Annotated in this window: 16 protein-coding genes (1 of these 16 running past the window's edge); 5 read left to right on the top strand and 11 right to left on the bottom strand. The window is 70.2% G+C overall.

The window, feature by feature from the left end:
* The first annotated feature begins 201 nt into the window (after nt 1-201).
* Nucleotides 202-2,148 carry a malto-oligosyltrehalose trehalohydrolase gene (gene treZ / locus WMF14_RS38700; RefSeq protein WP_437794683.1) on the top strand — a complete coding sequence of 649 codons (1,947 nt, stop codon included), beginning with the start codon at nt 202-204 and terminating at the stop codon, nt 2,146-2,148.
* Nucleotides 2,138-4,210: an amylo-alpha-1,6-glucosidase gene (locus WMF14_RS38695; RefSeq protein WP_437794681.1), complete on the top strand. Its 2,073-nt coding sequence runs from the start codon at nt 2,138-2,140 to the stop codon at nt 4,208-4,210. Before treZ ends, WMF14_RS38695 begins: the two co-directional genes overlap by 11 nt.
* Nucleotides 4,211-5,025: 815 nt before the next feature.
* On the opposite strand, the gene WMF14_RS38690 is transcribed toward WMF14_RS38695, so the two are convergent.
* From WMF14_RS38690 to WMF14_RS38650, 9 genes are all read right to left on the bottom strand, one after another.
* Nucleotides 5,026-16,245, bottom strand: a complete 11,220-nt coding sequence (locus WMF14_RS38690) for a LysM peptidoglycan-binding domain-containing protein (RefSeq protein WP_437794678.1) — start codon at nt 16,243-16,245, stop codon at nt 5,026-5,028.
* 4 nt (nt 16,246-16,249) lie between these two features.
* Nucleotides 16,250-17,464: a hypothetical protein gene (locus WMF14_RS38685; protein WP_437794675.1), complete on the bottom strand. Its 1,215-nt coding sequence runs from the start codon at nt 17,462-17,464 to the stop codon at nt 16,250-16,252.
* Entirely contained in the window at nt 17,461-20,871 is a 3,411-nt protein-coding gene (locus WMF14_RS38680) for a hypothetical protein (protein WP_437794672.1), read from the bottom strand. Before WMF14_RS38680 ends, WMF14_RS38685 begins: the two co-directional genes overlap by 4 nt.
* A complete protein-coding gene (locus tag WMF14_RS38675) occupies nt 20,868-22,118 on the bottom strand; it encodes a hypothetical protein (protein ID WP_437794669.1) in 1,251 nt (416 codons plus the stop codon). Before WMF14_RS38675 ends, WMF14_RS38680 begins: the two co-directional genes overlap by 4 nt.
* A 461-nt stretch (nt 22,119-22,579) precedes the next feature.
* On the bottom strand, nt 22,580-22,864 hold the full coding sequence (locus WMF14_RS38670) for a hypothetical protein (protein ID WP_437794666.1): 285 nt from the start codon (nt 22,862-22,864) through the stop codon (nt 22,580-22,582).
* Nucleotides 22,865-23,582: 718 nt separating this feature from the next.
* On the bottom strand, nt 23,583-23,996 hold the full coding sequence (locus tag WMF14_RS38665; RefSeq protein WP_437794664.1) for a hypothetical protein: 414 nt from the start codon (nt 23,994-23,996) through the stop codon (nt 23,583-23,585).
* Nucleotides 23,997-24,187: 191 nt separating this feature from the next.
* The gene (locus WMF14_RS38660) at nt 24,188-25,405 is read right to left on the bottom strand and encodes a cytochrome P450 family protein (RefSeq protein WP_437794661.1); all 1,218 of its coding nucleotides are present in this window, start codon (nt 25,403-25,405) and stop codon (nt 24,188-24,190) included.
* 208 nt (nt 25,406-25,613) lie between these two features.
* A complete protein-coding gene (locus WMF14_RS38655; RefSeq protein ID WP_437794659.1) occupies nt 25,614-26,873 on the bottom strand; it encodes a metallophosphoesterase family protein in 1,260 nt (419 codons plus the stop codon).
* Between the two features lie 147 nt (nt 26,874-27,020).
* Nucleotides 27,021-49,247, bottom strand: a complete 22,227-nt coding sequence (locus WMF14_RS38650) for a hypothetical protein (protein WP_437794656.1) — start codon at nt 49,245-49,247, stop codon at nt 27,021-27,023.
* A gap of 1,441 nt (nt 49,248-50,688) precedes the next feature.
* Here WMF14_RS38650 and WMF14_RS38645 point away from each other — a divergent pair.
* Both WMF14_RS38645 and WMF14_RS38640 read left to right on the top strand, forming a co-directional pair.
* Nucleotides 50,689-50,982 (top strand): hypothetical protein, encoded by a 294-nt coding sequence (locus WMF14_RS38645; protein WP_437794653.1) that lies wholly within the window; start codon nt 50,689-50,691, stop codon nt 50,980-50,982.
* A gap of 499 nt (nt 50,983-51,481) precedes the next feature.
* Nucleotides 51,482-52,609: a DUF4419 domain-containing protein gene (locus WMF14_RS38640; RefSeq protein ID WP_437794650.1), complete on the top strand. Its 1,128-nt coding sequence runs from the start codon at nt 51,482-51,484 to the stop codon at nt 52,607-52,609.
* A gap of 28 nt (nt 52,610-52,637) precedes the next feature.
* On the opposite strand, the gene WMF14_RS38635 is transcribed toward WMF14_RS38640, so the two are convergent.
* Nucleotides 52,638-54,965, bottom strand: a complete 2,328-nt coding sequence (locus WMF14_RS38635; protein WP_437794647.1) for an AAA family ATPase — start codon at nt 54,963-54,965, stop codon at nt 52,638-52,640.
* A 462-nt stretch (nt 54,966-55,427) separates the two neighbouring features.
* Here WMF14_RS38635 and WMF14_RS38630 point away from each other — a divergent pair, with 462 nt between their 5' ends.
* Nucleotides 55,428-57,149, top strand: a complete 1,722-nt coding sequence (locus WMF14_RS38630; RefSeq protein WP_437794644.1) for a hypothetical protein — start codon at nt 55,428-55,430, stop codon at nt 57,147-57,149.
* Between the two features lie 112 nt (nt 57,150-57,261).
* On the opposite strand, the gene WMF14_RS38625 is transcribed toward WMF14_RS38630, so the two are convergent.
* Nucleotides 57,262-57,671: the 3' portion of a hypothetical protein gene (locus tag WMF14_RS38625; RefSeq protein ID WP_437794642.1), read on the bottom strand. 136 nt of this gene lie beyond the right edge of the window; only the last 410 of its 546 coding nucleotides appear in the window; its start codon lies beyond the right edge, outside the window; it ends in the stop codon at nt 57,262-57,264.

Raw genomic sequence — 57,671 nt, 5'->3', positions numbered from 1 at the left:
GCGCGCGAGCTTCAGGGCGAGCTCACGTCGCGCAATTTCGCCACACAGGCAGCGCTGACCTCGATGTCGGTTTGCTCCTGATCGCTCTCAGGCAGCTCCGTAAGGCACGTTGCGCTCGACAGCTGAGCAGTGACAGCGGTAGCGTTGTCATGTGCATATCGGCGCTGGACGTCATCTGTGTTGAGCCTAGAATTCATTTCAATGCTGGAGTTCAAGACGGAGAGGCGGTTGCCCATCGGCGCGGAAGTGCTCACCGGGAAGGGAGTCCACTTCCGTGTCTGGGCGCCGGGCCGGCGCAAGGTCGAGGTCGTCCTGGAGGCCGGGCCGGGGAGCGGCGGGGCCGCCCCGCTGCGGCCCGAGGAGGGCGGTTACTTCGCGGGGCTCGTCGCGTCCGCCGCGAGCGGCACCCGCTACCGGTTCCGGCTCGACGACGGCGAGGCGCTCTATCCCGATCCCGCCTCGCGGTCGCAGCCGGAGGGGCCGCACGGGCCCTCCGAGGTGATCGATCCCGGCGCGTTCTCATGGAGCGACGCGGCATTCCGGGGCGCGCCGCTGAAGGGGCAAGTCGTCTACGAGATGCACATCGGGACCTTCACCCGGGAGGGCACGTGGGAGTCCGCGGCCCGCGAGCTGCCCGAGCTCGCGCGGATCGGCGTCTCCCTGATCGAGCTGCTCCCCATCGCCGAGGTCCCCGGCCGCTTCAACTGGGGGTACGACGGCGTGAACCTCTTCGCGCCGACGCGCCTCTATGGAAGCCCGGACGATCTCCGCCGCTTCGTGGACGCGGCGCACCGCGCCGGGATCGCGGTGATCCTCGATGTCGTCTACAACCACCTCGGTCCGGACGGCAACTACCTCGGCCAGTTCTCCGCGGACTACTTCACCGATCGTCACAAGACGGACTGGGGAGCGGCGATCAACTTCGACGGCCCGCGATCCGAGGCGGTGAGGGAATACTTCATCTCCAACGCCGGCTACTGGATCGACGAGTTCCACCTCGACGGGCTCCGGCTCGACGCGACGCAGAACATCTACGATGGCTCGAAGGACCACATCCTCGCCGCCATCGCGCGCCGCGTGCGGGAGGCGGCGAAGGGCAAGGAGACGTTCCTCGTGGCCGAGAACGAGTCCCAGGAAGAGTGGCTGATCCGCGCCGCCGAGCGGGGCGGCTACGGGCTCGACGCGATCTGGAACGACGATTTCCACCACAGCGCCAAGGTGGCGCTCACCGGCCATAACGAGGCCTATTACAGCGATCACGAGGGTTCGCCCCAGGAGCTCCTCTCCGCCCTGAAGCACGGGTTCCTCTTCCAGGGGCAGCGCTACCACTGGCAGAAGCAGCGGCGCGGGACGCCGGCGCTCGGCGTGGATCCGGCCCGCTTCGTCCTCTTCCTGGAGAACCACGATCAGGTCGCCAACACCGCGCGAGGCGAGCGGCTCTGCCACATCGTGAGCCCAGGCAGGCTCCGGGCGATGTCGGCGGCCCTGCTCCTCGCCCCGGGGACACCCATGCTCTTTCAGGGGCAGGAGTTCGGGTCCTCGGCGCCGTTCCTCTTCTTCGCCGACCACAACCCCGAGCTCGCCCCGCTCGTGCGCAAGGGCAGGGCGGAGTTCCTCGAGCAGTTCCCGTCCTGCGCGGCGCCCGAGGTCCGCGCGCAGCTCGACGATCCGAGCGACCCGCGGACGTTCGAGCGCTGCAAGCTCGATTTCTCCGAGCGCGAGCGCAACGCCGCCATCTACGCCCTCCACGAGGACCTCATCGCGCTCCGCCGGCGCGATCCGGTGATCCGGGCCCAGCGCCCGCGCGGCGTCGACGGGGCCGTCCTCTCGGCGCACGCCTTCCTCCTGCGCTACTTCGGCGACGACGGCGACGACCGGCTGCTCCTCGTCAACCTCGGGCGGGACATCCACCGAGGGTCGTTGCCGGAGCCGCTCTTCGCCCCGCCGCCGGGGCGCCGCTGGGAGACGTCGTGGTCCAGCGAGTCCCCCCGCTACGGGGGCCAAGGCAGCCCACCTGTCATCACCGAGGAGGGCGTCCATATCCCGGGCGAGGCGGCGATCCTCCTCCACCCCGTGGTCGGGACGCCGGTGCCCGAGAAGACGAGCGCCAACCCGCGCCCGGAGGAGCCCAAGAAGCATGTACGCTGACGAGATCTGCCGGAGGATGGTCTGGTCCCGGGGCGCCGCCCCCACCTCGCAGGACGACGCCGAGCGCGGCTCGGACCCGCTCACGCGGGAATGGCTCGTCACGAACGGCCTCGGCGGTTACGCGTCGGGCACCGTCTCCGGCGCGGTGACCCGCCGCTTCCATGGACTGCTGATCTCCGCGCTGCCGGCCCCCCTCGGCCGCACCATGATGCTCAGCGATCTCTCCACCCGGATCTTCACCGCGGACGACAGGGTGTACCAGGTGGGCGGTCAGGAGCCCTGGCTCGACGACGGCGGCGCGCAGGTCATCGATCTCGCCGAGTTCCGCCTCGAGGCCGGGCTCCCCGTCTGGCGCTACGAGGGCGCGGGGATGGCGATCGAGCGGCGCCTCCTCATGCCCCACGCGCAGAACACGGTCCATGTCACGTACACGCTCGTCGAGGGGACGGGGCCGGTGCGGATCGAGCTCCAGCCGTGGGTGAATTTCCGGCCGCACGAGGGCGCGCTCGATCGGCCGGTGGCGGGCCCCTATGCGCTCACCGTGGTCGAGGATCGCTACGAGCTCGCGTCGCCGAGCGACCTGCCGCCGCTCCGGCTGAAGGTCCAGGGCGCTCGGGCCGAGTTCAGGATCGAGAGCGCCCGGCTGCGCAACGTGCGCTACCGGATCGAGCAGAGCCGCGGATACGACGCCGTGGGCGAGTTCTACAGCCCTGGCCGCTTCAGCCTGGAGCTCCCGGTCTCCGGCAGCGTGACCCTGATCGCGTCGACGGAGGCCTGGGAGACGCTCAACGCCCTCTCCACGGACGAGGTGCAGCGCGCGGAGCACAAGCGCCGGACACGGCTCCTGCTCGCGGCGGCGCCCCAGGTCCGCACCGGGCCGGCGGCGGAGCTCGTCCTCGGCGCCGATCAGTTCCTCATCAGCCCCGCCGGCCGCGTCGAGGACGCCGCCCGCGCCCGGGCCGCCGGGGACGAGGTGCGCACCGTCATCGCGGGCTATCACTGGTTCACCGACTGGGGCCGGGACACCATGATCAGCCTGGAGGGGCTGACGCTCGTCACCGGGCGCCACACCGAGGCGGGCTACATCCTGCGCACGTTCGCCCATTACGTGAAGGATGGGCTCATCCCCAACATGTTCCCGGAGGGCAAGAACGACGGGCTCTACCACACCGCCGACGCCACCCTCTGGTTCTTCCACGCGCTCGATCGCTACCTGGCGACCACCGGGGATCGCGAGACGCTCCGGCTCATCCTCCCCACGCTGATCGACATCGTCGAGCACCACACCCGCGGGACGCGCTTCGGGATCCGCGCCGACCCGCAGGACGGCCTGATCCGCCAGGGGGAAGAGGGGGTTCAGCTGACCTGGATGGACGCGAAGGTCGGCGATTACGTCGTCACGCCACGCCGGGGGAAGGCCGTGGAGATCAACGCGCTCTGGTACAACGCCCTGCGCCTCATCGAGCGCTGGGCGCGCGAGTCCGACGGCGACGGCGCGGCGAAGCGCTACGGCGTGGCCGCCGAGCAGGTCAAGGCCTCCTTCAACCGGCGCTTCTGGTCCGAGAAGCACGGCTATCTCTATGACGTGATCGACGGCGAGCAGGGCGTCGACGACGCCTTCCGGCCAAACCAGCTCCTCGCGATCTCTCTGCCTCACCCCGTCCTCGACCCTGCGCGCTGGAAGGGGATCGTCGATCAGGTGAAGGAGCGGCTCTGGACGCCCGTGGGCCTCAGGTCGCTCGCGCCGGGGCACCCGGACTACAAACCGAAGTACTTCGGCGACCTCCGCGCCCGGGACATGGCCTATCACCAGGGGACCGTGTGGGGGTGGCTCATGGGCCCGTTCATCGACGCCTGGCTGAAGGTGTATCCCACCGATCTCGCCGGGGCGCGGCGCTTGCTCGAGGGCTTCGCGCCGCACCTCGACGAGGCCTGCGCCGGCTCGATCAGCGAGATCTTCGACGCCGAGCCGCCGTTCACGCCCCGCGGGTGCGTCGCCCAGGCGTGGAGCGTGGCCGAGGTGCTGCGCGCCTACGCCCGGACGGCCCCCTCGGGGGGCTGAGCATTCCCTCGAATTGTTCGAGAAAAAATTCACAGGGAGGCGGGGAGACGGGGAGCGTGCGACCAGGCAAGGCTGGTCCCGAGGGAAAGGAGTGAGCGGTAGCTTCTGAAATCGGGTTTTCGCTGTTCAGCGGGTGCGAATCCCGCCCGGCCAAGGTCACGCTTGACCAGCCGGAAGCCAGCCTTGCGGCGCATCGTCGGGCACCGCAACTACTTCGGCGTCAACGGAAACCTGCGGAGCATCGCGCTTCTGATCCGTGCGGCCGAACGGGCATGGCACAAGTGGCTATGCCGGCGGAGCCAGCGTGCGCACCTGAACTGGAAGCGGTTTCAAGAGCTGCTGCGGGATTTCCCGCTGCCTAGAAGGGTCTGACGTGAGAATTTTCGGCAGCTACCCGGAATGCAGGGCAGCCGCGGCTCTCTGGGCCGTCGTCCCGCTCGTTGCGCACGCGGGGCGAGCACCCTCCACGATGGCGAGCTTTGTTGGGCAGAACTCCTCGCCATCAAGAAGCCTGCTCGATGAGAGAGGCTGCGGCATCAACGGGACTGCGCGATAATACCGGGGAGGGCACCGCCGACCCGCAGACCGGAATGCATCGCACGGAGGCTCGTCATGCTCGGGCTGCGGGCCATCGCGAGGGCCTGGGCTGGCGTACCGCGGATCCAGGGACGAACTTAGGGAACGCTGTACTAGGCTGCGTCGCGCCCGTAGGGTGGCAAACTCCGGCCCGCAGAAAGGCTCCAGCCTTCCGGGAGATTGCTGAGGCAGCATCGGCTCATCCCGCCCGGTCGCGACACCGTGGTGTTAGAGAATGCTCACGCGCTCTCCGTGTCAACAAGCCCATAGCGAACCGAGCGCACCGTGAGCAGCGGTTTGTCGCCGAACCCCGCAGCCTCGGAGAAGAGGCTGACGTCAAAGAACACCGCAGCGTTCGTGTGCGACGGCTGCACGGTGCGATCCCAGTCCGCCACGAAGCCGGCCAGCTCCGCCGCGAAGGCGTCGATCTGCGCCCCGCCGTCGCCGTTGATGACGAGCTCGACGCTCGGCACGAGGGCGGCCGGGAGGTGCGTGGAGATGCTGCCCGCGCTCCCGACCCTCGAGGCGCGGCCGCGCACCGCGGTCGCGGCCACGGGCCGCGTCAGCTCGTACCCATAGCTGGCGGCGACCCGGAGCACGCGCGTGCTCCCTGCAGGCGCCGCCGAGCGCGCGAGCAGCGCGACGAGGAACGACCGCAGCGCGGCCTTCAGATCGCCGATCGAGCCGCTGCCGACGTCGAAATCCGAGGGGACCAAGAGGCGCGGCACGAGCGCTGAGGAGAAGCTCGTGTACGGCGTGCTGTAGATGAAGAGCTCGCACGTCGTCTCCCCCTCGATCAGGTCGGCGTTGCGCTGGACGGCGACGCCCGTCTCCACGTAGGGAATCATCACCACGTCGAGCTTCGACAGACGGACCCGGTACACGAGCGAGATCCCCGCCGGGACCTTCGGCGGGTACTGGTAGACGCCCGTCGCGCCCGAGGACGACACGAACTGGAGCGGGCGGAACCCCTGGCAGTCCCCGGTGTCGACGGCGAGCTGGGGCCAGAGCGCCATGGGGTTCCCGGCCTCGGCGACGAGGTCGAGCTGGACGAGGTCTCCGGATCCATCGTCGGTGTGCAGGAGCGTGTAGGTGTACGCTCCAGGGGCGATCTCGTCCCTCTCGCGCACCGCCGAGAGGCGCGCGGGCGGCTTGGGCACGAGCGCGTTCGATGGCCACGCCGCGGCCACCGCGGAGGCGATCGCGGCGAACGCCGCCACGGCGTTCTGGACCGCGAGGTCGGGCGGCGCGCCGGGAGCGCGCGTGGTCAGCAGCGCCAGATCGCGCTGCAGCGCCGGGTAGACCGAGACGAACTGGGCGAGGGCCGCGAAGATGGGGTCGTCGCCTGTCCGCGCGATCGCGCGGTCGCCCGCGCCGAGCTCGACCCCGATCGAGAGCCGCAGCCGGCCGGTGTCCTGAGCGGCGTCCTGGCGCGAATACGCCGCGTCCGCATCCCAGCGAGCGAGCTGGTCGACCGCGTCGTACGGCGCGCCGTACGACGCGGTCGCGGTCTGCGACACGAGCGTCGGCGGCAGCGGATACGCGCGCAGCGGGATCGGCAGCGTGGCGCTGTCGATCTTCCCACGCTTCTCACGATCGCCCCCGATCGGGTGGACGAGCGTGAGCCACCGCGACGGCTGGTACCCGTCGGGATCCGGCGCCCCCGACGGCACCTCGATCGCGCCCACCGCGTAGTCGAGATCGACCGTCGCGCTGCGCTGCTCGGCCGCCGACTGTACGGTCAGGAGGAACGTCAACGGCGCGGGATCGGCCGCCGTCGTCCGGGCGAGAGGCACCTTCGCGGTCGAGAGCGACGCGTTGCGGACGGGCGCGCTCGACGCCGGCTGGGTGAGCGTCGCCTTCCCGGAGAGGCGCGGAGCGGTGACGGGATCGGTGTACCCGGAGGAGACGTCGACCGCGGCCTGCACGAGGCTCGTGATCGAGTACGCGCTCGAGAGCGTGACGAGCAGCGCCTGATCCATCGCCGCGATCGCGGCGGCGCGGCGCGGATCCGGGTCGCCGTACTCGCCCGGGCCGCCGCCGTGCATGACGTACTGGACGCGGCCGGCGATCGACTGCGCGAGGCGCTGCTTGGCCGCGACGATGCGCTCGAGGTCGTCCAGCGACGCCTCGCTCGCAGGGACCGCGTAGACGGGCGAGAGCATCGTGTCCATCGCCGCGAGGAACGAGGCGCCCCACACGTCGAGATCGATCGAGGCGAACACGATCGGCAGCGGCGTGCCGGTCAGGCCCGCGCCGGAGACGTAGGGCGTCACCTGCGCCGTCCCCGATACGAGCGACGTCGAGAGCGGCGGGATCGCGAACGAGCGCAGCGCGGACGCGCCGCGGAGCTGGAAGGCGATCTGCGGGCCGTAAGGGCCGGCGAAGTTGACGATCCACAGGGTCCGGTCGCTCGCGTCGTCCGCCTCGGTCGGCGGATCGCCGGTCGCGACGCGCACGCCGGGGAGCGCGGCCTCGACCGCGGTCGCGAGCGCGTCGAGCGACAGCGCGCTCGCCCCCGCGCCGCCGGCGCCGGTGTCGGGCGGCACCTCGAAGGCGCTGGTCGCGACGCTCGCGGCGGCCTTGAAGGCGTCGGCGATCCACGCCGGCGTGCGCGCCTCGGTCACCGTGACGCCGAGGCGGACGATCGGACCGGCGAACGACGGCGCGATCGTCGCGCTCACCGCGTTCTCGACGGCGACGGGCAGCAGCAGCGCGCCCGGCGGGACGAGCGCGACGTCGGCGATCGAAGGCGCGAGATCGTCGATCGATGGCGCCGGCGCGCCCGGCCGGGCGAGGCGCCCGAGCAGCGCGTTGAGCGTGTCGTCGGCGAGGGTCACCAGGGCGACGCCGCCGAGGGAGAGCGACACGCCCGGCGCGACGAACCCGAGCACGGCGGCGTTGGCGCGCGCGACGCGGGCGGCGTCCGGGGCGCCGTCCGGCGCGATGAGCCCGTAGCGCGCGGCGATCCGCGCCAGCGTGTCCGGCGCGCCGCCTTCCTGGGCGATCGCGATCATCGGCGGGCACAGCCACAGCCCGCCCTCGCGCGGAAGGCTCGGCGTTGACGCGTTGTCGCGCGCGAGGCTCCCGGGCGTGACCGTCGCGCCGATCGCCGCGAACGCGGCCGCGAGCGACGCGAAGGTCGAGCTCGCGTCGGTCTGGACCGTCCTCCCGGTCGCCGCGTCGCGCACCGTGATCCCCGCGGCGAGGAGGCCGGGGCGGTCGAGGTTCAGCGCGCCGAGCGCGGCGGGGTCGTCACCGGCGAACTTCGCCGCGATCGTCGCGAGATCGGCGTCGGTCGCGAGGGCGCGATACGCCGAGCAGCGGTCGGCCCCGTCGTTCGTCACCGTCGCCGGGATGGTGAGCTTCGCCGTGGAGGCGAGGATCGCGCCCTGGTTGACGGCGGGCGGAGTCGCCGGCTGGAGATCGAGGTAGAGCGCGCGCCCGAGCGCGCCCGGCGACACGCCGTGCTGCGCGGCGAACTGGGCGATCGTCACCCCGTCGCCGCTCGGCGACGAGGCCGAGCCGGGGCCGAGGAAGAGCGATGTGCCGGCGGCGTAGAGATCGGCCAGGTCCTCGTTGGCGGCGGCGAGCGCGGTGATGGTGAAGCCGAAGCGCTGCTGCAGCGCCCCGAGCGAGTCGCCCGGGAGCGGGGCGACGTCGTCGATCGTCAGCGTCACCGGCGTGCGGAAGAGGCCCGCCGTGGTCTGGTTCGCGACCGCGATCTCGCCGATCGTCACCGGCAGGCCGAGATCGCCGAGCTTCTCCGCCAGCGAGGTGAAATCGTCGCCGCTCGTCGTCACCGCGACGCCCGCGACGGCGATGGAGAGCCCGTCGGTGAGGGGCGCGGTCGGGTTCGCCTGGGCGATGCCGGCCACCGACGCCTGCGTCGCGGCGGCGAGGGTCGCGAGCGCGTCGTCCGCGCCCGGCTGCACCGTCCGCGCGGGCGCCGCGAGGACGACCGTCGTGGAGAGCGCCGCCCACGGGTTCTGCCGGGCGAGCATCACGGGATCGAGGGTGTTCGCCGCGGCGATCGAGGCCAGCGAGTCGCCCGCCACGGTGGTGTAGAGCGCGGGGATGGAGAGCGCGGCGCCGCCGAAGACCGCCGCGTAGAGGGCCTCGCCGTTCGCCGCGAACAGGTCCGAGAGGGCGATCCCGTAGGTGTCGGCGACGGAGCCGATCGTCGTCGCCGCGCTCGAGGGCGCGAAGACCACAGGCTGCGTGGCGCGGAGCGCGTCGAGCACCACCCACGCCCCCGCCACGAAGTCGCGGAAGGGTTGAATGGGCAGATCGTGCAGGATCGGCGCGCCGCCGCCCTCTAGCGTCGTGGCGAGCGCGAAGCCGACGTCGGGCTGCGCGATCTGGTAGTACACGCGCAGGTACGTCGCGAGGTCGGCCCCGACGTTCTGCGCGGCCCGCGCGCTCGAGAGCGCCGCGGTCGGCAGGTACCGCTCCGTCTGCATCGAGAGGCGCAGCCCGATCGAGGGGCTCCCCCCGCTGCCCCCGGCGAGCGAGTACCCGGCCGCGCACGACGGCCACTGCCCGAGGCCGACCAGATCGTCGACGTAGCGCACCGGCTGGGTCAGCGAGCCGCCCCCCGGCACGGGCATCGTGTTGCCGAACGGATCGTGGAAGGCGAACGCCAACGTGACGGCCGCGCCCGGTGCGACGCCGGCGTACGGGCTCTCGGCCGCCGCGGGCAGCGCCGGGCTCGCGCTGCCGTGGCGGCCGAGCGCGAACGGCGCGATCGCGATCGCCTGGTGGTAGTCCCAGCGCGTGTTCGGCGCGCCCGGCGGCGGGGCCCCGCCGCCCTCGGTCGGGCGGCTCTGCGCCGGCCCGACCGGGATCCCCTCGCCGCTCTTCAGGAAGCCGGGATCGCCGCTCGCGTTCGGGACGACGCGGTGGCCGAGCATGTGGAAGAGCTCGTCGAGGATCGCCGCGCCGTCCATCTCGGTCAGCGCGCGCGCGTTGCCCGGGTCGGGGTGCGCGCGCGTGAGCTGGAAACCCGCGCTCCCCGCGGGGATCGCCGCGGTGCGCGCAAGCGCGCCGGGGTAGAGCTGGACGAGCCCGGTCGGCGCGAGGATCGGCGCCGCGGCGTTGCGGCCGAACGCCGCGAGCGCCGCGGGAGTGAGGCCGCTTCGACCCGCGAGCGTGGCGAGCGTGTCGTCGATGCGCACCGCGTCCGTCTTGCTGCCGCCCGCGCCGTCCGGGACCTCGACCGTCGCGCCGGGCCGGAGGAGCTGCGGCACGTCGGCGTTGAGCGTGGCCACCGCGCCCGCGTCGAGCGCGATCCCGAATCGCTGCTCCGCGAACGCGGCGGCGTCGGCGAGCGCGCTCGGCGCGGCGACGAGCCAGGTCGCCGCCTCGACAAACACGTTGCTGCTCGCCGCGTCCACGTTGTCGCCGACGATCGCGCAGTTGTTGAACGGGAGCATCGGCGGGTGCGCCGTGTTCTGCGAGTCGAGCACGACGAGCAGGGCCAGCTCCGCGACCGGGCCGCTGGTGAACAGCGCGCCCGGCAGGCCGGCGCCGCCGCTCGCGTTCACATAGCGCAGGGAATAGCCGCCGCTGCGCGCGATGGAGGCGTCGCGGATGAGCCGCAGGAACGCGCCGGCGCTCGTGATCGGGGCGACGTGCGCGGCCGCGCCGTCGTCGCGGACGAGGAACCGGTTGCGCAGAGGCCGCGCCGCTGCGCCGCTGTGGCTGAGCGTGGACAGGTTGGTCTGCACCAGCGCGGTCGCGGGGGCGAGCTGATCGGAGAGCAGGCCGGCCTCGGCCCCGCCGGCCGGGCTCGGCGGATAGAGCAGGTACAGCGTGGCGCCGTCGTGCGTGAGCTGCGCGTCGATCGCGTCGAGCAGCGCGATCCCGTCGCCGTCAGTCCCGACGACGGACACGATCGTCGCCGCTGTCTCCGCCGCGGCCTCGTCCGCCGGGAGCTGCTGCACCGAGAACCGCAGCAGCGTCGCCCACGCGAACCCCTTCGCGTAGGTCACGGTCATGCCGTCTGCGCTCTGGTGCGTGCCGATCGCGACCGTGTAGGGCGGCTGCCGCGCGCCGTCGGCCGCGAGCCGCGCCACGAGCGGATCGGGGAACACCCACAGATCGGGGTTGCCCGCGACGTTGCCGAGCTTCACCGGGTTGAACACCGCGCCGTCCGGCAAGGCCGCGGGCTGCCACGCGATGTGCTGCTGCAGCGTGGACCGCGCCGCGGCCAGGCGGAACAGCGGCAGCGCGGAGAGCTCCACGGACGGCGCGAACGCCGCGCCCGCGATCTCGCCGATCACCGCGATCTGCTCCGGCGTGAGCTCGAAGCCGAGCGTCCCGGGGAGCGACAGACACGGCGCCGCGACGCTCTGATCGAACGCGATCGTGTAGCCGGCCGGCGGCGGCGAGGTGATGGCGATCTGCTGCCCGGTGAGCGCGTAGAGCGGGAGGGTGGTGATCGCGCCCAGCTTGGCCGGATCGCGCATCTCGGCGATCGTCAGACGCTCGAACGCGCCGTCGCTCGGATCCGGCAGGCGCAGGCCCGCCAGCAGGAAGCGCGAGGCCATCGGCGCCAGCGTCGTCCACTGCGTCGCGGCGAGCCCTGGAACCAGCGCGTCGAGCGCCATCTCGGTGACGTCGGCGACGGTGACCGCCGCGCCGGGAGCGAAGATCGCGAGCGCGCCGGCGCCGTCGATGGCCGCCTCGATCGCCTCGAGCGTCAGGTTGAAGAGGGCGGCGATCGACGCGAACGTGTCGCCCGCGCGGACCTCGTAGGAGAGCGGCGGCAGCGCCAGGAGCGCCTGCGGCGCGAGCAGGTTCACCTCGGGCGCGACCGCCAGGAGCGCGGCGATCACCGCGTCGAGATCGGTCAGCAGGCGGGTAGCGAGCGACGCGGCCGTCTCGCCGGCCCAGATCGCGCGGGTCATCGGCGGGAGCGCGATCGTGGTCCCCGGCGGCTGCGGCGCGCTCGGATCGGTGACCGTCAAGGTGTTGTGCGCGAGCACCCACGCCACCATGCCGAAGAGGTCGACGCGGCTCTGCTGGATCGCGATCGACGTCGCCGCGACACGGATCAGCGTGTCCCCGGCCACGGTCGCGTACGCCGCGAAGGCCGCGCCCGGCGGCATCGCGAGCTGCGGGCGCCGCGCCGGGTCGATCGGCAGGTTGAGCGCCGCGATGGGATCGGTGCCGGCCGGGAAGAGCCCCGCGTTCCCGGGGAGCGCGAGGATCTCCTGGGCGAGCGGCTGCAGGCCCGGGAACCCCTGCACGAACGGCGCGCCGGCCGCGCGCACGGCGAGCCGCGCGAGCACGAGGTTCAGCGTCTCGCCCGCGAGCGTGGTCCACGACAGCGAGGCGAACGTCACCGCCGCCCCGCTCCTCAGCACCCCAGCCGCGCCCGCGTTCTGCGCGGCGATCTGCTGCGCCGTGATCTGCGCGCTCGCCGGGAGCACGGCGTTGAACGCCGCGGCGATCGACGCGAAGCTCTCGCCGAGCTTGATCTGGTGGTGCACGCCGTCGAGCGCGATCGGCGCGGCCGGCGCCAGCACGGCCTTGTCGCGGTTCGCCGGGACTACCGCGATCGCGGAGAGCCCGGGGGCGCCGAGCTGCGCGCGGATCTCGGCCAGCCCGAACGGCTGCTTCGAATCGGCGTACGCGAAGGCGTAGCCGTGCAGCACGTCGCCGGCCGCCTTGACGGCCGCGCGGAGGAGCATGGCGAAGTACTGCTCCAGCACGACCTGCGCGATCGGGGTCGTACCCCCGATCGCCGCGCGCGCGCTCGGTCCCGCGGCGCCGCCCTGCTGCGCGACGAACTTCTCGTAGTCGACGGCGAGCAGCGCGAAGTACGCCCGCATCTTCTCGAGCGTCGTCTCGTCGAGCGGGTTGAAGCTCGCGAAATCGATCGGCGGCGCCCCGCCGGCCGTCACCTTCAGCACCGGCGGCATCGGGAACACGCCGACCCCGGTGTCTCCGCCGCCGCCCGCCTGCGGCGCACTCAGCGAGAAGCGGTAGTTGCGATCGAGGAAATCCGCGAGGTACGCCGTGTAATCGATCGCCGAGGCCAGCGCCTCGTCGTCAGCGAGCGCCCGGTTCGCGAGGGCCACGTCGTCCGCGTCGACCCGGCCGTCGTCGACGGGCTTGCCGAGGCTGGCGCGCGCGTTGGCGATCGCCCAGCGCACGAGCCCCTCGAGCACGTCGCCGACGCCCGGCCCCGCCGCCCCGTCGAGGGGCGCGGCGTGCGCGGCGAGCGACCCCGCGCGCGCGGGGATCCCGTCCTCGATCCCGAGCAGCAGGATCATCGCCAAGCCCCCGCCGGCCCTGGTGAAGGCGGGCATCGCGCGCAGCGGGACGGCGCGAGGGCTCGCGAAGACCGCGCGCGCGCTCCAGGCCAGCGTCACGTCGCCGGCCGCGAGCCGCGCCGCCATGCGCGCGAGGCGCTCGTGCCGCGCGAGCCCCGCGAAGAAGCGGCGCTGCGGCGCGTGCACCGATCCGCGGCGCGCGAAGAGGTGCCGGCTCGCGCTCCCCGAGGGCTGCGCGAGGGTCCACGGCGCCGGCGACGCCGAGCCGATCGTGAACGAGGCGCTGATCGTCGCCTGGAAGGAGCAGTGGATGGTGAAGAAGACGATCTTGACGCTCACCTCGACGGAGACGCTCACCGACAGCGAGATGTAGATCGGCTGGTGCGCCTCGATGACGAGGGTGGCGCTCGCGTACGCGGTGATGGAGACGCTGGCCTGGACGATGGCGAAATCGATCGACCCGTAGAGGCGGCCGGTGATCGCGATCGTGCCCTGGAGCCAGTAATACTCGTCCTTCGGCGTCGCCGCGTCGGTCGGGTCGAACCACCCGATCGCGCCCTGCAGGACGCCGACGACGGTGACCGAGAGCCCGCCCGTGAGGATGCCCTCATCGATGGTCTTGCCCACGCCGACCGAGAGCGCGATCCCGAGCTCGATCACCGGGCTGAAGCGGCCGTTCGTGATCCTCGGAACCCGGCTCGAGGTGTCCCCGTCGAGCAGCGCGAAGTAAAAGCCGCCGTAGCCGATGAAGGGGAAGACCTGCAGGCAGAACGAGCTCGAGAAATCGAGCCCCTTGGGGAAGCCGAGATCGACCCGGAAATTGCCGTTCGTGTAGATGTCGAGCACGACCACCGGCAACGTCAGCGACACCTCGCCAAACTCGAGGTGTCGCATCGCGTCGGGCAGCTTGAGCTCGATGTGATAGACACCGATGGTGTCGGTGACCTTGCGATAGAGGATCTCGAACTTCAGCCCCGCGAAGCTCTTGGCGCGCTCCCCCGAGAGCGCGATGAGGATGCCGTAGAGGTTCGGGTCGTTGAAGACGAAGGTGAGCTTCAGGGTCTGCAGGAGGGTGAAGTCGGCGCCGACGAGCCACCCGCTGTCCTTGGCGAAGCGCAGGCCGCCCTTCGACGTGAGGTTGGGGAGGTTCGAGCCGCCCGCGGGCAGCGCGAGCTTCTCCATCTTGTCGATGGCCTCCTCGACGCTCTGCGGCTTCCACGCCGGGTCGAAGGAGACGTGCTGGCCGATCCCGACGTAGCGCAGATCGAACATCTTGTCGCCCGCCCCCGGGACCGCCGGCGGGTTCTCGTTGATCGGGTCCCACGAGAGCTTCGGGTTCGACGAGCCCGTCCCGAAGCGCACGCCGAGGAAGGTCCCCGAGATCTCGATGCGCGTGGTGCTCGGCCCGGTCGGGTTCTTCTTCCAAGAGAGCGCGAGCTCGGTGATCGAGAGGAAGCCGAGATCAACCGAGGCCTCGTAGGCGAGCGAGACGACCTTGTTGGTGACGTCGACCCGGAGGACGAAGGCGTCGAGGCGAACGTCGAGGAGCTTGTCCCATGGCGCCCCGAACGAGACGTCGTACGTGGGGTCGACGAGGTGGACGAGGTGCCCGAGCATCGACCCGACCGTCTCGTCGACGAGGTGCAGGGTGAAGACGGTGCCGACCGCTCGGTCGTTGCTGAGGACGGCGTCGACCTGCGCGCTGATCGGCCCGAGGCTGATCTGTCCGTCGAGCGTCGCGGTGTACTTCTTCGTCGCCCCGGAGGTGTCGACGGTGACGTGGATCGCCATCTGCCGGAGCGCCAGGATCTGCGCGCCGAAGAGGGAGAAGCTCGCGTCGGCGACGGCGCCGATGCCGAAGATCTTGGCGGCCTTGTTGATATCGATGGTGAAGGCGCTGACCGCGATCTGGAGCAGATCCTCGGGGACGGAGATGCCGCCGTCGAAGAGCTTGTCGGCGACGTCCTTGAGGGAGAGCGCGATCGGCGCGCCGCTCTGGTGGCCGCTGATGCGCAGCCTAGGCAGCTCGACGGTGACGTCGAACCGCATCTTCTGATCGTAGTCGAAGCCGGCGTGGAGCAGGATCGTCTGCGCGACACGCCCAGCGAGGAAGACGACGTTCCAGGTGCCGTCGAGGGTGAGCGTGTAGTCGCCCCACAGCGTCCACGGCTGCAACGTCCCGACGCTCAGCGAGAGCGACGCGACCTTCGCGCGCGTCGTGAACGTCATGGTGTAGCCCAGAAACCCGAACGTATCGAAGTATCGCTTCAGCTCCAGGGCGGGGCCGCTGAAGAAGCCGTCCCACGTCTGCCCCGCGACCAGCGATCCGAGTGTGCTGAGGCTCATGCCGCCGGCGACGGGCAGCACCATAAGCTGCAAGATCGGCGTGCCGACGCCGACGATGGGCATCCCCACCAGCACGTCGGCGGAGCCGCTGCCCAGGGTGATCGTCGCGCCCAGGAAGATCTGCACAAATTCCGAGGTGGTGCTGTCGTCCCTGGTCTGCTGCGCGTAGACGGCGCCGATCCGCGGGTTGATCAGGGTAATGATGTCATCGATCCCGAACTCCGGAATCCCGAGCTCGGCGTCGAGGCTGAAGCTCAGATCCTGCCGATCGTCGCGCGTGATGCGGCCCGCGAGCCTGTAGCGGTTCGAGAGCCCGAGGAGCGCCACGAGCGGGGTGAAGAAGCCCGTCGGGGCGACGTCCGCGGAGAAGCGGAGCCCGGGATCCGCGCCCGCGTTGGAGAAAGTGAGCTCGGGGTCCTCGAGATCGAAGCTGTCGTACGGCTGCTCGGCAAGGACCGGGAAGCTCGTGCTGAACACCCAGGGGACGGCGGCGCCGGTCGCCGCCGTGCGCGTCTCCACCGCGAGCGAGATCTCGATCGTCGTGTCGAAGGTAAAAGCGATCGAGGCGCGGCGCCCTGCGAGGTTGAGGAAGCCGTCCGCCCCCGAGGGGATCGCGACGTCGTCCAGCGTGAAGCCCGAGGGCGGCGGCGACGGCGGGATCTGCGCCGGATCCGTGCGGAGCAGCAGAGTCCCGTCGGCGCGCTGGAGGTCGCGTCGAATCAGGGCGTCGAGCCCCGTGATCTGCAGGAGCGCATCGTTGATGCGGAGGAGGCCCCCGGGCGCAGACGACTGCGAACGAAACACGTCGGCGAGCTGCTGCGAGGTCAGCATTGGCCTACACCTCGAGGAGGATGGGGAGGTGATCGCTCGTCCCGTCCGCGACCGGTGTGAGGGCGTCCTTGAGCTTCGTCGGGATACCGATGTGGCCGTAGTTCCAGCGGCGCTGGAAGACATCGATTCCATTGTCCGGCATGTCGGCATAGCTCGCGAGCGGAACGGACATATCCGTAATGAATGGTGGATACGGAGCGCCCGCCACGCGGTCGACGACCTGGCACGAGGGCGTAAAATCCGGCTCAGCGCCCTCGGTGTAGTTCAGGAACGCGAAATCAAGGGACTCGGGCATGTGGTAGGCGGCCGGCGTCGCCTCCAACGCAGACAACACGCGCGTCGACTGGTACACGTCACCCTTGCCGAGGATCGTCCCCATCTTCGGAGGCCAGAGGTCGCCGAAGCCCTCTTGCTGGTCGCCGAAGCCCTCTTGCAGGGCGCTGAGCGAAGCCGCCTGGGACGTGTCCGGAGCGCTCAGGTTGATGTTGAAGTCTCCGGCGAGGAGGGTGATCGTCTTTTCGCCGGGGGAGAAAGGCAGCTTCCCGAGCGCGTACGTCGCCCGATCGGACTTGCCGTGCGTCTCGTTATGTATCGAGAACAGCCAGAGCGTCCTCGTCATGCCGCCGACCTCCGTGAAGGTCGTCAAGAACGGTTTTCGTGACGTCGCGTCGGGGAAGCCGAGCTCTTCTCGCCCCTTGAAGAACAGGCAGCGTCCGGCAGCGGACATCCCGTCTGGGACGACCTTCTTCCAGGGGTCGTCGTACGGGACAGCGGGGACGTCGGTGGTCGCAGGCCCGATCCCCCGCGCGGTGTTCGCCCATGGCCCCGTGAAATTGACCCGGTTGTTCCGCCAGAAGACGCCGATGCACTCGGTGTACTGACTGCCCTTGTCGACGGGGTCCTGCCTCGTCGAGTTGATCCGCTGCGGCGGCACGAGGAACCAGTTGTCATCGAGCCCCCTCAGATGGCTCAACAGCTCGATCAGGCCGGAGGGGCCGCCGCTGTCGGGATCGACGAGGGTCCCCGGGGTCCCCGGCGACGCCCGAGGCTCGAGCACGACGAAGATGTCGGCCGCCGCGGCCTTCACTGTCAGCGTGATGTACAGCCGGCTCGCCCACGCTCGAGCGGCCTCGTCCAACCTCGTCTTGATGTCCGGAAACGGCTGGCCCTTGATGCGGTTCAGGGAGAAGAATTTGATGTTCCAGACGAGAATCTTCACAACGCCCTCCTCCGCGGAAGCGCCCGCGCGGCCCTTGCCCCGCCCGGCTTCTGCGCCTGATCCTTGGTGTAGGCTGCGTACCACCCGAGGCTCGAGTCGTGCTCGTCGTCGGGGTTGCCGAAGAGCGCCATGTCGATCTGCCCGCCGGGCGGGAAGGACAGGCCCAGGAACTTGAGCGTCAGCGCGTTGAGCAAGAGGTAATACGTCGAGTCACCGTTCTTTCCGAGGACGATGGCGCGGAACCCGAGGTTCAGCACACCCTCGATGCTGACGGTGCCTTTACCCCCGTCGCTCCCGGGGAGCTTCAGGCCGATGAAGACCTTGTACGCGCCCGACGACGGGCTCCACGCCGCGAGCAGCCGCGCGGTGAACCCCACCTGCGCGGCGAGCGCGCCGGGCGAGCCGAGGTCGAGATCGAACACCAGCCCGAACCAGGGGTACACGAGCGCGCTCTGCGTGAGCGGGCTCTGCACGCCGAGGTAACCCAGCCCGCCCGGCGACGAGACGCTGTCGGCCTGGATGAAGGCCGAGACCTTGATCGGGAAATGCCGGTAGAGGCTGTCCGGGCGCGCGGCGCTGCTCGACGGATCGAAGGCGATGCCGGTCGCGTCGAACGCGAACACGCTACTGTGCTGCACCGCCGGGTCGAAGGCCATGCGCACGAGGAGCTTGCTGTACGAGAGCCCCGCGACATCGCTGGCCGGCGAGCCGCCGAACGAGAAGACGTCGAGCCCCTCGAGCTCCGCGAAATCGAGCAGACCGGCGAGCGCGAAGTAGGTGTGGGTGAGGCCGTCGCCGGTGTCGAGCTGGGTGACGAACTGGGCGCTGCCGATCTGGATCTGCCGGAAGACGCTCCCCTTCACCAGGGGGAACACGCGCGGCTGGTTCTGCGCCGTCTGGAAGAGGTAGGTGTCGTAGACCTTCCCCGCGATCGTCTGGCGCTGGAGGACGCCGTAGAGGAAGAGGATCCGGTCCGCGGCCGGCAGATCGACTGCGTCGTCGAAGAGCTCCGCCACGAGCAGCTCGATCTTGCTCGAGAACCCGCGGATCGCCGAGCTCTCGAAGAGCACCTCGAGCAGGTCGACCTGGAACTGGTAGGCGGCGCCGTTCGGCGCGATCGGGGCCCGCGGCGCCTCGTAGCGGATGAGCGCGAACATCGACGACGCCTCGATGGAGACAGGGCTCGTCGACGTGATCTTCGCGGTGTTGATGCCGACGTGGTGGGCGTGGAAGAGCGCGGGATCGATGCCGGCCGCGAGCCCCTTGCACGCATCGGGCAGCGCCTCGAGCGGCGTCTCGGCGTTGAGGATCAGGACGCCCTGCCACGACGGATCGGTCACGGCGGCGACGAAGGTCGCGAAGTCCGCGGCGCCCTTGCCGCCGTCGTAGGCGTCGATCGCCTGCTGGATCAGCGTCCCGACGCGGGTCGACGTCGCCTCGTCGTCGACGTTGAACGGCGCGGCGCCCGCGCCGGCCTTCGCCCAGGCGCCGGTGTCCTTCGCCAGATCGACGAGCGGCCCGTCGGCGAACTTGAAGATCAGCGTCGTCCCCCGGAGCCCCGGCGGCCCCGTGGTGAGCCAGGTCGACGGATCGAGATCGAACGTCCAGCCCTCGATCAGGACGCGGTTCTGCGCCGGATCGGCCGAGAGGTGAGGCCGTATCGCGGCCGGGTTGCTCGCGACCAGGAAGAGCTGGTTCGACGCGATCGCGGTGCGGAGCGGCGTCCCGTTCGGCAGATCGCGGAGCGAAAAGCGCGATCTGTCCGCCATCTGGGCGAGGACGAGCTCATCGATCGTCTGCAGCGTGGCGTCGGCGAAGATCGCCAGGAGCCCCTGCTGCGTCACGCCCGCGAACCTGGCATCGGCCGCGGCCGCCGTGGCGAAATGCGGGTGCGCGGCGGCGGCGGGCGGAGGGCCGCCTTCCCTCGCGATCGTCGCCCGCCGGCTCGGGCTCAGGACCCTGGCCTCGAGCGCGAGGAACGCGTCGAGATCGGGATCGCCGGCCGAGACGCCGGCGTACGGGAAGAGCGGGACGGCGGCCGTCGCCGCGACGGCGGCCGGCAGCGCGTTCGCGGCGACCTCGAGGTAGACGAGCGGAGCGAACGTCGTGCCGCTCGACGGCTGATGGAGCACCGCGCTGTCGGGCTGTGCGTAGTACGTGAGCGGCGCCGATCCGGGCGCGCTCGGGAGCGCCCAGGCGGTCATCGCGTCGGTCGTGAGCGCCGTCGGCGCCTGCACGCCCGACGCGGGATCGAACCCGCGCGCGTACGCGGGGTTCCCGGTGAAGAACGAGAGCGCGTTCGCCCCGGCGCCGAGCCCGACGTACTCGACGCCGGAGACCCCGCACATCAGCCGGGCCTTGGGCGAGGTCACGGCCACCGCCGGCGCCACGCCCGCCGCCCGGGGCTCATTCGATGGTCCCTCGGTCGCGAGCGCGAAATCGCCCTTGGGGACCAGGGTGTAGAGATCGTCGGGCGACGGCGGCAGCGCGCTCGGCCGCGGCGCGAACACGAGGCGCGCCGGCGACCCCGAGGGCCCCGCGCCGTCGGCATACGGCGTCAGGAGCGCGCGATAGCCGGTGACCGTCGCGTAGCACGAGCGCAGCGCTCTCACGCCCGCCGTGAAGGTGAAATAGCTGCGCCCCTCCGCCACGCTGAAGGGCGCCAGCGACACGCCGAGCGTCGGCGTCTCTTCGGGATCGAAGACGGGGTAGCCGAGCGAGGTGACCAGCGTGGAGACGCCGCCGTCCGTCGAGGTTCCGGGCGTCGCGTAGTAGGTGCGCAGCCCGACGTCGAGGTGGGTGAGGTCGGAGACGCCGCCGGTCGCGCCGAGCGAGAGCGGGAATCGCAGCGATCCCGCGTCGGCCCCGGTGAGGGGCACGGATATCGAGCCCGCGCCGCGCAGCGTCGTGGCGCCGAACTCGGTCGTGAGCGCGATCGATACCGCGGTGGTCTGCGTCAGCGTGAACGCGGGGGCGGACGAGTCCAGCCCGAGCGGCGTGCCCGTCCCGACGACGAGCGCGTAGTTGCGATAGGTGACAACCAGCGCGCGCCCGGTGACCGATGGAGCGAGCGGAGACGTCGAGAGCACGTACCCGTCGAGCGCGCCGCCGGTCGGAACGCCGCTCGGGAACCACGCGACGCGTGGGGTCCGGAACGCAGGATCGTCCAGGAACCCCCACGCCGCGCCGGCGAAGGCCGCCTCTCCGCCCGCGGGGAGCGGCGTCTCCAGGAATATGTACGTCCCCGCGAGGGCCCATGTCTGGGAGAGGTCGAGGGTCGCGGGCGCGCTCGCGCCTTTGAGGAGGAGGAACCAGCGCGTGACGCTCCCGGCCGGCGGCGGCTGCCCGTCGTCCGAGGCGGCGTACAGCTCCGGGACCGCCGTGGAGCGCAGATAGCGGAGCATCACGGGCCCACCGGTAGGTTCAGGAGCAGCCCGTCGCCCGGCCAGAGCGGGAGATCGAGCGCGCGCAGATCGGTGATGGCCGCGCTCGTCGGCGCGAACGCGACCGACACGCCGGAAAGCCAGCCGAGCTGCTGCGAGGAGTACGCGGGGCGCGTCAGGAGCACGACGTTCTGCGCGCTGCCCGTCGAGAGCGGCTTCCAGCGGGTGAAGCGCTCGAGCAGGTTGTTCACCGTCGTCCCGAGCGGCACCCAGGTGGGCTGCAGCGTCGCGCTCGAGACCGCGAGGAGGACGCAGATCTCCGGGATCACCACGCCACGGCCGAAGAAGCTCGCGGAGTACGGCGGGCTCGCGCGGAGGTCGGCGAGGGTGTTCGCGCCGGTGAGGGTCACGTTGGTCGGCGCGTCGAGGCTCCCCGGCGCGCTGCCCGCGATCACGCTCTGCGGATAGACGAGCCGGTGGTACTTGTAACCGCTGTTCGCGAGCGCGAGATCCAGGAGGCCGTAGATCGGCCCGCGCGATCCCGGCGGCGGGGTGATCTGCGGGGAGGCGACGGCGCCCAGGAACGCATCGAACGCCTGCACGCTGGAGCCCGAAGCGGTGCTCGCCGCGACCTCCCACGCGAGCGTCCCCGTCGATACGTAGCCCGAGAGCGCCTGCGTCGGAGGGGCCAGGTACTGCCGCACCGAGGGCTCGGAGCGGAGCCGCATCCCGGGCATCACGTCGACCGCTGGCGGCGCGCCGGTGCCCCTCCCCGACTCGAGCCCGCACGCGTAGAGCAACGCCTCGCCGACGGGGAGCGGCATGATTTGCACGACGGCCGCGGCGAGGATCGACGTCGCGCCCGGGATCAGGAGCGGCGGCGATCCGAGCTCGAACGAGGCCTCGATCTTCGCCAGGAACGCGAGGAAGTTCTCGCGGAGCGCGGCGCGCGCGGCGGCCCCGGTGCTCCACGCGTTCTTGCCCGTGAGCTGGAGGGTGACGTTGACGCTCGCGCGCGTCGGCGTCCCGCTCCAGCTCGCGGCGACAATGAAGTCGTCGTTCGGTACGCCGAGCGTGGATGGATCGCCGTTCCCCGAGAAGAGAAAGGGAACGCTCAGCGGCTGCTGAGGGGTCTTCCCGCGATAGATCGAAGCCGGCGGGAGCACCCATGTCTGGGTCACCCCCGGCTGGTCCGGCCCCTGGTAGCCGGTGTAGACCAGGTACTGGTTCGGGAGGACCGGTGGAGCATGCGTCGCTAGCACTCTTCTCACCCCTTGTTCATGGTCTTGCCGAGAGGCGCGTGCCGCCAGAGCGCGCGAATCCCCACCACCGCCGCGCCCGATCGCCGTGCTCGATCCTCTCGTCACGCGGGATCGCGGCGCAGCGGCGCTACCAGATGAGCGCGTCAGCGCGCAGCGATGAATGGATCCCAGCTGACGTAGTACTTCGTCGGCCGAATCCCGCCGCTCGTGACCAGGATCTGGATCTGGTAGGTCTGCTGGCCGGCGTTGACGGCCTGCCCGATCCATTAGGACGGGTCCTTGGGATCGGGGATCGGGTAGCCCTGGTTGCCGAACACGTTCCCCGCCGAGACGTTGAAGCCGACGTGTCGACGGCGATCGAGATCGCCGTCTGCGGGCACGGCGTGATGCTCCGGGGCTTGACGACGCGGACGTGGGCCTCTCGCGGCTTCTTCTCTTCCATGATGGTCCTCCTGCTTCCGCTCGGCGGGTCACGCCGCAGCCCTACCGCTCGGCGCCAGCACGCTCACGCTTGGGTTCAGGATGACCGTGGTCCCGGAGGCGCCGCTCGCGGTCATGTTGATGGTGAGCTGGTAAGAGGAAGAGCCCGGGTTCTGCGCCTGGCCCGTGAACGCGTTGGGGTTGTCCGGCGCGATCTGCGGCTGGCCGTCGCACCCCATGCCTCCGAGTTGCCGATCGACTGGATCTGCACGCTCGACGAAGCGCACGGGCTCACCGTCAGGATCTGCCAGCAGATAGAGGCGTCCTGCGTGCACGCGGTCACCAGGTTCGCGGAGCCCTCGTTCTGGCTGCCGCTGGTGACCCGGTTGTCGACGAGGTACACGCCGCGCGCGCTGCCATTCTGGATGGCATGGGTGTCGACCCAGATCTGGATCTGGACGCCGCATTGCGTGGTGGGAATTTGCATGGTCATGCCTTTCGCGTGCTGGGATCGAATGATGAAGACAAGAAGGAGAGCGGATCGCGACATAGCGCCCGACAATTCACCCTGCCGGGTAGCACTGCGCTCCCCTCATCTGCCCCGAGAGCCCACGACTTATCTGTTGACAGAGCGTTTGCAGCGAGACAGGAGCTCGACTGCGTGGCGTCCGCGGGGCCCCCCGGCTGCAGCGAAGTGAACCGTTTATCCTTCTATTCTATTCACGACTCCACCGCAAGCGGTTGCTCTCGCCGCGGTCCTACTGTTGCCATTCAACGATTTATGTCGCGGCGCCTCCCGCGCCGTCCCGGGAGGTCGAGGAGCTGATGCGGGAGGCAAGAGCCGTCGTCAACAGCCTCGGCGTGAACCGCTCTCGCGTGCTCTGGGCACAAATCTACGAGTTGGACGAAGCCGCTTCGCGGCAGCTTGGTGGCCAACTGCTACGGTCGGATGAGACTTGGAAGCCATCTCGCCGCGTGAGGGCCCGTGTATAGCCCACGACCAAGCACCTGTGTCGTAGGCTCCCGTGAGGAGTTGCTGGAAGAGCGACTCGTTCAATTCATGGCATCAGATGGCGAGCGCGAGGAACAGAGACTTTCCTCGGGTCCTTGCGTTTTTAGCGCCTTGACCCAGGGGTCGGGCGTCCCGTGGGTCTGCATGTAGCGCCCCCAGTGGTACACGAAGACGCCGCTGTCGCCCGGGTCGGTGAGCTTGTCCCTGGGGACGATCCCGCCCACGACCTTGTAGTCCGGCGTCACCGGGTAATAGCGGGCCGGGGCGTTCTGAGGATCGGCCATGGCCGCGTACTTCGTGAAGATGCTGTAGAAATTCATGAAGGGAAGCCACGGGTTCTCCGTGGTCCGCCAGTCGTTCAGGCCGTGCGGATTCAGGGGATCGATGTCGTGCCCCTTGGGGGCCACGAAGGCGTCGTAGGCGGCCATCACGTCGTTGATGGTTGTGCCTCCCATGGCGTGGTGGAAGGCCCCGGGGGTCAGGGGGAACATCATGATGCCCCGCCCCGCGGCCGGGTGGGCGCCGAAGAAGGTGTCCCACCGGGTGCAAGCGTCGAAGAGGTGGGGCTCCCGTTCCCGGGCCAGTTGACGGGGAAGCTCGGGCCGGCCAGCTCGGCGATGAGCTGCTGGTTGCGGGGTTGTCAGTCTCAGAATTCCACAGGCACCGCCGCCGGGCCGCGGATCATGGGCCATTCACTCCACACGATGTCGCGCGGCGCGGTGGCGAGCTCGATGCGCGGCAGCCTCCGGAGGAGGGTCGAGAAGGCGATCGCCCCCTCGATCCGCGCGAGCATCGCGCCCAGGCAGAAGTGGATCCCGCCCCCGAAGCCGATGTGCCGGTTCGGCGAGCGGCCGATGTCGAAGCGGTCCGGATCCGGGAAGTGCTCCGGATCCCGGTTCGCGGCCAGGAGCCCCGCCGCGACCCCTTCTCCCGCCGGCACGCGGGCGCCGAACAGCTCGATGTCCTCGAGCGGCCAGCGGATCGTCGAGAGCTCCGCCGGCCCCTCGCAGCGCAGCGCCTCCTCCACCGCGGAGCCGACGAGCCCGGGGTCCTCGTCCAGCCGGCGCCGCTCCGCAGGGTGCGAGAGCAGGAGGAACATGCCGCTCGCGATGAGGTGCACGGTGGTCTCGTGGCCCGCGACGAGCAGGAGGAACACCATGCTCGAGAGCTCGATCGGGCTCAGCTTGTGCTCCTGCTCCTCTGCGAGCACGAGGCCGCTGATCAGGTCGTCGCGCGGGGCCTTGCGGCGCGCGTCGAAGAGCGCCCGGAAGTACGCCCCGAACTCCTCCACCACGGACTGCCCGCGCTCCACGAACTCGCGATCTTTCGCGGGCGCGAGGAGTACCTTGGTCCACCGGCGGAACCGGTCGCGATCCTCGACGGGGAGGCCGAGGAGCTCGGCGATCACCCCGGTGGGGAGCGGAAACGCGAAGTCTGCCACGAGCTCCATCCGGCGCCGGTCGATCACGGCGTCGATGAGCCCGTCCGCGATCGCCTGGATGCGCGGGCGCAGCCCTTCCATCATCCGCGGCGAGAAGGCCCGCTGGACGAGGCCCCTGAGCCGCGTGTGATCCGGCGGATCGGCGTCGAGCATGTGCCGATCCATGAAGGTCGTGCGCTCGCTGAGCGGGAAGTAACGCCGGCGCACCTCGGCAGGGAGCTTGTGGACGTCGCGGATCAGGCGCGGATCCTTGAGGAGCTCCACGCAGTCGTCGTGACGCAGAGCCACCCAGATGGGCACGTCGAGGCGGGGGTGAATGAGGCGATGCAGGCGCCCCGCGGCGCGCATGCGCGCGTAGATCGCGTGCGGCTCGGCGCGGCTGCTCGGATGGAACAGCTCCGGAAAAGCGTCCTGGTCGACCATGATTCCCCCGTTCGTTCCATGGCGTCCGGACGTTCGAGGTGATGCTCGCGTCACGCCGGATCGCGAGGTGTGCATGGTGGAGAACCGCGCGCCGTCAAGCGGCGGTCGGAGCGCTGCGCGCCGCCGTTACCGCCGCGGCGTCGGAGCTCGGGCGCGCCGTCACGCTGCGGCGTCGGAGCTCAGGCGCGCCGCGGGGCCGCGCCGGCCTTCAGGGGGCGTCGCTCGCGCCGAGCAGCCGCGAGATCAGCGTGTGCTCCACGTCGTCGAGCGCCTCGCGCAGGAACGCCGGGTCGTCGAGGCGGACCGCGTCGTCTCCCTCGCGCGCCTCGACGGGCAGCTTGTTCCTGAGGCTCGCGAACTCGCGCAGCAGCGAGGACAGGCCCGCCTCGTCGTCGCGCAGCGCGCGCAGCGACCGCGTGAGCTGGCCGATCGCGTCGTCCCGCTCCTCCAGCGCGCCCACCTGGAGCGGCGAGATCGTCCGGGAGAGAACGCGCTCGATCCAGAGCGCGCCGCCGAGGTCGTTGGCGATCGCGCGGATCTGCCCCGTCCAGCGCTCGAAATCGGCGCGGAGCGCGGCGTGCGCCTTCGTCGCGCCGCACAGGAAGACCCGCGCGGCCAGCGTGCGCCCGTCCGCCTCGGCGAGGCGCCGCTCGAGCTCCTCCCGCGTCAGATCCACGATGTCGTCGGCGCTCGCGGCCGGGGAGAGATCGACCTCGCAGGCGCACCAGCGCACGACGTCGAGGGGGCGGTGCTCGACCGAGGTGATGCGGCCCTCGTCCACCGCGACGAGGAGGGCGCCCTTCTCGCCGGTCTCGCGGGCGTGGCGGCCCTGGAGGTTGCCGGGGAACGCGATGTACGGATCGCGCGAGAGCACCTCCCGGGTGTGCACGTGGCCGAGCGCCCAGTAATCGTATCGCTTCCCGACGAGGGTGTTCAGGCTGCAAGGAGCGTAGTTGTCGTGGCCCTCGCGGCCGCCCAGGCAGGTGTGGAGCATGCCGATGTTGAAGAGGCCTGCCCGCGCGTCCGGATAACCCGCGGCGAGATCGTCGGTGACGGCCTTGGTCGCGAAGCTCTGTCCGTGGACGGCGGTCCCGAGCCGATCGAAGACGATGGACTCGGGGCGGCGGGGATCGAGCCGCCGGGCGTTCTCGGGGAGCTCCAGGTGACGCGTGATGTTGCTCTCGGCGTCGTGGTTGCCATAGAGGAGCACGACCTCCACCTTGGCGGCGCGCAGCCGGGAGAGCTGCGCGGCGAAGAACAGGCCTGTGCTGTAGTCCTTCCAGTCGCCGTCGTAGATGTCGCCCGCGAGGAGCAGGAGGTCGACCTCCTCGGCGAGGCAGAGGTTCACGAGGTTCTCGAGCGCGCGGCGGGTCGCCCCGCGGATCTGCTCGACGGGGGCGCCCGGGTAACGGTCGAGCCCGCGGAGGGGGCTGTCGATGTGGAGGTCGGCGGCGTGGACGAACTTCATGGGCTGGCGCGGCCCGAGCTTAGCCGCTCGGCGCCGGGAGCGCTGCTCATCCGATGAGGATCGCGCTCGCCTGAAGCGGCCGAGCCGTGCCCTGGCGAGGAGGCAGGCGGAGCGCGCCCGCGGAGGGGGGCTGACGCGGGCGCTAGCCTAACGGACGCACGTGCAGGCGGAGTGCTCGGTATCAGGCGTGTCCTTGTCCTGCTCGCCCGCCCTGTCGACGACTCGGGCGTCCATGCCGAGCTGCTGCAGGAGCTCGGTCACGAGCGCGATGGCCTCCTGCTTGTCCGCCTGCGTGCGCGGGGAGGACCACGCGTTGCTCTTCGCGACGAGCGTCCTCACCAGGGCGTCGATCGGCGGGGGGATGCTCTCGGCGTCGAGAGCAGGCGGCGCGGCGGTCGCTTGCGGGGCTCGCGGCCCCTGTGTCCCGTCGGAGGCGCCATCCACGGGGCGGTAAGCGCCGAGCTGGTTGGCCGGATCGTCATCCTCGCTGTCGCCCTCATCCTCGCTGTCGGACTCATCCTCGCTCTCGAACTCGGCATCATCCCCGTCCTCGCTGTCGGACTCGTCCTCATTCTCGCTGTCGGACTCGGCATCACCGCTGACCACGGCAGAGCTGGACGGGGCGCTCGGGAGAGGCGCCGGCGCCGCGCCGATCCGCGCGGCCGCAGCCGCGGCCGTTGCGTCCGGCCAGTCGGCCGGGTTGTCGACGCGCTCGAAGGTGAACAGGTAGCCGCGGCTCCTGCGCTCGGCGGCTTGCGGGTCAGCGTTGGAGACGCTGCGATCGTCGCGGTGCTGCCACTGCCCCGACGCTGCGTTGCGCGTGCTCGCGGTGTAATGACCCGCCGTCGTCGTCGCCCCGTGGTGATGGACGACCACGTTCAGGCGGTACCAGCGGCCGTTGACGCTCAGCCAATCGGGGACGTCGATCGCTCTGCCGTCCCTGTTCCCCGCGTTCCAGCGTTGCAGAGCAATCGTGATCGCCCGAGGCGTGTTGTTGACCGGTGCGACGACGATCTGCGTCGATGGAGTGCCGCGCACCGCTCGACCCCCGCGCATGGCGGTCGCCTCGACGGTGCTCGCGCTGAAATGGGCATTGAGCGCCTGCTGCAGCGTGCGGCTGCCGTGGATCGACGGGCTGAGCACGACGTCGGACGCCTGCCGGTTCCATACGGGGCTGTTGTCGAGCGAGGTGGGATCGCTCAGCGTGCCATGGTGCTCGTTGAGCGCCACCCCGGTCCAATCGGTTCGATTCGTCTGCGTCAGGGTCACGCCGGCGATATCGAGGTTCGCTGCATCGAAGAGGCGTCGGAAAAGGACCTCGCTGGGATCCTGCTGCGTCGTGGCGGACGTTCTGTCGAGCACCCTGGTGTCGGTGTTGCGCACTCTGGTGTTCGTCAGGAGCGTATCGAGGCGCGCCATCGTGTCCCTCCCGACGAGCGTGCCGGCCCGGATCTGGGTGAGGACCGCGTGCACCGCGGCGCGGAGCCGGGCGTCGTTGGTGCCAGGGTTGTCGCCTACGCGCGGCGCGAACAGATTGTAGTAGGCATCGGTGTGCGCGAGCATCGTGAGGCCGGCGGACAGGAAGCAGCTGTTGCCGATGTTCTCGACGCCCGTGTTGGTCACCTGTGGAGTCGGTGGTGTCCCGGAGGTCGACCCGTCTCCTGTCGAGCGGGTGAACGCCGCTTCGGGCGTGGCCTTGCGGCCGGCGTGGACGTAGCTGGTAAGGAGGTGCGCCGTGCCGTCGGGCTTCACGCGCGCGACGACCTTGGTCGCGCCGCTCCAGAGCACGACGTTGGTCGCGCCGGTCTCGTCGGTCCTTGCCTCGATGAGCCCGGCATTGCGGACGGCGTCGCGCGCGGTCGCGAGGTAACGCCGCATGCCCTCTGTCGGCGACATGCCCGTCGCCAGCTCCTCCGGCGTCAGGAAGTCGGCGCCGTGCTTGGCCGCGTGGTAGGCGGCGGTGCTCTCCGACTCGAAGCTCAGCCTGTCGGCCGCGTCCGCGAGCCGCGCCTTCAGCGTGTCGCCCTGGCCGAGCGTGGCGTCGCCCACGGCGCCGGCCTCCCGCGCCGCCTCCAGCTGCGCTTGCCAGCGACCCTCGATGTCTGCGCCGTTCATGTTGTCCTGCATCGAGGCGACGAAGAACTCGAAGCGCTCGACGAACTGGTCGAAGTTCGCGGCTCCCTCCAGCGCGAACGCGGCCGCCGGGCGGCGCAGATCCTGGCGCACGTCGGCGCCCACCAGGTCGTAGAGCCGGAGCAGCGCGTCGTGCCGCATCTGGCCCTCTTCGGCGAAGATCGGGAGCGACGTGGGGTCGTCGATGCCGCTGTCGCGGAGGAAGGGCACGACCTGATCGAGCTGCGGCTTGAAGCGCAGCCGCTCCTGGCCGCGGTGGGACCCGGACAGGTCCAGGGTGGCCTGGTCCCTGGAGGACCATGGGATCCCGTCGTTGAGGTTCTTGATGAGCATGAGCAGCTTGCCGAACCGCCCGCGGTCATGGAGCTCTCGCAGCCGCTCCGGGTGCAGCCTGACTTGCCCGCCCAGGTCGAGCTGGCCGCCCGTGTTCGTCAGCTCGATACCTGCCTCGTTGATGCGCTCCTCGGCGATGCCGAGGAAGCCGCTGCTCGCGCTGTCGAGCCCCTCCTCGAACCGCCACGGCTGCGGGCCGAGGTAGAAGCCGCCGTCGATCTGCGGCACGCCCGGCTGGCCGGTATCGGAGAAGCCGTTCTTCTTCTTGTCCCACCTGGACTGGCCGTCGCGGCTGCGCCAGCGGTAGACGTGGTAGTGCGGCGCGTTGTGGCCTGGCTGGTTGTGATCGCTCATGTCCACGTCGATGATGACGTGCTCCGCGTCCTGCCCTTCCTCCGGCGGCGGCACCTTGGCGTGGATGCGGTATTGGTAGATCCGCCCGGTCGCGACATCGACCTTCATCTCCGGCGCGCCGAACGGATACCCCTCGGCGTCGTCTTTGGGGGTGTCGCGCCAGCGCGGCAGGAGGTCGCGCTCGTACGCGAGGCTCTCGTCGTCGAAGCGGCCGGCGATCTCGTCGGGGATGAGCTCGCGGATCGCCTTGGGAGAGAAGCGGAGATCCTCCATGAGCTCGATCAGCGCGTTCGGCGACTTCACGCGCGTGGAGTGCAGGAGCTGCGATTTGGCGAACAGCGGGCTCTCGTGCTCCTTCATTGACTCGAGGATGCTCTCGGCGTTGTCGCGCAGGGTGTGAAGGATCTCGGGCTCCAGCTTGTAGCCGCGCTGGTGGAACTTGAGCGCGCGGCCGAGGTTCCACGGCGCGCTGCGCAGGTGCTCGATAACCGCCCTCTGGCGTTCCTCGACGGGCGCGGGGGGGCCGGGGTCGGCGACGAAGCGCAGCCTGCCGAGGAGCACGTCCTCGATGCCGTTGAGCGGATCCTCCACGTGGCCGTGCTCGTCGACGTAAAGCGCGTTCATGCGGAAGTCGCGCTTCTGCGCGTCGGCCACGACGTCGAGCGGGCCCTGCACGCTGGTGTCGTCGGCGGTGGTGATGTCCACGGCGTCGTCGCCGTCGCCCAGCGTGATCAGGCGCCGCTCGGCGACGGTCTTGATGGGGATGGATCTGAACAAGGGATCGTCGCTCAGCGCGGCCTCGAGCCGCGACATGGGCATGTTCGTCTTGAGATCGACGTCCCTGGGCTCATTGCCGGCGAGGACGTCGCGCACCGCGCCGCCGACGATGTAGACGTCATAGCCGGAGCTGCGGATGAGCGCGATCATGTCATGGACCCGGTGGGTGGTCCCGACGGGGGTGTCGAGGAGGGAAGCGCCGACCGGCGGGCTCTGGGCGCCCTCGGCACGCGCCGGCGCCTCCTGGTTGAGGATCGCATGGGCCGTGAGCTCGCGGCCCACGAGCCGAGGGCGAAAATAGGTGTTGACCCCGTCGGTGTTGCGTCTGACGAACTCCAAGAACGCCGTCTCGCCGCGCCTGTCCGGGTCGATGCCGGCGAACCTCAAGAGCGGCCTCAGGATGCCGCCGTCGCTGGTGGCGAAATGAGGCACCGCGGGCGCGCCATCCTCGCTGGCGCGGTCGGAGAAGAAGGCGTCGGCGATCATGCTGCGGTCGGCGCTGCCCTTCTTCTCGCCGACCGAGCCGCTCGTGAGCTCATTGAATCCCCGGTTGTAATCCGCCATGGCGTCGCGCCGCTGGCGGTCGAGCCGGACGCCGCGCCAGGGGATCTCTCGACCATCGGAGGTGGTGAACGTGCGCCCGAGGATGTCGCCGTGCTCGAACAGCTCTCCGACGTTGACGTTGGTGAGGCGCAGGTCCGTGATGCTCTGGCCGTCGATGAGGCTGTCCAGCTGATCGCGGATGTGGCGCCAGGCGGGCGACAGCTCATCGGGCGACTTCAAGAGCACGCCGACCAGGTTGGTGTCGAGCACCAGCGAGGTGGAAGTGAGCGGTGGCGACAGCGACGGATCGGCCATGCGCTCGGCGTGGCGGACGAGCTGCTCGATGGTCGGGCGGATATCGCGGATCTTGCCCTTCTCCATGGCGCGCGCGAGCATGCCGGCGAACGCGCGCTCGCCGATGGTGCGATTGATGATGTCGAGCTCGCCGCGGGTGACCCAGCGCCCCTCACGGCCCTTCTTGGCGATCGAGCGAGGCGACTCCTCGCGGCGCGACGTGGGCGGGGGCGGGTCGCGCAGAGTGGCGAGATCGATGCCCGGCGTCGTCGCGAGCGGGCCGATGGCGCCCAGCGCCTCGGCGAAGTCGAAGGCGATCCTGCGCCTCTCGCCGTCCTTGTACGAATCGAGCACGTTGCGGAACGCCTGCGCCAGGTCCTCGCCCGTGCGGGAGCGGCCCGTGCGGGAGCGGTTGAGTCCGTTGAGCAGGAACCTCGCGAGCGCCTCCGCACGATTGTGCCCATGGGGCAGGAGCGTGGTGAGCGCGGCCTTCACCGCGGCGTCGTCGATGTGATTGAGCAGCGACGCTTGCAGGTCGCTGTAATGCGGCACGTCCCAGATCCAGCCGGGGATGGCCCTTTCGGCGTCGGTGGTGGGCTCGCGCCGCGCGAGCTTGGGCTTGGTCTCCACCTGGGTAGGGCCCATCTCCGGCAGCTCGTCGCCGAAGGCGCTGAAGAAATCGTCCATCACCGGTGGAGTCGCATCTCCGACCGTGCGCGGGTCGCCGTCCTCGGAGGGGCTATCGTCGTCCTCGGAGGAGCCGTCACCGTCCTCGGAGGAGCTGTCGCTCTCCTCGGAGGAGCTGTCGCTGTCCTTGGAGGAACTGTCGCTCTCCTCGGAGTCGACCTCTCGGCCGATGGTCGAGCGGCCCTGATCCCGCTTGAGCGTGTCCAGGACGAACGCGGTGTGCGCTGCGAGGTGCTCCTGGAGCTCGGCGATGGGCAGATGGAGCAGGCTTGGGTTGAACGCCAGCCACTTCTCGACGATCTCCTCGGCCAGCCGCGCGGCCGCCGGCAGCGCGATGGGCAGCATGTCCAGGATCTGCGGGAGGAGCTCCGCGTCGATGGTATTGACGGCGAGGCTCGCGACCTCGATCAGGCGCTGCGGCGGGACGCGCTCCAGGAGGGCCTCGTACAGCCCGGAGGGGGTGAGATCGACCGTTCCGGCATCGAGCGTCCCCGGCGCCGCGGAGGGCTGGCCAGGGCTGGTGGGCTGGTCCTGCGCGGAGCTGCCCTGCGCCTGGGTCGACGCGTTCCCCCCACCGGGGGGCGCCGCCGCGGACCGTTTGAGCTCCTGGAGCTTCTGTTCCAAGAACCTCTCATCACTCATCCGGAAGCGATCCATCGGGCGGAACCTCAGCTGGTTCCTCCGGGGGTGATCGTGCAGCGCGAGCATGAGGTGCGCGGCCTCCGGGGAGACTGTGCGAATCAGAGCGCTTGCGTCCGCTGGAGAGAGGTCGAAGGTGCTACGGACCCAGTTGCGCGCATTCTCGTTGTAACGGCGCCAGTCCCGGGGATCTTGGAAGGTGTCCTTGGTGATCGGCTGGGGTGGCTGGGGCGCGATCCCCCCCGAGCCGTTCGTGAGCGTTCCCGCGAGCTGGTTGCTCGGGTCCATGGGGTCTTGTGTGGTGCCGGACGGCCTGCCCGTTCCGAGGCGCGCCGGAGCGCGCTGCGGGGTGGAGGCGCCGTTGGCCACCGCATGGGGCGGGGGGTAGGTCCCGTGGGTGATCACCTCGAAGAGCTTCGGCATCTCTGCCTTCAGCACCCGGATGGGGAACGCCTGTCCCCAGGACTGGACAGGCACGATGAAGGCGTCGCCGTCGGCGGTGATCTCGCCATTGATCGCGAGGTGGTGCCGGCTCGTGGCGTCGCCCTCACCGAGCGGCGCGATGGTCGCGGGATCGCGAGGTGTCGTGGCGCCGTCGCGGTATGTCTCCGCCGCCCCCGACAGCGCAGCGCCGTTCGAGACGGTCACGATGGCAAACCCTGCCCGATCGGTGCGCCTGAGTGTCTCGTTGATGCGCGCGATGTCGTCCTCCGAGAAGCCGCCGCTCTTGACCTCGACGTCCGCCCCCAGCGCGGAGCTCACGAGCGTCGCGATCGAGTTCGCCGAGAGGAGCATGTCGCCTTCCGCCGCCACGACGCCGGGCTGCTTCGCGGCATCGGTCCGTTTCTCGTGCTGCGCGACGGCGCTCTTTCCGAGCAGCTCGACCAGGCCTCGGGCGAGCAGGTGGTCGAGCAGGTGGCGATCCAGCTGCTGCCGCTCCTGCGCTTTCGTCAGGCCGCTGCGCCTCGCCCCGGCCCGCTTGAGCCCGTTGACGAGCGGACGAGTCGGAGCCGGGCCGCTGGAGGACTGTATCTCTCCGGTCATCGCGCGCCGGACGAGGTCGAGATCCTCGCTGAGCGTCGCCTTACTGGGGCCCTGCTGCGCGCCGAGCTCGTGGGCCCCGGGGGCCTGAGCGAGCCGGCCGAGCAGCCGGCCGGTGAACAGCGCGACGACCAGGTGTGAGGTGGTGGCGAGATCGCCCTTCAGCACCGTGTAGAGGGCGCTCTGGAGGCCGCAGTTGCTGAAGGTGGACTGCGAGAGCGACGCGGGGTCCTCGATGAGCTCGCGCATTCTGTCGACGATCGCGCTGTCGACGTTCAGCGACTCGAGCAGGCCTGCCAGGCTGCCGGCGACCTGCTGCCTGACGCCGTCGCTCGCCGGGCCGGACCACGCCCGGCTCTGCTCGTCGAGCGCGTCAATCCGCTCGTCCAGCGTGCGCCCCTGCGCTCCTCGGCTCTGCGCGGCCTCGTCGGGGGCTCCGGTCGGCGCGGTGGACGGCGCCGCGCGCGGCTCGACGGGCTGGCTGCTCGCCGTCCGCCCTTCGTCGATGCCGGCGCCGACCTCTGGACGATAGGCGCCCAGCTCGGACGCGGGGTCCACGGGTGTCGCGGGCGCGGGCGCGGCGCGGCTCCCGGCGCGGCCGGTGTGCGCGTAGCTGGTGAGGAGGTGCGCCGTGCCGTCGTCCGCGACCCGCACGATGACCTTGGTCGCGCCGCTCCAGAGCACGACGTTGGTCGCGCCGGTGTCGTCGATCCTCGCCTCGATGACGCTCGCCGCGCGGACGGCCTCGCGCGCTGTCTCGAGGTAGCGTTCAACGCGCTCCGCCGGCGACAGGCGCGCCAGCTCCTCCGGCGTCAGGAAATCGGCGCCGTGCTTGGCCGCGTGGTAGGCGGCGGTGCTCGCCGACTCGAAGCTCAGATCGTCGGCCGCGTTCGTGAGCTTCTCCCGCAGATCGCGGCCCTCGCCGAGCGTGACGTCGCCCACGGCGTCTGCGTCCTCTGCCGCCTCCAGCTGCTCTTGCCAGCGCTCCTCGATGTCGACGGCGTCGAGGGTGTCCTGCATCGAGGTGACATAGAACTCGAAGCGCTCGACGAACTCGTTGAAGCTCGCTGCGCCGTCGAGCGCGAACGTGGCCGCCGGGCGGCGCAGGTCATGGCGCACGTCGGCGCTCACCAGGTCATAGAGCCGGAGCAGCGCGTCGTGCCGCATCTGCCCCTCTTCGGCGAAGATCGGGATGGACGTGGGGTCGTCGATGCCGCTGTCGCGGAGGAAGGGCACGACCTGATCGAGCTGCGGCTTGAAGCGCAGCCGCTCCTGGCCGCGGTGGGACCCGGACAGGTCCAGGGTGGCCTGGTCCCTGGAGGACCATGGGATCCCGTCGTTGAGGTTCTTGACGAGCATGAGCAGCTTGCCGAACTGCCCGTGGTCGTGGAGCTCTCCGAGCCGCCTGGGGTGCAGCTTGACCTGGCCCCCCAGATCGAGCTGGTCGGGGGTCCTCGTGAGCGCGATACCTGCCTCGTTGATGCGCTCCTCGGCGATGTCGAGGAAGTCGCTGCTCGCGCTGTCGAGCCCCTCCTCGAACCGCCACGGCTGCGGGCCGAGGTAAACCCCGCGGTCGATCAGCGGCATGCCCGGCTGGCCGGTATCGGAGAGGCCGTTCTTCTTCTTGTCCCACCTGGACAGGCCGTCGCGGCTGCGCCAGCGGTAGACGTGGTAGTGCGGCGCGTTGTGGCCTGGCTGGTTGTGATCGCTCATGTCCACGTCGATGATGACGTGCTCGCCCTCCTGGCCTTCCTGCAGCGGCGGCGTCTTGGCGTGGAAGCGGTATTGGTAGATCCGCCCGGTCGCGACATCGATCTTCATCTCCGGCGCGGCCAGCGGATACCCCGAGGCGTCGTCGTCAGGGGTCTCGCGCCAGCGCGGCAGGAGGTCGCGCTCGTACGCGAGGCTCTCGTCGTCGAAGCGGCCGGCGATCTCGTCGGGGATGAGCTCGCGGATCGCGCCGGGAGAGAAGCGGAGATCCTCCATGAGCTCGATCAGCGCGTCCGGCGACTTCACGCGTGTGGAGCGCAGGAGCAGCGACTTGGCGAGCAGGGGCGCCTCGCGCTCCTTCATGGCCGAGAGGATGCTCTCGGCGTTGTCGCGCATGGCGTGGAGGATCTCGGGCTCCAGCTTGTAGCCGCGCTGGTGGAACTTGAGCGCGCGGCCGAGGTTCCACGGCGCGCTGCGCAGGTGCTCGACGACCGCCCTCTGGCGCTCCTCGACGGGCGCGGGGGGGCCGGGGTCGGCGACGAAGCGCAGCCTTCCGAGGAGCTGATCCTCGATGCCGTTGAGCGGATCCTCCACCTGGCCGTACTCGTTGAGGTAGAGGGCGTTCATGCGGAAGTCGCGCTTCTGCGCGTCGGCCATGACGTCGAGCGGACCCTGCACGCTGGTGTCGTCGGCGGTGGTGATGTCCACGGCGTCGTCGCCGTTGCCCAACGTGATCAGGCGCAGCTGGGGGACCGTGTTGATGGAGAGGGACGTGAACGCCGAGTCGTTGCTGAGCAGGGCCTCGAGCTTCGACATGGGCATGTTGGTCTTGAGATCGACGTCCTTGGGCTCATTGCCGGCGAGGGCGTCGCGCACCGCGCCGCCGACGATGTAGACGTCGTAGCCGGAGCTGCGGATGAGATCGAACAGGTCACTGACCCGGTGGGTGGTCCCGACCGGCGTGTCGAGGAGCGCAGCGCCGATGGCCGGGCTCTGGGCCGCCGCGGCGCCCTCGGCGCGCGCCGGCGTCTCCGGGTTGAGGATCGCATGGGCCTTGATCTCGCGGTCCACGAGCTGCGGGCGGAAATAGGTGTTGACCCCATCGGTGTTGTCTCTGACGAAGTCCCTGAACGCCGTCTCGCCGCGCCTCGCCGCGTCGATGCCGGCGAAGCCGAGGAGCGGCGTCAAGATGCCGTGATCGCTGGTGGCGAAATGAGGCACCGCGGGCGCGCCGCCCGCGCTGGCACGCGTGGAGAAGAACGCGTCGGCGATCATGCTGCGGTCGGCGCTGCCCTTCCTCTCGCCGACCGAGCGGTCCGTGAGCGCGTCGAACCCCTGATCGTAATCGGCCGCGCGGCCGCGCCGGTCGCCGTCGACCTGGACGCCGCGCCAGGGGATCTCTCGACCATCGGAGGTGGTGAACGTACGACCGATGATGTCGCCGTGCTGGTAGAGCTCTCCGACGTTGACGTTGGTGAGGCGCAGGTCCGTGATGCGCTGGTCGCGGATGAGGTCGTCCAGCTGATCGCGGATGTGACGCCAGGCGGGCGACAGGTCGTCGTACGGCGTCAACAGGGCGCCGACCAGGTTGGAGTCGACCACCAGCGAGGTCGACGTGAGCGGCGGCGAGAGCGCCGGGTCGGCCATGTGCTCGGCGTGGCGGACCAGGTGCTCGATGATCGCGCGGGTGTCGGCGAGCTTGGCCTTGTCCATGGCGCGCGCGAGCATGCCGGCGAACGCGCGCTCACCGATGGTGCGATTGATGATGTCGAGCTCGCCGCGGGTGACCCAGCGCCCCTCACGGCCCCTCTTGGCGACCGAGCGAGGCGGCTCCTCGCGGCGCGACGTGGGCGGGGGCGGGTCGCGCAGGGCAGCGAGATCGATGCCTGGCGTCGTCGCGAGCGAGTCGATGGCGCCCAGCGCCTCGGCGACGTCGAAAACGATCTTGCGCCTCTCGCCGTCCTTGTACGAGTCGAGCACGTTGCGGAACGCCTGCGCCAGCTCCTCGCCCGTGCGGGAGCGGTTGAGTCCGCTGAGCAGGAACCTCGCGAGCGACTCCGCACGGCTGTGCCCATAGGGCAGGAGCGTGGTGAGCGCGTCCTGCACCGCGCCGTCGTCGATGTGAGCGAGCAGCGAGGTTTGCAGGTCGCTGTAGTGCGGCACCTCCCAGATCCAGCCGGGGATGGCCCTTTCGGCGTCGGTGACGGGCGCGCGCCGCACGAAGGCGGGCGATTGCCTCTGTGGCTCATCGCCCACCTCCGGCAGCTCCTCGCCCCAATCGGCGAACGGATTCTCCTCCTCGGTCGCCGCGAGCGGGGTCGCATCGACGTGCGGTTCGGCCTCGCTGCTCGTATCCGATGACGTCTCTCGCGCCTCACCCTCGATCCCCTCCCGCGGGGGAGGTGTCCCCTCATGGTGGCTCGACACTGCGGCGGGAGGCGCCTCGTCCGTGGAGCCGGCGTCGGAGCTGCTGTCCTCTTCGGCATCGATGTTTCGGCCGATCGTACGGCGGCCCTTGTCCCGTTCGAGCGTGCCCAGAACGAGCTCGGTGTGCGCTGCGAGGTGCTCCTTCAGGTCGCCGGCGGGCAGGTCGAGCAAGCTGGGGTTGAAGGCCAGCCACTTCTCGACGATCTCCTCGGCCAGCCGCGCGGCAGGCTGCAGGCCGATGGGCAATAGATCCAGGATCGACGGGAGGAGCTGGGTGTCGATGGCCTCGACGACGAGGCCCGCCACCTCGTCCAACCGCTCGTTCGGGACGCTCTCCACGAGGGCGTCGTACAGCCCTGACGGCGTGAGCTCGACCGTCGCGGGATCGATTCTACCCGGCGCCCCGCCGGCGCTGCCAGGGCTGGTGGGCTGGTTCTGCGCGGGGCTGCCCTGCGCCTGGGCCAGCGCGTTCCCCCCGACGGCGGGCGCCGCCGCGGGCTGGGCCAGCGCGTTCCCCCCGACAACGGGCGCCGCCGCGGGCTGGTTGAGCTCTTGGAGCTTCTGTCGCAAGAACGTCGTGTTCCACATCCGGAAGCGATCCATCGGGCGGAACGTCAGCTGGTCCCTCCCGGGGTGATCGTACAGCGCGAGGATGAGGTGCGCGGCTTCCGGGGAGACCCTTCGAATCAGAGCGCTTGCGTCCGCTGGAGAGAGGTCGAAGGTGCTACGGACCCAGTTGCGCGCATTCTCGTTGTAACGGCGCCAGTCCCGGGGATCTCGGAAGGTCTCCCTGGTGATCGGCTCGGGTGGCTGGGGCGCGATCCTCCCCGAGCCGTTCCTGAGCATTCCCGCGAGCTCGTCGCGCGGGTCCATGGGGTCCTGTGTGGTGCCGGACGGCGCGCCCGTTTCGAGGCGCGCCGGAGCGCGCTGCTGGGTGGAGGCGCCATTGGCCGGCGCGTGCGGCGGGGGATAGGTCCCGTGGGTGATCACCTCGAAGAGCTTCGGCATCTCTGCCTTCAGCACCCGGATGGGGAACGCCTGCCCCCACGACTGGACGGGCACGATGAAGGCGTCGCCGTCGGCGGTGATCTCGCCGTCGATCGCGGCGTGGTGCCGGCTCGTGGCTTCGCCTTCGCCGGGCGGCGCGACGCGCGCGGGATCGTGCGATGTCGTGGCGCCGTCGCGGTGCTTCTTCGCCGCTTCCCAGAGCGCCTTGCCATTGGAGACCGTCGCGACGGCAAACCCAGCTCGATCCGTGCGCTTCAGCGCCTCGTTGATGCGGGTGATGTCGTCCCCCGAGAAGCCGCCGCTCTTGATCTCGACGTCCGCCCCGAGCGCGTCGCTCATGAGGTCTGCGATCGAGTTCGCCGAGAGGAGCAGGTCGCCCTCCACCGCCACGACGCCGGGCTGCTTCGCGGCGTCGGTCCGCTTCTCGTGCTGCGCGACGGCGCTCTTCCCGAGCAGCTCGACCAGACCTCGGGCGAGCAGATGGTCGAGGAGGTGTCGATCCAGTCGCTGCCGATCGTTCGCATTCATCAGGCCGTCGCGCTTCGCTCTGGCGGTCTTGAGCCCGTTGACGAGCGGACGAGTCGGAGCCGGACCGAGGGCGCGCGGGATCTCTCCTGTCATCACGCGCCGGAGGATGTCCAGGTCCTCGCTGAGCGCCGCCTTGCCAGGGCCCTGCTGCGCGCCGAGCTCGTGGGCCCCGGGGGCCTGAGCGAGCCGGCCGAGCAGCCGACCGGTGAACAGCGCGACGACCAGGTGCGAGGCCGTGGCGAGATCGCCCTTCAGCACCGTGTAGAGGGCGCTCTGGAGGCCGCAGTTGCTGAAGGTGGACTGCGCGAGCGACGCGGGGTCCTCAATGAGCTCGCGCAGCCTGTCGACGATCGCGCTGTCGACGTTCTGCGACCCAAGCAGGCCTGCCAGGCTGACCGCTGCCTGTCGCCTGACACCGTCGCTCGCCGGGCCGGACCACGCGCTGCTCTGCTCGTCCAGTGAGGCGAGCAGCTCGTCGAGCGACCGGCCTTGATCCGGTGTGCTCGGTTGGACCTGGGCGCTGCTCGTGGTCTTGGGGGGGCGCGCCGGCGAATTGGCTATCCCATCTCCGCTGCTCGAAGCGGGGTTGTACCCCGCCGGCTCGTCCGCCGGCGCCAGCATGCCCGGCGGCCGGCTGCGGGGCCCGACGAGCTCGCTGAGGGCGTCTTTGCCCTTTTCCGCCAGCTCTTGCTCGAAGCTGTCTGCGCGGTTCTTGAGCGTGCCGGCCCAGTCGCTTCCGAGCTTGGCGAGGTCGACGGTGCGCGCGTTCTTGGTGCTCTCGTCGCCGATCTTGTCCTGCTTGAGGCCGCCGACGCTGGAGATGGGGTTTGCGGTCTTCTCGGTGGAGCGCCAGTTGTGGACGTAGCCGACGGTGCTGGGGGCGTTGGGTCCGGTGGTCTCGATGCCGATCTGGAGGGCGCCCTGCCTGCCGGGCCTGGGCGGGCGGTAGCCGATGAACATGTGGCCATGGGCGCCGTCGGGCAGGATGACGTCGCCGTTGAAGTCCTTGAGGCCGAGGCCGCCGACGGCGAGGTTGATGCCGTAGAGCTCCGTGTCGTCGAGCTTGGCCAGGATGGCGGCGGCGTGCCCGCCCTGCTCCTTGAACTTGCCGTCGCCGAGGGCGATGTGGTGGGTGCCGAAGGCGCGCTTGAAGACGCCTCTGGCGGGGTTTCCGTTGCTGTCGGTGATGCCCAGGAGCTCGGTGAGGGCGTAAGGAGCGCTGCCAGCGGGGATCTGGACGTTGACGCGGCCGCCGTGGGAGAGGAGCTTTGCGACGGGCACGTCCTGGAGCGGGACATGGCTCTTTGCGCTGTCGTCGTAGATCTCGGCGCCTTCCTGGAGGAGGTGGAAGACGTTCTTGAGGACCTCGAGGGACTGGCGATGCCTGCCGACGACCTCTTCCTTGGAAAGGGTTGTTTGCGGCCGGAAGAGCCTCTTGTTCGGGTCGGGGACGGCGCCCTGGGCGATGGCGGTGTCCGCGTCGTCGTTGGGGTCGGTGTGCTCGAGGGTCCTGGACCAGTCATCGACGATGCCCTGGTCGATGAGCTGCTGGAGCTCGGCTTTCCTCTCGAGGTCGGTCGTGTGCCGGGCCTCCATGGACAGGGCCAGCGCTGCGGGCGGGGTGCCCTCGAAGCGCTGGCCGCCGTCGCCGCCGTTCATCTGGCGCGAGACGTAGCTCGCGAGGATGACCTTGCTGGCCTTGTGGAGCTGGTGGAAGCCGCGGAAGCGCTCGGGGTTATCGTTTGGGTCGCTCGACAGGTACTTCTCGACATCGGCGTGCGTGAGCATGCCAGACGCGTTGAGCCATGCCTGTCCCTGGGGGGTCGAGGAGAGCTGCTGGAAGGCGCTCCACTCGGCGTCGCTGAGCAGCGGCCCTTTGGGAAATCTTTTTCCTATCTGCTCCTTGGCGTTCGCAGGATCGCGCGGGAAGCGGCCGCTGGTCAGCGGCCCAGTGATCGCGGGGACACCGCGCTTGGCCCCCTCGCGGCTCATGAAGCCGGTGTCTGTGCGCCAGAGGGTCTTCTTGACGGCCTTGTCGACAATCCAGGTGACCTGCTCGATGGGGGTGGACGCGGCGGGATCGGGCGCGCTCTCCGACGGCGGCTCCGGCTCCTCCTCGAACGGGTCGGTCTGCGGCTGCGGGTCGGCGGCCGTATCCCCGCTGTTCGAGGCGGGGTTGTACCCTGCCAGCATGTCCTCCGGGGCATCTCTGGGCGGCCCGCGGCGCGTGCTGCCCTGCGCCGGCTGCTCGGGTGCCTGGAGCTCTTGCGGCGGCTGGCTGCGGGGCCCGACGAGCTCGTTGAGGGCATCTTTGCCCTTGTTCGCGAGGTCTTGCTCGAAGCTGTCAGCGCGGTTCTTGAGGGTGTTGGCCCAGTCGCTTCCGAGCTTGGCGAGGTCGACGGTGCGCGCGTTCTTGGTGCTCTCGTCGCCGATCTTGTCCTGCTTGAGGCCGCCGACGCTGGAGATGGGGTTTGCGGTCTTCTCGGTGGAGCGCCAGTTGTGGACGTAGCCGACGGTGCTGGGGGCGTTGGGCCCGGTGGTCTCGATGCCGATCTGAAGGGCGCCTTGCCTGCCGGGCTTGGGCGGGCGATAGCCGATGAACATGTGGCCGTGGGCGCCGTCGGGCAGGATGACGTCGCCGTTGAAGTCCTTGAGGCCGAGGCCGCCGACGGCGAGGTTGATGCCGTAGAGCTCCGTGTCGTCGAGCTTGGCCAGAATGGCGGCGGCGTGCCCGCCCTGCTCCTTGAACTTGCCGTCGCCGAGGGCGATGTGGTGGGTGCCGAAGGCGCGCTTGAACACGCCTCTGGCGGGGTTTCCGTTGCTGTCGGTGATGCCGAGCAGCTCGGTGAGGGCGTAAGGAGCGCTGCCAGCGGGGATCTGGACGTTGACGCGGCCACCGTGGGAGAGGAGCTTTGCGACGGGCACGTCCTGGAGCGGGACATGGCTCTTTGCGCTGTCGTCGTAGATCTCGGCGCCTTCCTGGAGGAGGTGGAAGACGTTTTTGAGGACATCGAGGGACTGGCGATGCCTGCCGACGACCTCTTCCTTGGAAAGGGTTGTTTGCGGTCGGAAGCGCTTCTTGTTCGGTTCCGGGACGGCGCCCTGCCCGATGGCAGTGTCCGCGTCGTCGTTGGGGTCGGTGTGCTCGAGGGTCCTGGACCACTCGTCGACGATGCCCTTGTCGATGAGCTGCTGGAGCGCAGCTTTCCTCGTCGGATCGGTCGTGTGCCGCGCCTCCATGGAGAGGGCCAGCGCTGCGGGCGGGGTGCCCTCGAAGCGCTTGCCGCCGTCGCCGCTGTTCATCTGGCGCGAGACGTAGCTGGCGAGGACGACCTTGCTGGCCTTATGGAGCTGGTGGAAGCCGCGGAAGCGCTCGGGGTTATCGTTTGCGTCGCTCGACAGGTACTTCTCGATGTCGGCGAGCGTGAGCATGCCAGAGGCGTTGAGCCATGCCTGTCCCTGGGGGGTGGAGGAGAGCTGCTGGAAGGCGCTCCACTCGGCGTCGCTGAGCAGCGGCCCTTTGGGGAAGCGGCCTCCGAGCTGCTCCTTGGCCTGCGCGGGATCGCGCGGGAAGCCGCCGCTGGTCAGCGGCCCAGTGATCGCGGAGACACCGCGCTTGGCACTCTCGCGGCTCATGAAGCCGGTGTCGGTGCGCCAGAGGGTCTTCTTGACGGCCTTGTCGACGATCCAGGTGACCTGCTCGATGGGGGTGGACGCTGCGGGATCGGGTGCGCTCTCCGACGGCGGCTCCTGCTCCTCCTCGATCGGGTCGGTCTGCGGCTGCGGGTCGGCGGCCGTATCGCCGCTGTTCGAGGCGGGGTTGTACGCTGCCAGCGTGTCTGCCAGCGACTCCTGGATTCCATGGCGTGAAGGTGACGGCGCGGGCGGCGGAAGGCTCGCGTCCGCATGCAGCGCGGGAGGCTGTGGCTGCGCGAGCCCTTGACCCTTCTCTCCGTACGACGAGAGCGTCTGTTCGTACGGGGGCGTTTTACCGGACACTTGAGCGGAGGCGTCGAGCGACGGCGCTGGCGGCGGGAGGGAGATCCCGTGGGTGATCGCCGCGAAGACCTTTGGCATGTCCTCCTTCTTCACCCGTACGGGGAACGTGCGCCCCCAGGACTGGATCGGCATGATGAAGGAGTCGCCCTGATCGGTGATCGGGCCGTCGATCGGGGCATGGTGTGGCGCGATCGTGGCCACCTCGCCGAGCGGCGCGACGTTCCCCGGAGCGTCAGGGGTCGTGGAGCTGGCCTCATGGTTCTTCGCTGCGCTCCAGAGCGCCTCGCCGTCGATCACGGTGGCGATCGCAAACCCTCCCTGATCCGTCCTCCGAAGGGTCTCCTTGACGCGATCGACGTCGTAACCCGCGGGAGAGCTGGGGGTCATGACGGCGGTGTTCGCCCCGAGCGCCGAGCTGAAGATGCTCGCGACCGAGTTCGCCGAGGCCAGCAGGTCACCCTGCGCCGCGGAGACGCCGGGCTGATTTGCGGCGTCGGATCGCTCCTCGAGCTTCGCGAGCGCGTCCTGTCCGAACATCTCACCGAGGCCGCGGGCGAGCAGGTGGTCGAGGAGGAGGCGATCCAGCGCCTCTCGGTCCTTGACCTTCTTCAGGCTGTCGCTCTTGGCCTTGGCGGTCTTGAGGCCGTTGACGAGGGGCCTCGTGGGCGTCGGGCCGAGGGCCTGGGGGACAACCCCGGTCATCACGCCCCGGAGGAGGTCCAGGTCGTCGCTGAGCCTCCCTTTGCCCGAGCCCTGCTGCGTGAAGGCCTTTGCCCCTGGGGCGCTCGCGAAGCGGCCGAGCGGCTTGCCCGTGAAGATCGCCGCGACCAGGTGGGCGGTGGTGGCGAGATCGTTCTTCAGCGTCGGGTAGAGGATGCTGGTGAGCGCGCAGTTGGTGAAGGCAGACTGCGAGAGCGAGGCCGGGGTCTCGATGAGCTCGTGTAGCCTGCCGATGATCGAGGGGCTCACGTTCTGCCGCTGGAGCAGCCCGGTCAGGAGCTGCTTGGCCTCCTTCTTGTTCTCGTCGGTGGCCGGGTGCGACCATGCGCGGCTCTGCTTCTCGAGCTCGTTGAGCAGCTCGTCGAGCGTTTTCCCTTGGTCGTGGGCGCTCGGATCGACCTGAGTAGTGCCTTTGGCCGTCGTCGGAGCGGGGGAGGGGCTCGCGCCCGGCGCGGCGAATCCGCCGAGCGTATCGCCCGAGCGGTCCACGCTGTCGTCCTGGAGCTCTTGAGGCGGCTGGGTGCGGGGACCGAGGAGTTCGTGGAGCGCGTCTTTGCCCTTCTCCGCCAGGTCTTGCTCGAACCTGTCGGCGCGGTCCTTGAGGGTCTTGGCCCAGTTGCCGCCGAGCTTGGCGAGGTCGACGGTGCGTGCGTTCTTGGTGCTCTCGTCGCCGATCTTGTCCTGCTTGAGGCCACCGACGCTGGAGATGGGGTTTGCGGTCTTCTCGGTGGAGCGCCAGTTGTGGGGATAGGCGACGGTGCTGGGCGCCCCAGGGCCGGTTGTCTCCATGCCGATCTGGAGCGCGCCGGGCCTGCCCGGCTTGGGCGGGCGGTAGCCGATGAACATGTGGCCGTGGGCGCCGTCGGGCAGGATGACGTCGCCGTTGAAGTCCTTCAGGCCGAGGCCGCCGACGGCGAGGTTGATGCCGTAAAGCTCGGTGTCGTCGAACTTGGTTCGGAGGGCGGCGAGCTGGCCGCCCTGCTCCTTGAACTTGCCATCCCCGAGCGAGACGTGGTGGGTGCCGATGAGGCGCTTGAACACGCCGGCCGCGGGGTTGCCATTCTTGTCGGTGATGCCGAGGTGCTCTGTGAGCGCGTACGGAGCGTTGCCAGCTGGAATCTGGATGTTGACGCGACCGCCGTGGGACAGGAGCTTGGCGACGGGCACGTCCTGGAGCGGGACATGGCTCTTGGCGGCGCCGTCATAGATCTCGGCGCCTTCCTGGAGCAGGTGGAAGATGTTCTTGAGCACCTCGAGCGACTGCCCGTGACGCTCGACGACCTCGTCCTTCGAGAGCTTCTTGCCCTGCGTGAAGGTAACGGTATTGAAGAGCGTCTTCGGAGCCAGCACGGCGCCCTGGTTGATGGCCGTGGTCGCAGCGTCGTTGGGCTCGGTGTGCTCGAGGGTCTTCGACCATTCGTCGATGATGCCCCGGTCGATGAGCCTGTTGAGCTCGTCTCGCCTGGCCGGGTCGGTCGTGTGCCTGGCCTCCATGGACAGGGCCAACGCCGCGGGCGGGGTGCCCTCGAAGCGCTTGCCTTCCTCGCCGCGGTTCATCTGGCGCGAGACGTAGCTGGCGAGAACGACCTTGCTCGCCTTGTGGAGCTTGTGGAAGCCGCGGAACCGCTCGGGGTTGTCGCTCGGGTCGCTCGACAGGTACTTCTCGACCTGGTCGTGGGTGAGCATGCCCGAGGCGTTGAGCCAGCTCTGCCCCTGGGGAGTCGAGGAGAGCTGCTGGAAGGCGCTCCACTCCGCGTCGCTGAGCAGCGGTCCTCTGGGGAAGCGCCCTCCGAGCTGCTCCTTGGCCGTCGTGGGATCGGGGGGGAAGCCGCTGGCGCTCAGCTGGCCTTGGATCGCGGAGAGACCGTGCTTGGCCTGGTCACGGCTCATGAAGCCCGTGTCGGTCCGCCAGATGGTGTTCTTGACGGCCTTATCGACGATCCAGGTCACCTGCTCGACGGGGGTGGATGTCTCCGGATCCGGCGCTCGCTCCGACGGCGGCTCCTGCTCTTCCTCGATCTCGTCGAACTGCGCTTGCGGGTCGGCTGCAGCATCCCCGCTGTCCAGAGCGGGGTTGTACCCGGCCAGCATGTCCGCCGGGCTATCCTGGGGCGGAACTCGAGGAGCGTTGCCGTCCCCGCCGGTTCTGGTGCTCGTCGCGGGGGACTCGCCGCGAGGCGCGCGGGCATGTTGTCCGCCTTCAGGCGTCAGCGGCGTTAGAAACGGAACCCCGCGGCCGGACTGGGGCCGTTGGGATGGCCCGAAGCGATCTCCGTTGTCGTCTTCCGAGTCGTCGTCGTCGGAGTCGTCTTCGCCTTCGTCGTCGGAGTCGGAGCTGTCTTCGTCGTCGGAGTCGTCTTTGCCTTCGCCTTCGCCTCTGCCTTCGTCGTCGGAGTCGCCTTCGCCCTCGTCGTCGGAGTCGTCTTTGCCTTCGCGCTCGCCTTCGTCGTCGGAGTCGTTTTCGTCTTCGCGTTCGCGTTCGCGTTCGCGTTCGCGTTCGCCTTCCCCTTCGTCGTCGGAGTCGGAGTCGTCTTTGCCTTTGCCTTCGCGTTCGCCTTCGCGTTCGAGTTCGCGTTCGCCTTCGTTGTCGGAGTCGCCTTCGTCGTCGGAGTCGGAGTCGTCTTTGCCTTCGCGTTCGCCTTCGCGTTCGCCTTTGCCTTCGCGTTCGCCTTCGCGTTCGCCTTCGCGTTCGCCTTCGTTGTCGGAGTCGCCTTCGTCGTCGGAGTCGGAGTCGTCTTCGCCTTCGCGTTCGCGTTCGCGTTCGCGTTCGCCTTCGTCGTCGGAGTCGTCTTCGCCTTCGTCGTCGGAGTCGGAGTCGGAGTCGGAGTCGGAGTCGGAGTCGGAGTCGGAGTCGTCTTCGCCTTCGCCTTCGTCGTCGGAGTCGTCTTTGCCTTCGCGTTCGCCTTCGCGTTCGCCTTCGCGTTCGCCTTCGCCTTCGCGTTCGCCTTCGCGTTCGCCTTCGCCTTCGCGTTCGCCTTCGTCGTCGGAGTCGCCTTCGTCGTCGGAGTCGGAGTCGGAGTCGTCTTTGCCTTTGCCTTTGCCTTCGTCGTCGGAGTCGCCTTCGTCGCCGGAGTCGTCGTCAGCCTGGTCCTCGGAGGCGTCGTGGTCCGAGTCCGCATCGCTGTGGTCCTCGTCGCCCGCGTCCTGCGCATTGTCCCGGGAGAACTCTGCGTCGACCTCCTCGACGCTGCCGTCATCGCGCGACGGCAGCGTCCCCGGGCCCGGGGTCGCGGAGGCCGCCGCGGAGTCCTGTGCGTTGGCCACGGGCGACCCGGCCGGCGCCTTCGTCTCGGTGGTGATCGGCGTGGCCGCGCTCCCGGGGCCACGCGCGGGCGGCCGCGATGTCGTCTCCGGCAGGCGCGGGCTGGGGCTCTCCGGCGTCTTTCCTGGAGCGCTTTGCGTCGTTTCAGCTTCCGGGCCAGGACTCGAGGCCTCCGGCGTCTTGGCCGTCATCTGCTCCGGCGCGTCACTGGGCATCTCCCGGGGCTCGTTGCCCCTGGGGGCTTGCTCGACCCCGCGCGGCCGCTGCTCCGAGCCGCCCTGCCCGGGATCCCGGGCGCCTCGCACCGGGTCGGACGCGGCGTCACCCGGCGGAGCGCGGCGATCGCCGCCCCGCGAACCTCGCGCGGGGCGATCCGATCCGTCGGACGACCCATCGGACGACTCGTCGGACGATTCATCGGGCGACTCGTCCGGCGACCCGTCGGACGAGTCGTCGGCGGCGCGCGGCGCGGTATCATGGGTGTCCAGCTGCGGAATATCGCGCGGGCCGACGAGGTTCTTGATCGCCTCTGTCGGGTTCTCCTTCACGTCTCGCGCGAACTGGTCCGCTCGTTCCTCGAGGGGCCCTTTCCAATCGTCCCCGAACTTGCGCAGGTCGACGGTGCGGGCGTTCTTGCCCTTCTCGTCGCCGATCTTGTCTTGCTTGAGGCCGCCGACGCTGGAGATGGGGTTGGCGGTCTTCTCGGTGGAGCGCCAGTTGTGGATGTAGCCGACGGTGCTGGGCGCGCCTGGGCCGGTGGTCTCGATGCCGATCTGGAGCGCGCCCCGCCTCCCCGGCTTGGGCGGGCGGTAGCCGATGAACACGTGCCCGTGGGCGCCGTCGGGCAGGATGATGTCGCCGTTGAAGTCCTTGAGGCCGAGCCCGCCGATAGCGAGGTTGATGCCGTAGAGCTCTGTGTCGTCCAGCTTCGACCTGATCGCGGCGTACTGCCCGCCCTGCTCCTTGAACTTGCCCTTGCCGAGCGAGACGTGGTGCGTCCCGAAGTCGCGCTTGAACACGCCGGCCTTGGGGTTGCCGTTCTCGTCGGTGATGCCGAGGAACTCTGTCAGCGCGTAGGGCGGGCTGCCCTCGGGGATCTGGATGTTGACGCGGCCGCCGTGCGACAGGAGCTTGGCGACCGGTACGCCCTGGAGCGGGACATGGCTCTTCGAGTCGGCATCGTAGATCTCGGCGCCGGCCTGGAGCAGGTGGAAGGTGTTCTTGAGCACCTCGATCGACTGCCGGTACCGGTCGAGGGCCTCGTCCGTCGAGAGCGTCTTGATCTCTGCGAACGTCAAACTCTCCTTGAGCGTCCTCGGAGCCAGCACGGCGCCCTGGTCCATGGCTGAGATCACGTCGTCGTTGGGCTCGGTATGCTCGAGCGTCTTGGCCCATTCGTTGGCGATGCCCTGATCGATCTGCTTCTTGAGCTCGTCCCGCCTCGCCGGGTCGGTCGTGTGCCTCGCCTCCATGGAGAGGGCCACCGCCGCCGGAGGCGTGCCCTCGAAGCGCTTGCCATCCTCGCCGCCGTTCATCTGGCGCGAGACGTAGCTCGCGAGGACGACCTTGCTCGGCTTGTGGAGCAGGTGGAAGCCGCGGAACTTCTCGGCGTTGTCGTTCGAAAGGTACTGCTCGATCTGGCCGAGCGGGAGCATGCCGGAGGCGGTGAGCCAGCGCTGTCCCTGAGGGGTCGAGGAGAGCTGCTCGAAGGCGTTCCACTCGGCTTCGTTGAACAGCGGTCCCTTGGGGAAGCGCTTCCCGATCTGCTTCTTCGCCTGCACGGGATTGGTGGGGAAGCCGCCGCTGGTCAGCTGGTCGGCGATGCTCGGGACGGCTCGCTTCGCCTTCTTGCGGCTGCCTCTACCCGTCGGAGTCCTCCATGCGGACTTCTTGACGGCCTTGTCCGCGATCCATGTCACCTTGCCGTCCTGCGCTGGGTCAGCCGTGGTGGACGAGCGTCCCGGCGGCGGTCCCGAGCGTCCAGTCCCCGGCTGCCGGGAGCCCTGCCCCGCGGGGGGGGACTTCGAGGTAGAGGGATTGGCGGGCGCCGGCTCCGCGGTGGAAGTGGGTTTTCCGGCGGGGGTGCTCTTCGCGCCGGTCTCGCCCGTCTTGGGGGAGGTCTGAGCTGACGTGCTGTCCTTTGCGACGGTCTCGTTCGCGGGCGTCTTTCCGGGCACCTCGCCCCCCTTGGGAGCCGTGCTTTCCGGCGTCGTCGCCTTGGTGTTCCCTTGGGGACCCTTGCCGAGGTCCTGAGATGGCTGGTTGGAGCCCTTGGGGAGGCCGCCATCGGAAGGGGCGGATTGAGGCCTGACGGTGGGCTCGGTGGTCTGAGGCTGGTTGGAGCCCTTGGGGAGGCCGCCATCGGAAGGGGCGGATTGAGGCCTGACGGTGGGCTCGGTGGTCTGGGGCTGCGTGGAGCCCTTGGGAAGGCCGCCATCGGAAGGGGCGGATTGAGGCCTGACGGTGGGCTCGGTGGTCTGGGGCTGCGTGGAGCCCTTGGGAAGGCCGCCATCGGAAGGGGCGGACTGAGGCCTGACAGTGGGCTCGGTGGTCTGAGGCTGGGTGGAGCCCTTGGGGAGGCCGCCATCGGAAGGGGCGGACTGAGGCCTGACAGTGGGCTCGGTGGTCTGAGGCTGGGTGGAGCCCTTGGGGAGGCCGCCATCGGAAGGGGCGGACTGAGGCCTGACGGTGGGCTCAGTGGTCTGAGGCTGGGTGGAGCCCCTGGGGAGGCCGCCATCGGAAGAGGCGGATTGAGGCCTGATGGTGGGCTCGGTGGCCTGAGGCTGGGTGGAGCCCTTGGGGAGGCCGCCATCGGAAGGGGCGGATTGAGGCCTGACGGTGGGCTCGGTGGTCTGAGGCTGGGTGGAGCCCCTGGGGAGGCCGCCATCGGAAGCAGCGGATCGAGGCCTGACGGTGGGCTCGGTGGGCTGAGGCTGGGTGGAGCCCCTGGGGAGGCCGCCATCGGAAGCAGCGGATCGAGGCCTGATGGTGGGCTCGGTGGTCTGAGGCTGGGCGGAGCCCCTGGGGAGGCCGCCATCGGAAGGGGCGGATTGAGGCCTGATGGTGGGCTCGGTGGTCTGAGGCTGGGCGGAGCCCCTGGGGAGGCCGCCATCGGAAGCAGCGGATTGAGGCCTGATGGTGGGCTCGGTGGTCTGAGGCTGGGTGGAGCCCCTGGGGAGGCCGCCATCGGAAGCAGCGGATCGAGGCCTGACCGGATCCTGCAGGTTCCCGGCGCTGGAGACCGGCGGTCTCGGTGTCGCGGTGGGTGAGCTTGGCGCACTGGTGGGTGCTCGACCGACATTGGTGCTATTGTTGCCGGTCGTCGTGCTCCCGGAATGGCTCCCTGATGGATTGTGTGGAGTGGTCGTCGGGCCGGGTGAGCTCGTGCGGCTGGTGCTCTTCCGCGTGACGGGATCCCAGCCGGAGAAGGGGTCTGGCTTCGGGCTCGGGCTGGGGGCCGCGGCCTGGTTCACGGCGTTGGGCGCGGCTGCGCTGCTGGACGTGCTGCCTGCGTCGGTCAGGGGATGCGCGAAATTGCCCGCGCTCTTTACCTGGGCGCGCAACCCCGATCGGACACCTGTGGCTTTCGACGGCGAAGGGCTGCGCGAAGGGCTGCGCGAGGAGCTGCGCGAGGAGGGCATGCGCCATGAATGACGCGAAACTCATGCGCTGCCAAGCTCCTCGCCTGGAGGCGGGATATGCCGTGCCATGCACCCTGCTCGGCCAGCAGCGCATCTCTCCGGATCTGCCTTGTGGACCGGGAGATGCCCGCACCTTCGCGCCATTGTGGCGCTCCCCCGGGACCGAATCCGCGCATGCATCCAGGGCGACGCGACGACGAGCCTCGCGATTGCGGTCGGTCCGCCGAGCAGGTAACCTGGCGCTCCAATTGCAAGCACGGGCGTGTCAGTCTTACTGGAATGTTCCGTTCTAGGTGAGCGCTTGCTGTCTCTCCGCTCACGCATCTGGCGCACGGCCGTGCGTCGGCGCGTCCGACGAGGTCGAGGTGCTGCCGAGGCGATTCCAAGGTTGAGCCCGCTGCGCGGCTGCCGCCGGCGCGAGTTGTCTCGCGCGGCGCGCTTGTGTACGAGGTTCTTTCTACGGCAGCGCTGGCCCATGAAGCCGTCGCGCAGGGCCAGGAGGACGAGGAGCTATGAGCGTCACGACGATCGACGTTGCCGAGGTCGCGCCTTCGACGGCGCCCCTGCCCGCGTTCGACGAAGAAGCTTCGGTGCAGAGCCTGCTCGTCTCGCCCATCGAGGCCGCCTACCGCCATCGCCTGCCGCTCGTCGGGCGCACGGACGTGCACCCGCTCGTCCAGGCAGCGTACATGGCGTTCACCCAGCGCTATCCGCTCGTGCTCTCGCCCGACGTGATATGGCTCTGCCTGGCGCGGGGGCTCACGCTCCACATCGCGGCGAACGAGGCGCAGCGGCGCAAGTTCATCCGGGAGGACCGCGATTTCGAGCTGACGCTCGAGCGGCCTGATTTCACCCTCGGCCAGGTGAACCCGTGGCCCATCACGTTCTCGGAGCTATCCGCCCAGACCGCCGCGCAGGTCGGCGGGCTGAGGGAGCTCTTGACAGCCGACTTCTCGACGACAGGGCCGGTCGAGCGGGTGGCCTCGGAGCTCACGGTGACAACCCCGCTCGCGCCGCACTTCGAGTGGGAGCCGCCTTTCCCGGCGGACATGGTGTTTCCGAGACCCGGAATCCCGCGCATCTACCTGATGGGTACGGCGGATGACTGGCGCTCGGTGCGGCAGCGCGCGGAGGCGTTCGGCCCGCTCGGCGCGGAGCGCTGGGCCCGCGCGCTCCTGCCCGTGCTGGACCAGATCGTCGCCTCGGCGGAGGGGCGAAAGCCTCCGGATCCGGCGTTCTGGCGCGCCTTCTTCCGGTACGAGAACGCCGCGGACGAGCTCACCGGCTGGATTCACGTGCTCTTCCCCTACCTCCGCGCGTGGCCCGCAGATCACTTCATCCCGAATACGCACCTCGACGACTGGCTCGAGCGGTGGACGGCGGCAGATGCTCGGCGCAACCCGCTCGTCGCGCTGGCGGATCCGCAGGGGCCGGGGTTCGCTCGGCTCCCGCCGGCGCTGACGAGCGCGCCGCTGCGGCTCGTCGACGCGCACGGCCAAGAGCACTCCCTGGAGCTCATCAGCGGGCTCATCGGCGTCACTCAGGACCCGCACTCGCTCGCGCTCATCCCGGAGTTCGTCTGGGCCGTTTTGCACGAGGAGCCCGGGGCCGCGCCCGAGGCGCCCATCGAAGCGGGCTGAGCGCCGGCCGACCGCGGCTCCCCCTTCGTCACCCGAAACGCACCTCGAGCCCCGCGCCCCCGCCCTCGACCACGATCTCCCTGTCCCGGCACCCGGGATCTTCCGCCATGCGCGCCGCGATCGGCGTGATCACCCGCTCCTCGATCACCCGCTTCAGCGGCCGTGCCCCGCGCCTCGGATCGAACCCCGCCTCGGCCAGGAAGGATCGCGCCTCGGGCAGCACACGGAGCCTCAGGTTGCGCCGCACGAGCCCGGTGCGCGCCTCGGCCTTGGCGAGCTCGAGATCGACGATCTTGAGCACGCTGTCCCGCCCGAGGCCCCGGAACTGCACGACGTGGTCGATGCGGTTCACGAACTCCGGACGGAAATGCTCGCGCACGCCCGCCGGCGCCGCGCGCCGCGCGCCCGGGACGAGGGCGCGCTCGTCGTCGCCGCCGAAGCCGACGGGCGCCCGGTCGGCGACGCCGAGGTTCGAGGTCATCACGATGAGCACCATCCGGAAATCCACGTGGCGCCCGTCCTCGTCCGTCAGCCGGCCCTCGCCGAGGATCGCGAGCAAGAGGTCGAACACCTCGCGGTGCGCCTTCTCGATCTCGTCGAGGAGCACGAGCGACAGCGGCTCTTGCCGCACCCGCTGCGCGAGCGTCGTCGCGTCCGGCCCCGCCGCGAGCAGGCGCGCCGACGAGCCCGGGAGCCTGTACTCGCTCATATCGAGCCGGATCATCCGCCCCTCGTCGCCGAACATGGCCCGCGTGAGCTCCTTCGCGAGCTCCGTCTTGCCCACGCCGGTCGGGCCCACGAACAGCAGCGTGCCGCACGGGCGCTCGGGGTCGTTCATTCCGGCCTTGAAGCGCGCCAGCACCCGCGCCGCCGTGTCGCACGCCTCGTCCTGCCCGATCACGCGCCGCTGCAGCCCGCGCGCGATGGTCTCGGCGCTCGCGGGGATCTCGTCGGCGATGAGCTCGATCGGCAGCCCCGAGTGGCGCGCGTAGGCCTCGGACACGTCCCGCGGGTAGAGCACGCGCGCCGGCGCCGCTCCGGCCGCCTCCGCCTCCGCGCCGGCCCGGGCGCCGGCCTCCTGCGCGAGCCAGTCGAAGAAGCGGAACGCCTTGCCGGGGAAGAGCACGTCGCGCCGGAACATCGCGAGGTGCTGCACCAGCCGCTTCTTGCCCGCCGGGTGCAGCCGGACGCGCGCGTCCTTCCGCGCCTCGTACTCCGCGAGCAGCGCCGGCACCGCGGCCGGATCCGGCTCGCGCAGCCGGACGATCTGGAAGCACGCCACGAGCGAGGCCGCGCGGCGCTGGCACGCCTCGAGCTCCGGCTCGGTGCACTCCGCGATGAGGCTCACCTCGCCGGTCCGGAGCGCCGGAAGGAACACGTCGCCGATCGACGCGCCGTCCGGCTGCGGCCGGAGCAGCGGCAAGAGCGCGCCGACGTGGAGCAGATCCCCCTCGTGCGACAGCTCGCCCACGAGCTTCAGGCACCTCGCCTGCCACATGCCGAGGTACATCATCCCGGCGAGGAGCCGATCGGCCGACGTGCTGAACAGGCCCGGCGAGCTCGCGCGCGCCTTGTCCCTTCGCCACGCCGCGAACCGCCGCGCCAGCCGGTGGACCCAGGTCGTCTTGCCGACGCCCGGGCCGCCCACCAGCAGGATCGACGGCGGCGGCGCGGCGTGCGCCACGTCGAACAGCGGCAGCGCCTGCTCCAGCTCCTCGGACTCGCCCACCGCGAGCGGCAGCCGCTGGCGCGCGGCCTTCTCGACGAGATCCTCGGAGACGGCGTGCAGCGTGGGGCGCTCGTCCTCCGGGCGCCGAGCGCTCCGCCCGGCGCGCTCCATCCGGCGCGGCGACCACGGGCGCACGTACTCGTCTCCCTCCCGGCGAAAATCGAAGAGCGACCGCGGAGACTCGCCGAGCAGCGCGCTCGTGACGAGCTGGCGGAGCACGTCGGGCGCAATCGAGAGATCCTCGAGGACCACGGACCAGCCGAAGCGGGGGAGCATCACGCGGACTCCGCCCTCGGCGAGCTTGCTCGCGAGGTACGTGAGCCGCAGCGGGATCTGGCGCCGGCCGACGACGGCGGTCCGCTTGACCGTGGTCTGCGGGTGGACGTCGACGTCCAGCGAGCGGACCTCGAACGACTCGTCCCACAGGTAGCGATCGAGATCGTCCTCGTCCGTGGCCAGCCGCGCGTGGAGCTCGACCTCGATCGCGCGCAGCACGTCGTCCTCGGAGGCGCCATAGGCGGACGGCGCCGGCCGATCGAAGAGGAATGCCCACGTGCGCAGGAGGATGCCGGTGAAGCGGCCGTCGTGATGGGCGATGAAATAGACGCGGAGCGATTTCTTGGTCATACGGTGGCGGTGGAAACGCGCAGCCTGAGCGCGCGAGCCTACCACACCCGGGCAACACCCCGGGCCGGGAGCGCCGCTGCGCTGGTCGGCCGCGCCGTTGGTTGTTTCGTTGCGCGCGACGTCGTTTCATTGCTCCGCTCTTCCATTTCGCCATTGCGACGATTCCGCCGCAGTCGGTCGCTCGGCGCCCGGAGGAGGCCTGTCCAGGCGCGAAGTGGAGCGGCGTCGGAATACGCTGACGGTCGGCTCAACGTCAGATCAACTCCATGCGTCGTGGTGACGGCGTGCGTCAAAACGGATGCGCGCTGCGACGCAGGAACACCTGTGCTGCATAATTCTGGCGGCGTGGAGATGTGTCATCTCATCCACCCTGGCCTCCTCGGGAGGTGTAGAGTGGTGTTCATGCCGCAAACACCTTATTTCATGACGCCTCGCCGCCGCGCGGCTCGAGCCGCCTTTTCCTTGTTCCTCTCGCTTGCCCCGCTCGCGGGGGCCGTGCCCGCGAGCGCTGCTGTGACGCAGCTGGATGGCACGCGCTTGCCCACGGCGGTCAGCGCCAACGAGATTAACCTCGTGACGGGCCGGGGTTTCCCCAGGGATGCCGTCACGCTCGATGGGCTCTTCGGGTACCGGGGGGAGGACATCGATCCCGTGGCCGACGCGAGCACGGAGCCAGGTGTCTTCTCGCCGCTCTGCGGGTTCTCGGGAGAGCTCGTGCTGCGCGGGGGCGGATGCAAGGTCGCGTTCGGCTGGTACAACGCGAACGCGAGCGGCACGCGCCCGCCGGACAACCAGATCTACGAGCTGATCCCCGCGGACACCTCGACGGCGTTCCGGTGCGAGGACAACGATTTCTGCCCGCTGGCCACGATGGAGACCACCCAGGCGGGGCAGCACGACTGGACACCGCGGCAGTTCTCGGCGGCGGACATCCGGAACGACGCGCGGTACCAGGGCGGCCTGGTCGGCTTCGCGCTGATCGGCAAGGCGGGCACCTACTGCACCCAGACGAAGTTCTCGCAGCGTGAGCTGAACACCGTCTGCACGAGCTGCACGCCGAACGCGCCGTGGGTGACGACGCTGATCTACACGTCGACCGCCGAGCCCGACGCGTTCTATGTCGCCTTCGAGGACCTGCCCGTGACCGCGACGAGCTGGAAGGGGAGCCAGGGCGGGTACGAGAACGACGGCGATTTCAACGATTTCGTCTACTACATCACGGGCGTGACCTGCAAAGGCGGCGGCGAGATCTGCGACACCGGCCTGCAAGGCGCGTGCGCCGTGGGCAGGACGGGCTGCGCGACCGAGGGCGAGGTCGAGTGCCTGCCCGTGCTCGAGCCCGGGGAGCAGAAAGAGACCTGCGACAACATCGACAACGACTGCGACGGCGAGGTCGACAACGGCGAGGGGCTCTGCGACGAGGGCTTCGTGTGCAACCGCGGGTCGTGCGTGCCGTACTGCGGGCGCGGCGAGGTCGTCTGTGACGCCGGCCTCGTCTGCGACAACGGCTTCTGCGTGGAGCAGGCGTGCGTCGGCAAGGAGTGCACCGGCGGCCAGATCTGCGTCGGCGGCAACTGCGTGGGCGGGTGCGACGGCGTCGTCTGCCCCGCGAACCAGGAGTGCCAGCTCGGGCGGTGCGTGGATCTCTGCGCCCACATCGAGTGCGAGGACGGCGCGGTCTGCGAGCGCGGCATCTGCCAGTCCAACTGCGGTTGCCGCACCTGCCCCACCGGCAAGGTGTGCGCGGCGGACGGCCGTTGCGTCGACACCGGCTGCGAGGGCAAGACGTGCGCTGACGGGCAGGTCTGCGTCGCCGGGAGCTGCGCTGACGCGTGCGCGGGCGCCATCTGCCCCGGCAATGCGCCGTGCGTCAACGGGGTCTGCGGCGAGCCCGTGGTCCACGGCGGCGCCGCCTCCGCCGCGAGCGGAGGGCCGGTCGGACCCGACGTGGGGCTCGACGATCCGGTGGATCTGACCACCGGCTCCGGCTCTGGCTCCGGCTCTGGCGCCGGCTCCGGCGGCGCGAGCGGCGGCACGGGCGGCAACAAGCCCGACGCGTCCTGCGCGTGCCGCGCGGGCGCGACCTCGGAGGCCTCGCCGGCCAGGGTCGGCCTGCTCGGGCTCGGTCTCCTGCTGCTCGCCGGCCGCAGGCGCCGCGCGCGCCGCGCCGCGAGCCGCCCGTAGGCTTCCCCTTGGCGCGCGCCGCGAGCCGTCAGTGAACCTCGCAACCTCGCAACCTCGCGCGCCGCGCCGCGCGCCTTCCGTGAGCCGCGCTCTGGCCCGCCGCGCGCCCGCGTCACCACGCGGAGCGCGCGGCCATCGCCGCGACGAGGCCCCCCACGACCGCCGCCAGGACCCACGCGAGGCGCGCGCCGTACGGTGACGCGGCCGCGGCGCCGGCGGGCAGCGGGAACACCACCGACCGCACCCGCCGGGACTCCGCGTCGACCAGGAGCACGCCGTCGACATCGAACGCGACGCGGTACTCGAGCAGCTGCCGCCGCGTCGCGGGCGTGTCGATGCGCGGCGCGAGCCGGCCCGTCTTCACCTCGGCGACATACCGCCTGGGACCGTGCGCCACGAGGTAGTCGGCGCGGAGCCCGACGCTGACCGGCTCGCCGTCGATGTGGACTCCGTACGAGACCGCCACCTGCCGGCCGACGATGGTGTAGCCGAGCTCGCGGAGGAGCGCCTCGGCGCGGGCCT

It is taken from the genome of Sorangium sp. So ce693 (assembly GCF_051521375.1).
Classification (GTDB): domain Bacteria; phylum Myxococcota_A; class Polyangia; order Polyangiales; family Polyangiaceae; genus Sorangium; species Sorangium atrum.
This window is presented reverse-complemented; position numbering and strand designations above follow the sequence as displayed.

Bases quoted from the DNA above. Each gene is read 5' to 3' on its own strand.
- WMF14_RS38660 (WP_437794661.1), bottom strand. From the start codon at position 25,405: ATGGTCGACCAGGACGCTTTTCCGGAGCTGTTCCATCCGAGCAGCCGC.
- WMF14_RS38640 (WP_437794650.1), top strand. From the start codon at position 51,482: ATGAGCGTCACGACGATCGACGTTGCCGAGGTCGCGCCTTCGACGGCG.
- WMF14_RS38695 (WP_437794681.1), top strand. From the start codon at position 2,138: ATGTACGCTGACGAGATCTGCCGGAGGATGGTCTGGTCCCGGGGCGCC.
- treZ (WP_437794683.1), top strand. From the start codon at position 202: ATGCTGGAGTTCAAGACGGAGAGGCGGTTGCCCATCGGCGCGGAAGTG.
- WMF14_RS38665 (WP_437794664.1), bottom strand. From the start codon at position 23,996: ATGGGAGGCACAACCATCAACGACGTGATGGCCGCCTACGACGCCTTC.
- WMF14_RS38655 (WP_437794659.1), bottom strand. From the start codon at position 26,873: ATGAAGTTCGTCCACGCCGCCGACCTCCACATCGACAGCCCCCTCCGC.
- WMF14_RS38690 (WP_437794678.1), bottom strand. From the start codon at position 16,245: ATGCTGACCTCGCAGCAGCTCGCCGACGTGTTTCGTTCGCAGTCGTCT.
- WMF14_RS38635 (WP_437794647.1), bottom strand. From the start codon at position 54,965: ATGACCAAGAAATCGCTCCGCGTCTATTTCATCGCCCATCACGACGGC.